The organism is Polaromonas sp. (genome assembly GCF_030689685.1).
GTDB lineage: Bacteria > Pseudomonadota > Gammaproteobacteria > Burkholderiales > Burkholderiaceae_C > Polaromonas.
In genome coordinates this window covers 1-56,319 of the sequence record NZ_JAUYEY010000064.1, presented here as the reverse complement: position 1 = coordinate 56,319, position 56,319 = coordinate 1, and the positions used below count along the sequence as shown (strand labels likewise).

General features: G+C 62.7%; 51 protein-coding genes, 1 tRNA gene and 3 pseudogenes. 26 read left to right on the top strand and 29 right to left on the bottom strand.

Going from position 1 to position 56,319, the window contains the following annotated elements; translation table 11 throughout:
* Positions 1-136: 136 nt before the first annotated feature.
* Positions 137-931, bottom strand: coding sequence for an SDR family oxidoreductase (locus Q8O29_RS15235; protein ID WP_305564257.1), 795 nt, complete (start codon positions 929-931; stop codon positions 137-139).
* Positions 932-968: 37 nt separating this feature from the next.
* Here Q8O29_RS15235 and Q8O29_RS20410 point away from each other — a divergent pair.
* Both Q8O29_RS20410 and Q8O29_RS15230 read left to right on the top strand, forming a co-directional pair.
* Positions 969-1,160, top strand: a pseudogene (locus Q8O29_RS20410) (hypothetical protein); the annotation flags it as partial.
* 220 nt (positions 1,161-1,380) lie between these two features.
* Positions 1,381-1,530, top strand: a complete 150-nt coding sequence (locus Q8O29_RS15230; RefSeq protein ID WP_305564245.1) for a hypothetical protein — start codon at positions 1,381-1,383, stop codon at positions 1,528-1,530.
* A gap of 698 nt (positions 1,531-2,228) precedes the next feature.
* Here Q8O29_RS15230 and Q8O29_RS15225 read toward each other — a convergent pair.
* The 9 genes from Q8O29_RS15225 to Q8O29_RS15185 form a co-directional block, all read right to left on the bottom strand.
* Positions 2,229-3,164 (bottom strand): DMT family transporter, encoded by a 936-nt coding sequence (locus Q8O29_RS15225; RefSeq protein ID WP_305564255.1) that lies wholly within the window; start codon positions 3,162-3,164, stop codon positions 2,229-2,231.
* 17 nt (positions 3,165-3,181) lie between these two features.
* A complete protein-coding gene (locus Q8O29_RS15220; RefSeq protein ID WP_305564243.1) occupies positions 3,182-4,855 on the bottom strand; it encodes a gamma-glutamyltransferase family protein in 1,674 nt (557 codons plus the stop codon).
* 47 nt (positions 4,856-4,902) lie between these two features.
* Complete coding sequence (locus Q8O29_RS15215; protein ID WP_305564241.1) at positions 4,903-5,883, bottom strand: tripartite tricarboxylate transporter substrate binding protein; 981 nt, start codon at positions 5,881-5,883, stop codon at positions 4,903-4,905.
* 115 nt (positions 5,884-5,998) lie between these two features.
* The gene (locus Q8O29_RS15210) at positions 5,999-7,510 is read right to left on the bottom strand and encodes a tripartite tricarboxylate transporter permease (RefSeq protein ID WP_305564239.1); all 1,512 of its coding nucleotides are present in this window, start codon (positions 7,508-7,510) and stop codon (positions 5,999-6,001) included.
* A 9-nt stretch (positions 7,511-7,519) separates the two neighbouring features.
* On the bottom strand, positions 7,520-8,008 hold the full coding sequence (locus Q8O29_RS15205) for a tripartite tricarboxylate transporter TctB family protein (protein ID WP_305564237.1): 489 nt from the start codon (positions 8,006-8,008) through the stop codon (positions 7,520-7,522).
* Positions 8,009-8,167: 159 nt separating this feature from the next.
* Positions 8,168-9,970 carry a GspE/PulE family protein gene (locus tag Q8O29_RS15200; RefSeq protein ID WP_305564235.1) on the bottom strand — a complete coding sequence of 601 codons (1,803 nt, stop codon included), beginning with the start codon at positions 9,968-9,970 and terminating at the stop codon, positions 8,168-8,170.
* Between the two features lie 22 nt (positions 9,971-9,992).
* Positions 9,993-10,757 carry a spermidine synthase gene (locus Q8O29_RS15195; RefSeq protein WP_305564233.1) on the bottom strand — a complete coding sequence of 255 codons (765 nt, stop codon included), beginning with the start codon at positions 10,755-10,757 and terminating at the stop codon, positions 9,993-9,995.
* Positions 10,758-10,774: 17 nt separating this feature from the next.
* A complete protein-coding gene (locus Q8O29_RS15190; RefSeq protein WP_305564231.1) occupies positions 10,775-11,275 on the bottom strand; it encodes a DNA-deoxyinosine glycosylase in 501 nt (166 codons plus the stop codon).
* Entirely contained in the window at positions 11,269-12,120 is an 852-nt protein-coding gene (locus Q8O29_RS15185) for a TatD family hydrolase (RefSeq protein ID WP_305564229.1), read from the bottom strand. Before Q8O29_RS15185 ends, Q8O29_RS15190 begins: the two co-directional genes overlap by 7 nt.
* 134 nt (positions 12,121-12,254) lie before the next feature.
* Between Q8O29_RS15185 and Q8O29_RS15180 the strand changes: the two genes are divergently transcribed.
* The 4 genes from Q8O29_RS15180 to Q8O29_RS15165 all read left to right on the top strand — a co-directional run bounded on the left by Q8O29_RS15180 (position 12,255) and on the right by Q8O29_RS15165 (position 16,403).
* Complete coding sequence (locus Q8O29_RS15180) at positions 12,255-13,166, top strand: S1C family serine protease (protein ID WP_305564228.1); 912 nt, start codon at positions 12,255-12,257, stop codon at positions 13,164-13,166.
* Positions 13,167-13,178: 12 nt separating this feature from the next.
* Positions 13,179-14,189, top strand: a complete 1,011-nt coding sequence (locus Q8O29_RS15175; RefSeq protein WP_305564226.1) for a MoxR family ATPase — start codon at positions 13,179-13,181, stop codon at positions 14,187-14,189.
* A gap of 111 nt (positions 14,190-14,300) precedes the next feature.
* The gene (locus Q8O29_RS15170) at positions 14,301-15,323 is read left to right on the top strand and encodes a DUF58 domain-containing protein (protein ID WP_305564224.1); all 1,023 of its coding nucleotides are present in this window, start codon (positions 14,301-14,303) and stop codon (positions 15,321-15,323) included.
* Positions 15,324-15,347: 24 nt separating this feature from the next.
* A complete protein-coding gene (locus Q8O29_RS15165; RefSeq protein WP_305564222.1) occupies positions 15,348-16,403 on the top strand; it encodes a VWA domain-containing protein in 1,056 nt (351 codons plus the stop codon).
* Between the two features lie 12 nt (positions 16,404-16,415).
* Here Q8O29_RS15165 and Q8O29_RS15160 read toward each other — a convergent pair whose 3' ends face one another.
* From Q8O29_RS15160 to Q8O29_RS15145, 4 genes are all read right to left on the bottom strand, one after another.
* The gene (locus Q8O29_RS15160; RefSeq protein ID WP_305564220.1) at positions 16,416-16,748 is read right to left on the bottom strand and encodes a type II toxin-antitoxin system HicB family antitoxin; all 333 of its coding nucleotides are present in this window, start codon (positions 16,746-16,748) and stop codon (positions 16,416-16,418) included.
* A complete protein-coding gene (locus Q8O29_RS15155; protein ID WP_305564218.1) occupies positions 16,745-16,999 on the bottom strand; it encodes a type II toxin-antitoxin system HicA family toxin in 255 nt (84 codons plus the stop codon). The genes Q8O29_RS15160 and Q8O29_RS15155 overlap by 4 nt, the downstream gene beginning before the upstream one ends.
* Before the next feature lie 62 nt (positions 17,000-17,061).
* Positions 17,062-17,730 (bottom strand): lipoprotein-releasing ABC transporter ATP-binding protein LolD, encoded by a 669-nt coding sequence (lolD, locus tag Q8O29_RS15150; RefSeq protein ID WP_305564253.1) that lies wholly within the window; start codon positions 17,728-17,730, stop codon positions 17,062-17,064.
* 70 nt (positions 17,731-17,800) lie between these two features.
* Positions 17,801-19,057 (bottom strand): lipoprotein-releasing ABC transporter permease subunit, encoded by a 1,257-nt coding sequence (locus Q8O29_RS15145; protein ID WP_305564216.1) that lies wholly within the window; start codon positions 19,055-19,057, stop codon positions 17,801-17,803.
* 66 nt (positions 19,058-19,123) lie between these two features.
* Here Q8O29_RS15145 and Q8O29_RS15140 point away from each other — a divergent pair, with 66 nt between their 5' ends.
* Together Q8O29_RS15140 and recJ are read left to right on the top strand one after the other, a co-directional pair.
* Positions 19,124-20,071: a phosphoglycerate mutase gene (locus Q8O29_RS15140; protein WP_305564214.1), complete on the top strand. Its 948-nt coding sequence runs from the start codon at positions 19,124-19,126 to the stop codon at positions 20,069-20,071.
* A complete protein-coding gene (gene recJ / locus Q8O29_RS15135) occupies positions 20,068-21,792 on the top strand; it encodes a single-stranded-DNA-specific exonuclease RecJ (RefSeq protein WP_305564212.1) in 1,725 nt (574 codons plus the stop codon). Before Q8O29_RS15140 ends, recJ begins: the two co-directional genes overlap by 4 nt.
* A gap of 319 nt (positions 21,793-22,111) precedes the next feature.
* Here recJ and Q8O29_RS15130 read toward each other — a convergent pair.
* The 3 genes and pseudogenes from Q8O29_RS15130 to Q8O29_RS15120 all read right to left on the bottom strand — a co-directional run.
* Positions 22,112-22,390, bottom strand: a pseudogene (locus tag Q8O29_RS15130) (glutathione binding-like protein); the annotation flags it as partial.
* Positions 22,391-22,445: 55 nt separating this feature from the next.
* On the bottom strand, positions 22,446-23,507 hold the full coding sequence (locus Q8O29_RS15125) for an IS630 family transposase (protein WP_371134253.1): 1,062 nt from the start codon (positions 23,505-23,507) through the stop codon (positions 22,446-22,448).
* Positions 23,508-23,554: 47 nt separating this feature from the next.
* Complete coding sequence (locus tag Q8O29_RS15120; RefSeq protein ID WP_305564210.1) at positions 23,555-24,463, bottom strand: LysR family transcriptional regulator; 909 nt, start codon at positions 24,461-24,463, stop codon at positions 23,555-23,557.
* Positions 24,464-24,600: 137 nt separating this feature from the next.
* On the opposite strand from Q8O29_RS15120, the gene Q8O29_RS15115 reads away from it, so the two are divergent.
* The 7 genes from Q8O29_RS15115 to Q8O29_RS15085 all read left to right on the top strand — a co-directional run bounded on the left by Q8O29_RS15115 (position 24,601) and on the right by Q8O29_RS15085 (position 32,311).
* Complete coding sequence (locus tag Q8O29_RS15115) at positions 24,601-25,758, top strand: iron-containing alcohol dehydrogenase (RefSeq protein ID WP_305564208.1); 1,158 nt, start codon at positions 24,601-24,603, stop codon at positions 25,756-25,758.
* A 31-nt stretch (positions 25,759-25,789) separates the two neighbouring features.
* On the top strand, positions 25,790-27,262 hold the full coding sequence (locus Q8O29_RS15110) for an aldehyde dehydrogenase (protein WP_305564206.1): 1,473 nt from the start codon (positions 25,790-25,792) through the stop codon (positions 27,260-27,262).
* Positions 27,263-27,364: 102 nt separating this feature from the next.
* Positions 27,365-28,390: a TRAP transporter substrate-binding protein gene (locus Q8O29_RS15105; protein ID WP_305564204.1), complete on the top strand. Its 1,026-nt coding sequence runs from the start codon at positions 27,365-27,367 to the stop codon at positions 28,388-28,390.
* Positions 28,391-28,480: 90 nt separating this feature from the next.
* Positions 28,481-29,059, top strand: a complete 579-nt coding sequence (locus tag Q8O29_RS15100; RefSeq protein WP_305564202.1) for a TRAP transporter small permease — start codon at positions 28,481-28,483, stop codon at positions 29,057-29,059.
* Entirely contained in the window at positions 29,056-30,333 is a 1,278-nt protein-coding gene (locus Q8O29_RS15095; protein ID WP_305564200.1) for a TRAP transporter large permease, read from the top strand. The genes Q8O29_RS15100 and Q8O29_RS15095 overlap by 4 nt, the downstream gene beginning before the upstream one ends.
* A 50-nt stretch (positions 30,334-30,383) precedes the next feature.
* Complete coding sequence (locus Q8O29_RS15090) at positions 30,384-31,619, top strand: alpha-hydroxy acid oxidase (protein ID WP_305564249.1); 1,236 nt, start codon at positions 30,384-30,386, stop codon at positions 31,617-31,619.
* Positions 31,616-32,311, top strand: coding sequence for an RraA family protein (locus Q8O29_RS15085; protein WP_305564198.1), 696 nt, complete (start codon positions 31,616-31,618; stop codon positions 32,309-32,311). The genes Q8O29_RS15090 and Q8O29_RS15085 overlap by 4 nt, the downstream gene beginning before the upstream one ends.
* Before the next feature lie 108 nt (positions 32,312-32,419).
* Here Q8O29_RS15085 and Q8O29_RS15080 read toward each other — a convergent pair.
* Positions 32,420-32,527, bottom strand: a pseudogene (locus tag Q8O29_RS15080) (IS6 family transposase); the annotation flags it as partial.
* A 109-nt stretch (positions 32,528-32,636) separates the two neighbouring features.
* On the opposite strand from Q8O29_RS15080, the gene Q8O29_RS15075 reads away from it, so the two are divergent.
* The 6 genes from Q8O29_RS15075 (at position 32,637) to Q8O29_RS15050 (ending at position 38,128) form a co-directional block, all read left to right on the top strand.
* Positions 32,637-33,497 (top strand): 3',5'-nucleoside bisphosphate phosphatase, encoded by an 861-nt coding sequence (locus tag Q8O29_RS15075; RefSeq protein WP_305564196.1) that lies wholly within the window; start codon positions 32,637-32,639, stop codon positions 33,495-33,497.
* A complete protein-coding gene (locus tag Q8O29_RS15070) occupies positions 33,494-34,399 on the top strand; it encodes a DMT family transporter (RefSeq protein WP_305564194.1) in 906 nt (301 codons plus the stop codon). The genes Q8O29_RS15075 and Q8O29_RS15070 overlap by 4 nt, the downstream gene beginning before the upstream one ends.
* A gap of 15 nt (positions 34,400-34,414) precedes the next feature.
* A complete protein-coding gene (locus Q8O29_RS15065) occupies positions 34,415-35,050 on the top strand; it encodes an L-threonylcarbamoyladenylate synthase (protein WP_305564192.1) in 636 nt (211 codons plus the stop codon).
* A 219-nt stretch (positions 35,051-35,269) separates the two neighbouring features.
* On the top strand, positions 35,270-35,938 hold the full coding sequence (locus Q8O29_RS15060) for a site-2 protease family protein (RefSeq protein WP_305564190.1): 669 nt from the start codon (positions 35,270-35,272) through the stop codon (positions 35,936-35,938).
* A gap of 5 nt (positions 35,939-35,943) precedes the next feature.
* Positions 35,944-37,263 (top strand): tryptophan--tRNA ligase, encoded by a 1,320-nt coding sequence (locus Q8O29_RS15055; protein ID WP_305564188.1) that lies wholly within the window; start codon positions 35,944-35,946, stop codon positions 37,261-37,263.
* Between the two features lie 280 nt (positions 37,264-37,543).
* Positions 37,544-38,128, top strand: coding sequence for a response regulator transcription factor (locus Q8O29_RS15050; RefSeq protein ID WP_305564187.1), 585 nt, complete (start codon positions 37,544-37,546; stop codon positions 38,126-38,128).
* Positions 38,129-38,247: 119 nt separating this feature from the next.
* On the opposite strand, the gene Q8O29_RS15045 is transcribed toward Q8O29_RS15050, so the two are convergent.
* The 11 genes from Q8O29_RS15045 to Q8O29_RS14995 all read right to left on the bottom strand — a co-directional run bounded on the left by Q8O29_RS15045 (position 38,248) and on the right by Q8O29_RS14995 (position 49,465).
* Complete coding sequence (locus tag Q8O29_RS15045; RefSeq protein ID WP_305564185.1) at positions 38,248-39,663, bottom strand: HAMP domain-containing sensor histidine kinase; 1,416 nt, start codon at positions 39,661-39,663, stop codon at positions 38,248-38,250.
* A 139-nt stretch (positions 39,664-39,802) separates the two neighbouring features.
* A tRNA-Ser gene (locus Q8O29_RS15040) sits at positions 39,803-39,890 on the bottom strand.
* Between the two features lie 145 nt (positions 39,891-40,035).
* Complete coding sequence (gene serS / locus Q8O29_RS15035) at positions 40,036-41,439, bottom strand: serine--tRNA ligase (RefSeq protein ID WP_305564183.1); 1,404 nt, start codon at positions 41,437-41,439, stop codon at positions 40,036-40,038.
* Between the two features lie 29 nt (positions 41,440-41,468).
* On the bottom strand, positions 41,469-42,410 hold the full coding sequence (locus Q8O29_RS15030) for a threonine/serine dehydratase (RefSeq protein WP_305564181.1): 942 nt from the start codon (positions 42,408-42,410) through the stop codon (positions 41,469-41,471).
* 4 nt (positions 42,411-42,414) lie between these two features.
* Positions 42,415-43,440: a 4-hydroxy-3-methylbut-2-enyl diphosphate reductase gene (gene ispH / locus Q8O29_RS15025; RefSeq protein ID WP_305564247.1), complete on the bottom strand. Its 1,026-nt coding sequence runs from the start codon at positions 43,438-43,440 to the stop codon at positions 42,415-42,417.
* A gap of 41 nt (positions 43,441-43,481) precedes the next feature.
* On the bottom strand, positions 43,482-43,937 hold the full coding sequence (locus Q8O29_RS15020) for a peptidylprolyl isomerase (RefSeq protein ID WP_305564179.1): 456 nt from the start codon (positions 43,935-43,937) through the stop codon (positions 43,482-43,484).
* A gap of 226 nt (positions 43,938-44,163) precedes the next feature.
* Positions 44,164-45,033 (bottom strand): ABC transporter permease, encoded by an 870-nt coding sequence (locus tag Q8O29_RS15015; protein WP_305564177.1) that lies wholly within the window; start codon positions 45,031-45,033, stop codon positions 44,164-44,166.
* Positions 45,030-45,917 (bottom strand): ABC transporter permease, encoded by an 888-nt coding sequence (locus Q8O29_RS15010; RefSeq protein ID WP_305564175.1) that lies wholly within the window; start codon positions 45,915-45,917, stop codon positions 45,030-45,032. The genes Q8O29_RS15015 and Q8O29_RS15010 overlap by 4 nt, the downstream gene beginning before the upstream one ends.
* Positions 45,907-47,055: an ABC transporter ATP-binding protein gene (locus Q8O29_RS15005; protein ID WP_305564173.1), complete on the bottom strand. Its 1,149-nt coding sequence runs from the start codon at positions 47,053-47,055 to the stop codon at positions 45,907-45,909. Before Q8O29_RS15005 ends, Q8O29_RS15010 begins: the two co-directional genes overlap by 11 nt.
* An 11-nt stretch (positions 47,056-47,066) precedes the next feature.
* On the bottom strand, positions 47,067-48,134 hold the full coding sequence (locus tag Q8O29_RS15000) for an extracellular solute-binding protein (protein ID WP_305564171.1): 1,068 nt from the start codon (positions 48,132-48,134) through the stop codon (positions 47,067-47,069).
* A gap of 320 nt (positions 48,135-48,454) precedes the next feature.
* Positions 48,455-49,465: a helix-turn-helix domain-containing protein gene (locus Q8O29_RS14995; protein ID WP_305564169.1), complete on the bottom strand. Its 1,011-nt coding sequence runs from the start codon at positions 49,463-49,465 to the stop codon at positions 48,455-48,457.
* A 181-nt stretch (positions 49,466-49,646) separates the two neighbouring features.
* Here Q8O29_RS14995 and Q8O29_RS14990 point away from each other — a divergent pair, with 181 nt between their 5' ends.
* From Q8O29_RS14990 to Q8O29_RS14970, 5 genes are read left to right on the top strand one after another with little or no spacing between them, the layout of a single operon-like run.
* On the top strand, positions 49,647-51,125 hold the full coding sequence (locus tag Q8O29_RS14990; protein ID WP_305564167.1) for an amino acid permease: 1,479 nt from the start codon (positions 49,647-49,649) through the stop codon (positions 51,123-51,125).
* 40 nt (positions 51,126-51,165) lie between these two features.
* Positions 51,166-52,554 carry a glutamine synthetase family protein gene (locus Q8O29_RS14985; RefSeq protein ID WP_305564165.1) on the top strand — a complete coding sequence of 463 codons (1,389 nt, stop codon included), beginning with the start codon at positions 51,166-51,168 and terminating at the stop codon, positions 52,552-52,554.
* A 6-nt stretch (positions 52,555-52,560) separates the two neighbouring features.
* The gene (locus Q8O29_RS14980) at positions 52,561-53,694 is read left to right on the top strand and encodes an iron-containing alcohol dehydrogenase (protein ID WP_305564163.1); all 1,134 of its coding nucleotides are present in this window, start codon (positions 52,561-52,563) and stop codon (positions 53,692-53,694) included.
* Between the two features lie 2 nt (positions 53,695-53,696).
* Positions 53,697-54,488, top strand: coding sequence for a gamma-glutamyl-gamma-aminobutyrate hydrolase family protein (locus tag Q8O29_RS14975; RefSeq protein ID WP_305564161.1), 792 nt, complete (start codon positions 53,697-53,699; stop codon positions 54,486-54,488).
* On the top strand, positions 54,485-55,858 hold the full coding sequence (locus tag Q8O29_RS14970) for an aldehyde dehydrogenase family protein (RefSeq protein WP_305564159.1): 1,374 nt from the start codon (positions 54,485-54,487) through the stop codon (positions 55,856-55,858). Before Q8O29_RS14975 ends, Q8O29_RS14970 begins: the two co-directional genes overlap by 4 nt.
* Positions 55,859-56,319 lie beyond the last annotated feature (461 nt).

The following is a 56,319-nucleotide window of genomic DNA, read 5'->3' as shown; positions in this document are numbered from 1 at the left end:
GTCAAGTCCAAAGAGGAACTAAAAACCCGCATCCTCAAAGGGATAGCTGAAATCAACGCATCGCCTGTCGTTTTTCGATGGAATAAGTTCGATCTTGGCGTCGTTTAGTACGTAATTGCTTTAATGGAACTAACTACTAGTACGTGCCGGGATAAGCCCCACCGTCGAGCAATACGTTCTGACCGGTGAGGTAAGCGGCCTGCATGCTGCATAAAAAAGCGCACATCGCACCGAACTCTTCCGGTGTGCCAAAACGCCCGGCCGGAATGGTTTTTCGCCGCGCGTCCATCAACACATCCATCGACTGGCCGGTCTTGGTGGCCGCTCCCTGCAGGGTGCCGCGCAGGCGGTCGGTGTCAAAGGCCCCGGGCAGCAGGTTGTTGATGGTCACACCCTGCGCTGCGAGCTTGGTGCGCGCCACACCGGCGACAAAGCCGGTCAGCCCGCTGCGTGCGCCGTTGGACAGGCCAAGGATGTCAATCGGTGCCTTGACCGAGCTGGAGGTGATGTTGACGATGCGGCCAAAACCGCGCGCGGCCATGCCATCCACCGTGGCCTTGATCAGCTCGATAGGCGTCAGCATGTTGGCATCCACCGCCTTGAGCCAGGCATCCCGGTCCCAGTTGCGAAAGTCACCCGGCGGCGGGCCGCCGGCGTTGGTGACGACGATGTCGAAGTCCTTGCGCTGCCCAAACACTGCGGCACGGCCCTCGGTGGTGGTGATGTCTGCCGCAACAAATTGCACACTGGCCCCCGTCGGACGGGCTCTATCAGCTATCAATTTAGTAGCGGTGGCTTTCAGTACTTCGGCACCCCGCGCGACGATCAGCACGTTCACGCCTTCGCGCATCAACGCCTGGGCGCAGCCCAGACCCAGCCCCTTGCTCGCGCCGCATACCAGCGCCCATTTGCCTGCGATACCCAAATCCATAATAATTCCCGCTTCATTTCCGTGAAAGTGACCGGCCATGATACTGAGTAAATTCAATCGCCTGCACGGGCTGGTCTCTTGTGCGCTGCTGTTGGACGGCGGGCTGGTCCAGGCGCAAACCGAAGCGCTCCTGGTCAAACGCGCGGCCGAACTGCGCGAGGCACCGGGCGAGAGTTCACGCAGCCTGGCTGCGCTGGCGGCACGCACGCCGGTGACCCGCTCCGGCGGGCGGCAAGGTGCCTGGATCCAGGTACGCACCGCCGAAGGTGCATCCGGTTGGGTCCACATATTTGACATCGGCTCCGCCGCCAGCGCCGCACCGGCCGGCGCTGGCGCCAACGCATTGCGCGGCTTGAGCAGTTTTTTCAACAAAGGCAGTGCCCCGGGCGGCACCGTCACGGCCACCTCATCCCCCAGCCCAACAAAGGCTGGACCTGTTGGAGCAGGCCATGGGCAATCGCATGGACGGCCTGAGCGGGCAAAGCGCCATCACGGTGGCGCAGCGCATGGAGCGGCTGGCAGCTTCACGCACGGCCAGCCGTGCAGATGCGCCCGCGGCTGCCGCGCCGGCGGGGCGGCGGGTCCCGGTGAAGAAATAGGACGGTCTTCTCCGCGGTTGGCTTGAAGCTGACTGTGGTCTGCACTGGACAGCAGGGCTTGACTCCCCACTCCCTCCCCTAGGAGCCTGGGCGGCAGAAGGGACGTCGGCTGCAAAGCGGCCGCGCCGGTCCATTTTTCACCGGCTTTTTGCCCCATAGCTGCGGCTATGAGGCTGCAAACCCGGCAAAAACTGTCCTCGCCGGGGCCACTTTTCGCTTCGACGCCTTCTGCCGCCCAGACTCCTAGCCCCTCCCTCGCCCCGCTGGGCGATAGAGGGGGACTTCATTTGGCCGCGTGCGCTACGCTCGCGTGCAAACATGGCCGACTCTTGGGATTTCCGTGCAGGAAGCGCTTCGCGCTTCCTGCACTCCGGACTTGAATTTGGTATTAGATATTTGCCTCCTCCTTCACCCGTCGGGCTGGGCCGAGGAGCGCAGGTCAAAGCGGATCAGGGCGAGCGATTGTCTGAGCCGAAGGCGAGTTCGAGCTCGACCCCGCTTTTACCAAGCACCGCAGGTTGCCCGCAGCGAAGCGGAGGGACCCAGACCATCGGGTCGCCTTTTTCTTTGCTTACTTTCTTTTTGGCGACGCAAAAAGAAAGTGAGGTGCCGCCGGGCAACCCCCGGCCAACAGACGTGGGCGAACTGGAAAGGTAAGTCGTCAACAAGCGTGACGCAAGATCCGCACGACTATCAGCCTATCCTTTGCCAGATCGGCTGAACACAAAAATCCCGGCAATCACCAGCACCGTCCCCGCCGCGACCCAAGCCGTGAACGGCTCACCCAGAATCAGCACACCCATCAGGATGGTGGACATCGGGCCTATCATTCCGGCTTGCGCCGCCATGCCAGCGCCTATGCGCTCAATCGCCATCATCACCATCAGCACCGGCGCCACCGTGCACAGCGTGGCATTGAGCAGCGACAGCCAGATCACCTCGGGCGCCACCGCTGCGGCACTGAGCGGCCTGAGCAGCACAAACTGCAGCAAACAGCACAGGCAGGCCACGGTGCTGGCCAGGCCCACCAGCCGCAGCGCGCCCAGGCGTTTGACCATCTCACCGCTGTAGACCAGGTAAATGGCATAACTCACGGCGCTCAGAAAAACCAGCAGCGCGCCCCAGGCCGCGTCGGGGCCCATCAGCGTGATTTCATGGCCGAACACCAGCACCACACCGCTGTAACTGATGGCCATGCCAAGAATCTGCCGCGCGGAGATGCGCCGGCGATAAAGCACCAAGCCCAGCAACAGCACCAGCGTCGGGTTGAGGTAAAGGATCAGCCGCTCCAGCGACGCGGAGATGTAGGCCAGCCCGGCAAAGTCGAGAAAACTCGCCAGGTAATACCCGGTGAAACCCAGCCAGAGCACGCCCAGCCAGTCCTTTCGTGTCAACGCCGCCTTGCCCCGGCTGGCCCACCAGGCCATCAGCGCGAAGATCGGCAGCGCAAACAACATGCGGTACATGATCAGCGTGACGGCATCGACGCCGTAGCGGTAGGCGAGCTTGACGATGATCGCCTTGCCGCTGAAGGCAATCGCGCCCAGGGTGGCCAGCAGCAGGCCTGTTGCTATGCTTTTCGTAGCTGCTTGCGCACGTGGATCATGGGCTGGAGGGCTTTTTTGCTCTGAAATGTCAGACAAGGCTTGGTTCAGAAACCGACGGCCTGGCCGTCGCGCCGGGCATCGCTGGCCGCCACATAACCTTCGACGCCGGGGTCACCAGCGCACCAGATGAACTGGCCCGCACCGAAGTCCTGGTAGGAGTCGTTGATCACTTCCATGCGGTGGCCGCGGTCGGCCAGCCCCTGCACGGTGGCCTTGTCCATCGCCGATTCCACATTGATTTCATAACCCGCGTTGTAGCGCCAGCGCGGTGCATCGCAGGCGACCTGCGGGCTTTGTTGGTAGTCGAGCATGCGCACCAGCGTCTGCATGTGGCCCTGCGGTTGCATGTTGGCGCCCATCACGCCGTAGGACATGACAGGCTCGATGTTGGCGACCGTGAGGCCCTCACCCCGGCCCTCTCCCGGAAGGAGAGGGTGAGAACGGGCCTTCGGCTTACTTAGGAAGGCTGGGATGATGGTGTGAAAGGGCCGCTTGCCCGGCGCAACCTGGTTGGCGCCTGGCTGCAGGCTGAAGGCGTGGCCGCGGTTTTGCAGGCTGATGCCGAACTCTGGCTCGACGCAGCCCGAGCCGAAACCCATGTAGTTGCTCTGGATGAAGCTGACCATCATGCCGTTTTCGTCGGCAGCGGTCAGATAAATGGTGCCGCCCTTGACCGGGTTGCCGGCACCAAAGTCCTGGGCCTTTTTCATGTCGATGAGTTTGGCACGCGACGAGAGGTAGGCGTCGTCTAGCATTTGATCGACGCTCACCGCCATGGCCGATGGCTCGGCCACGTATTTGTAGACATCGGCAAAGGCCAGTTTCATGGCTTCGATCTGCAGATGCTGGGAATCAACGCCATCCACCGCCAGGCCGGCCACATCAAATTTGCCCAGGATGCCCAGCGCAATCAGCGCGGCAATGCCCTGGCTGTTCGGTGGGATCTCGTGCAAGGTGTAGCCACGGTAGTCCTTGCCAATGGGTTGAACCCACTCCGGCTTGTAATTCTCAAAATCTTTTGCGGTGATGCTGCCACCGTTTCGGGCAGAAAATTTTTCGATGGCATGGGCGATCTCGCCGCCGTAATAGGCCGTGCCCTTGCTCTGCGCAATCGCGCGCAAGGCCTTGCCCGCCGCCTTGAACTGGAACAGCTCGCCAACATTCGGCGCGCGCCCCCAGGGCAGAAAGGACTGCGCAAAACCCGGCTGGCCTTTCAGCTCATGGGTGGCTGCCGCCCACTTTTGCTGCACCACTGGCGGCAGCAGGTAGCCGCGCTCGGCAATCTCGATGGCCGGCTCCATCAGGTCAGCAAACGGCAGCTTGCCGAAGCGCTCGCTCATCGCCACCCAGCCCGCCACCGCGCCGGGGACGCTGACCGAGTCCATGCCGCGCTTGGGTGGGGTTTGCGCGTCGGCGCCGTATTTCTTGCTGAAATAGTCCGGCGTCCAGCTCTGCGGCGCGCGGCCAGAGGCGTTGAGCCCGTGCAGCGCCTTGCCGTCCCAGATCAGGGCAAAGGCATCGCTGCCCAGGCCGTTGCTGACCGGCTCGACAATCGTCATCGCCGCCGCAGCAGCAATTGCGGCGTCCACTGCATTGCCGCCCTTGAGCAGCATGCGCAAGCCGGCCTGCGCGCCCAGCGGATGGGAGGTGGACACCACATTGCGTGCGAAAAGCGGAAGCCGGGTTGAGGTGTAGGGGTTGTGGTAGTTGAAGTTCATGGCTGATTAAAAAGTAAGCGGTTACGGGTCAGGCACCGTGCGCACGGTCACTCGGTGGTGATCTTGCGTTCTGAAATGATTTTTTTCCACTTGGCGTTGTCAGCCTTGACCATCGCGGCAAAAGCCTGCGGCGTGCCGCCCGTGGGCTCGGCACCCAACCGTGCAAAACGCTCCTTCACCTCGGCGTCAGCCAGCGCCGCATTCATCGCCTGGTTCACGCGGGCAGTCAGCTCGGCATTGAGGCCCTTGGGGCCATAGACGCCAAACCAGGTCACCGACTCGAAGCCCGGCAGAGTCTCCGACACCGTCGGCAGATCGGGCGCCAGCACCGAGCGTTTGAGGCTGGTCACCGCCAGGGCGCGCAGCTTGCCATCTTTGACATGCGGCATGCCAGTGACAAAAGAGTCAAACAGCACATCGAGTTTTCCGCTGATCAGGTCCGGCATGGCCAGGGCCGTGCCGCGGTAGGGAATGTGAAGAATGAAGGTGCCCGACTGCGCCTTGAAGTATTCGGTGGTCAGGTGCACGATGGTGCCATTGCCGCTGGACGCGTAGTTCAGCTGCCCCGGATTTTTGCGCGCATGGGCTATGAACTCGCGCATGTCTCTGGCCGGCGAAGAGTTGGGCACCAGCACGATGTTGGGCGAACTGGCCACGTAGGCAATCGGCGTAAAGTCCGTGTCGGCGTTGTAAGGGATCTTCGGGTTGATGGCCGGACCGATGCTGTGCGTGCTGGAAGTCGCCAGCAGCAGCGTATAACCATCAGGCGCCGCCTTGGACGCAGCGTCGGCGCCTATGGTGCCGCCAGCGCCGGGCCGGTTGTCCACCACCACGGTCTGGCCGATTTTTTCTCCGAGCTTTTGCGACAGCGCGCGCGCCAGGATGTCGGTCGCGCCACCGGCCGGGAACGGAACAATCATGCGAATGGGCTTGTTGGGATAAGCCCCACTGCCCGACGCCGTCTGCGCGGTCGCTGAAAAAGCCGTGGCAAAAACCAAGGCTGCAAAAATAATATGTGTACGTTTCATCTGGTGGATTGTGAACGATTTTGACCTTTGACGGCGACACAGGTGCATCGCACCAGCCGGCTCAGGGGCATGAAAAAAGGCGCCCAAAAGCGCCTGTTCCCAGGAGTACGGAAAATCAATCCTCGACAAAGGCCTCTTCCCGCTTGTGCTTGACTGCCGGCAGCAGCACGATGACCAGCAACAGCACACCTGCGCCGAGCAAACCGGCCGACAACGGACGCGTGACAAACGTGCTCCAGTCGCCGCGCGAAAGCAGCAGCGCGCGGCGCAGGTTTTCTTCCATCATCGGGCCCAGGATGAAGCCCAGCAACAAGGGAGCGGGCTCCGCACCCAGCTTGATGAAGAGGTAGCCGATGACACCAAAAATCGCGACCATCCAGATGTCCCAGGTGTTGTTGTTGGTCGAATAAACACCAATCGCGCAGAACAGCACAATCGCGGGAAACAGATAACGGTAAGGCACGGTCAGCAACTTGATCCAGATACCGATCAGCGGCAGGTTCAGGATCACCAGCATGGCGTTGCCTATCCACATCGAGGCAATCAAGCCCCAGAACAGCTCGGGGTTGCTGGTCATGACCTGCGGGCCGGGCTGGATGTTGTGAATCGTCATGGCGCCCACCATCAGCGCCATCACGGCGTTCGGTGGAATACCCAGGGTCAGCAGTGGGATGAAAGAGGTCTGCGCGCCAGCGTTGTTGGCGGACTCGGGGCCGGCCACGCCGCGTATGTTGCCCTGGCCAAAGGGAACTTCGCCCGGCTTCATCTTGACTTTCTTTTCCAGCGCGTAGGCCGCAAAAGCCGCCAGCAAGGCACCGCCACCGGGAAGAATGCCGAGGGCGGAACCGAGGAAAGTCCCGCGCAGCACGGCCGGCACCATGTTCTTGAAGTCCTCTTTCGTCGGCATCAGGCCCGAGACTTTGGCGGTAAACACCTCCCGCTCATGCTCGGGCTGCGCCAGGTTGTTGATGATCTCGCCGTAGCCAAACACACCCATGGCAATCACGATAAAACCAATGCCATCAGTCAATTCGGGAATGTCGAAGCTGAAGCGCGCCACGCCGGAATTCACGTCAGTGCCGATCAGGCCCAGCAGTAAACCCAACACAATCATGCCCACAGCCTTGAGCAGCGAACCGGAGGCCAGCACCACGGCACCGATCAGGCCCAGCACCATCAACGCGAAATACTCGGCAGGGCCAAATTTGAAAGCCAATTCGGTCAGCGGCGGAGCGAACGCCGCCAGGATCAGGGTGCCGACGCTACCGGCAAAAAAGGACCCTAGTCCCGCAGCAGCCAGTGCCGGCCCCGCTCGCCCTTTGCGGGCCATCTGGTAACCGTCGATACAGGTCACCACCGACGACGATTCGCCCGGCAGGTTGACCAAGATGGCGGTGGTTGAGCCACCGTACTGGGCGCCGTAATAAATACCGGCCAGCATGATCAGCGCCGACACAGGCGGCAAGGCATAGGTGGCCGGCAGCAGCATCGCGATAGTCGCAATCGGACCAATACCGGGTAACACGCCAATCAGCGTGCCCAAAATACAGCCGGCGAACGCGTACAGCAGGTTGATCGGCGTAAAGGCCACGCTGAAGCCCAGCGACAGATTTGAGAGGAGATCCATTTTTCTTCCTTAGCCCGTGATGAAAGTAGGCCACACCGGGAATTGCAGCTTCAGCGCAATCACAAAGGCAAGGTAGCTACCTACCGCCAGTACCGTGGCGAGAATCAGGGTGTTCTTGAACTTCCAGCCGGGTTCCGCCATGCTGGCAATAAACACAAGGGCATAAATCGCAACGATCAGGCCAAAAGCCGGAAACCCCATGGCGGGAAGACCGGCCAGCAGGATTCCGAAAATGACGTTGGCGGCAATGATGAAGAATAGCTGTTTCCAGGCCCATTTGCCGATCTTGTCGCCGCCCACGGTTTCAACCACCAGCGCCTTGAAGGTAATCGCCGCGCCCAGGACGGCCATCAGCACACCCAGCATCAGCGGGAAATAACCCGGCCCCATGCGTGCGCCGGTACCCACGTTGTAGTTTGTTGCCCCCCACGCAAACGCCACGCCGACACCCATGAACATGAGGCCGGCAAAAAAGTCTTTCTGACTTTTGATATTCACGGTTTGTCTCCTGTAATAGAAATAAATGGATCGCTGGATTGTGCATGGGATCGTCCCTGCGCGGCATGTGGCTTTCACTTATGCAAAAAAGCGGAAAAATCTGTGTCTCTGTGTGTCGCGGCCGGGACAGGCAAAAAAAACTGTTCCTCCTGTTCCTCTTCAGGACATCGGCGGTGTGGTGGAAAGGATTTCCTCAATGGTGGTCACACCCCCGGCCACCTTGAGCGCACCGGCCAGTCGCAGCGGCCGCATGCCGTCGGTCACCGCCTGGCGCCGCAGCGCGTCGATGTTGGGCTCTTTTGTGACCTTGTCTTTGAAAGCCTCGGTCACCGTCAGCAGCTCGTACAGGCCCATGCGGCCCATGAAACCCGTCATGCGGCAATCGACACAGCCCATGGGCTTGTACGGCTGGTAGCCGCCGTTGATCTGCCAGGGTTTGACGATTTCGGCCAGCGCTTCGCGCGAACTGCCCTCGTCCTTTTCGCGGCATTGCGCACACAGCGTACGCACCAGGCGCTGCGCCAGCACACCCAGCAGCGTCGCGTTGATCAGGTAGGACGGCACGCCGAGTTCCATCAGACGCGAAACCGCCGAAGGCGCGTCGTTGGTGTGCAAGGTGCTGAACACCAGGTGCCCGGTCAGCGCCGCCTGCACCGCCATCTCGGCAGTCTGCAGGTCGCGGATCTCGCCGACCATGATGATGTCCGGGTCCTGCCGCATCAACGCGCGCAGCCCTTCGGGGAAGTCGAAATCCAGGTGGGCCTGGACCTGCGTTTGGTTGAAGGCCGGCTCGATCATCTCGATCGGGTCTTCAATGGTGCTGACGTTGACTTCCTCGGTGGCGATACGCTTGAGGGTGGAGTACAGCGTGGTGGTCTTTCCCGAACCGGTAGGGCCGGTGACCAGAACAATGCCGTACGGGCGCTTGACGAGTTGCTCCCAGCGGGTCGCGTCGTGCTGCGAAAAACCCAGCGCATCGAGGTCCTTGACGGTGGTGTCGGGGTCAAAAATCCGCATCACCATTTTCTCGCCGAAGGCCGTCGGCAGGGTGGACAAACGCATCTCGACCTCGTCGCCGCGCGGGTTGCGGGTCTTGATGCGGCCATCCTGCGGGCGGCGCTTTTCAACCACATCCATGCGGCCCAGCAGCTTGATGCGCGCGGTCATGGCGTTGTGCACACCCATGGGCATCTGGTAAACCGGGTGCAACACACCGTCGATGCGGAAGCGGATCACGCCCTGATCGCGCCGCGGCTCCAGATGGATGTCGCTGGCACGCTGGTCGAAGGCGTATTGCCAGAGCCAGTCCACCACCTGCACCACGCCCTGGTCGTTCGCGTCGAGCTGCTTGTTGCTCTTGTTGAGCTCCACCAGTTGTTCAAAACTCGCGGCACCGCTGCTGCCGCCGGCCTTCATCGCCGCCTTGACCGACTTGGCCAGCGCAAAAAATTCGGCCGTGTAGCGGGCAATCTCGGTCGGGTTGGCCACCACCAGGCGCACGCTGCGTTTGGCCTGGCGCTCGACCTCGGACACCCAGTCGGTGATAAACGGCTCGGAGGTCGCGATCACCACTTCGGCGCTTGTCACCTGCACCGGCAGCACCTTGTGGCGCTCGGCATACACCGCCGACATGGTGTCGGCCACCTTGCCCACATCCACCTTCAAGGGGTCGATGCGCAAATAAGTGAGGCCAGCACGGCTGGCCAGCCATTGGGCAATGGTTTCGATGTCCAGCGGCTTGCCGTCGGCCACCCGGGTCATGCTGACACTGGCCAGCCGGATCAGCGGATGCTGGGCGCTTTGCACCTGCGCACAACGGGCGATGGTGCGCTGCGCCTCGGCGGCAGAGATCACGCCGTCTTCGCTCAGCCATTCGACCAGGCGGCGCCAGTCCAGCGGTCCCACCGGGACGGGCTTGCCAGTCGTTTCAGGGCGGGGTTTGAAGGGCGTGGCGGGGCGCATGGGGGCACTTTAACTGAAGCGCTCAGCAAACAGGCTTGAACAGCCGCAGCCATTTTTTAGCGGGCAAGCCAAAACGCGATTCAATAACGTCGGCCTTGTGCACCAACTCGGAGCGATCAGGCCGGATCGGCTCGCGTTGCGCGGCCACGATGGTGTTGCCCTCGCGCGTCGGCTTGAAAGCCCAGACCGACTCTGGGCCAAACGCCTCGGCAATTTTTTCGAGGGAGCGCAGGTAGCTGGAGTCGCGGCCAAACAGGTTGACCGTCATGAGACCGTCCTCGCTGAGCGCTTCACGGCAATCGGCATAGAAGGCCTCGCTGTCAAGCACCGGCGCCGCCGCCTCGTGGTCGTACAGGTCCACCTGCAGCACATCGACGCGGCCCAGGTGCAGAGGGTGGCGGATTTCCTGCGCCGCATCGGCCAGGATGACCTTCAGCCGCGCATCGTCCTTCGGCAGCTTGAACCACAACCGGCAGGCGGCAATGACCTGCGGGTTGAGTTCCACCGCCGTGGTTTTCATCTTCAGCTTTTTGTAGCAGAACTTGGTCAGCGCCGCCGACCCCAGGCCCAGCTGCATCGCATGCCGCGCCGCCACCGCGTCCGGCTCGACAAACAGCAGCCAGGCCATCATGCGCTGGACGTACTCCAGCTCAATGTCGAAAGGTTTGTCCAGCAGCATCGAACCCTGTACCCACTCGGTACCCAGGTGCAGGTAACGGACGTCGCCAAAGTCGGAAAAGTTGACCTCGGGGAGGTCCAGCGGGGTGTCGGTGTTTTTGCGGGCCATCGGTAAGCAGTCGGCTATCAGTCAATCAATCGGTGTTTTTCAAAGACCTCGCGCCAGGCCGCGAGTTTGCACTCGAAGGACCAGGAGGCATTGGCGGGGCTGGAGGACGGTAACCGGTAGACCGGCAAGCCCAGCAGCAAGGTGTGACGCGAAAGCTTGAAGCTTTCTGCGCCGTTGTGGGCGACCGCTTCAAGCTGCGGGCACAGCCGCTGCAGCGCCGCAAAATCATTGACCACCGGCTTGCGGATACGGCTGTCCAGGCTGCCCTCGCGCTCGCAGGCCGCGTACACATCCCACACGCCGAGCTTCCTGGCCAACAACCATTCGCTACGAATTTGATAGCTGTCTACGCCCGCTGGACATGGGCTGGAGGGCCAAATGGCTTGTAAAATCTTCCAGAAGTGGTTTTGCGGATGGCCGTAGTACTGCTGGGCCGCCAGCGAAGCCACGCCCGGAAAACTGCCCAGAATCAGCAGCCGGGTGTGGGCAGATACCAGCGGTGGCAGGCCGGTCAGCATGCCAGCAACTTTTCCAGCCGGGGCAGCGCCGACAGCGCATTGACTGTGCTGGCTGCCGCCAGTTCATCGACACTCAGGCCGCGCAGTTGTGCCACCGCGGCAGCAATTTGCGGCAACTCGGCCGGCTCGTTGCGGCCCTGGGCCTGGCCCTGGGCGCGCTGTTTAGCGGTGGCGTACAGCCAGTGCGGGGGAATATCGGGCGCGTCGGTTTCCAGCACCAGTGCCGCCAGCGGCAGCTCGGCCGCCAGGCGTCGCAACTGCAGCGCCCGCTCGAAGGTCACGGCTCCGCCGAAACCGAGTTTGAGGCCCAGCTTGATAAATTCGCCGGCCTGCTGCACGCTGCCGTTGAAGGCGTGGCCTATGCCCCGCCAAGGCTCGCCTTGCGGCGCCAGTTCGCGCAGATGTTTGAGCAGCCGGTCGGCCGAGCGCCGCACATGCAGGATCACCGGCAAGCCGTGTTTTCGCGCCAGCAAAAGCTGCTCGCGGTAAAAAAACTCTTGGCGCTCGCGCAGCGGGCTCTGGCTGAGTTCCGGCACCAAATAATCGAGTCCGATCTCGCCCACCGCCACCAGCCTGGGGTCGGTTTTTCGCGAAGCCAGTTCGGCGTCCAGCAGCGCCAGGTCACCGTCCTGGGCCTGTTTGACATACAGCGGGTGAATCCCAAGGGCATAACTGTCGCCAAATTGGTTCGCCAATTCCCGCACCGTCGCAAAGTTGAACACCCCCACTGCCGGCAACACGCAAAGTGCCACCCCTGCGGCGGCAGCCCGCGCGCGCATGGCGGCGCGGTCGCCGGCGAACTCGGCGGCATCAAGGTGGCAATGGGTATCTATCCAGACAGACATGAGCCAATGATGCCTCAATCGTCCGGGGCGTCTTGCGGAAAAATGTCCCCGGATCACCGAACAATATGCAGGGATGGACAAGACGTGATACCGTGCAATGTCAGTCCAAAAAATCATTTTTACAGGTGACACGGATGCGCAGGCCAGCCCGCTACAGCAGCTCCAGCAGACCCTCCACGGACACGGCGCGCAAGCAGCCCCCCGCTGCTGCTGCGCAGGACACGTCAGCCCCGGACGCGGCGCCGGCCACCCGGTTTTTCTCCTCGTCCAATCCCCGGCTGCTCTGGTCGGCGCTGCTGGTTCTGACTGCCCTGCTTTGCCTGAGCCTGTTGCTGTCGCTGCGGCCAATGCCGCGCAAGCTGACCCAGGAAGACATCAACGCCGCCGTACTCAAGACGCTGGAAACCACCCAGTTGCCGTCGGCGGTTGCCAAGGCCTACGAAGCGATTCGCCCCTCGGTCGTGCGCGTGGTGTCCTACGGCAAAAGCAAGGACGGCAAAGAGGATGTGGAATTCGGCGTCGGCACCGGCGTCGTCATCGTCGACAAGGGCATCATCCTGACCAACCTGCATGTGGTGCAGGGCGCGCAAACCATCAAGGTGGTGTTTGCCGACGGGCTGGAGTCCACGGCGCACATCACTGGCCTGCAGCCTGAAAACGACCTGGCCGTGCTGCAGGCGCACAAAATTCCCGACGACATGATTGCCGCCACCATGCGTTCGACCGGCGACCTGGCGCCCGGCGACCACGTGCTGGCGGTCGGCTATCCCTTCGGCATCGGGCCCTCGGCCTCGTCCGGCGTGATCTCGGGCCTCAAACGCACCTTCCGCTCGCCAGAGGGCAAACAGGACATCCGCAACCTGATCCAGTTCGACGCCGCCGCCAACCCCGGCAATTCGGGCGGCCCGCTGGTCACCATGGACGGCGAGGTGGTCGGCATCGTGACCGCCATCCTGAACCCAAACCAGCACCGCAGCTTTGTCGGCATTGCGTTTGCGGTTCCGATTGAAAACGCCGCCTCGGCCGTCGGCCTGACCCCTTTCTAAGGACACTCACCCATGCCAGCCCCCTCATCCTCGCAGGACGCCCACACCGCGCAACTGATGGAGCAGATCCTCTATGAAGTCAAACGCGTGGTGGTCGGGCAGGACCGTTTCCTGGAGCGTGTGATGGTCGCCATCCTGGCCCAGGGCCACCTGCTGGTCGAAGGGGTGCCGGGCCTGGCCAAGACCCTGACCGTCAAGACCCTGGCCAACACCATCCAGGGCAATTTCAAGCGCATTCAGTTCACACCCGACCTGGTGCCGGCCGACCTGGTGGGCACCCGCATCTACAACCAGAAGACCGGCGACTTCAGCACCTCTTTGGGCCCGGTGTTCACCAACCTGCTGCTGGCCGACGAGATCAACCGCGCGCCTGCCAAGGTGCAGAGTGCACTGCTGGAAGTGATGCAGGAACGCCAGGTGACGATTGCCGGCGAAACCCACCGCGTGCCTGAACCCTTTCTGGTGATGGCCACGCAAAACCCGATTGAAACCGAAGGCACCTACCCGCTGCCCGAAGCCCAGGTGGACCGCTTCATGATGAAGGTGCGGGTGGATTACCCGACCGACGAGGAAGAGTTCGTCATCGTCCAGCGCGTGATTGGCCCGGCCGTCGCGGTCAGCCGTGTGGCCACCACCGAGCAACTGGCCGAACTGCAGCGCGAATGCCGCCGCGTCTATGTGGACCCGTCGCTGATTCAGTACGCGGTGCGCCTGGTGTCAAGCACCCGCACGCCCGAAAAACATGGCCTCAAGGAGCTGGACCGCTTCATCACCTTCGGCGCCAGCCCGCGCGCCACCATCAACCTGACCGAAGGCGCGCGTGCGCTGGCCATGCTGCGCGGCCGCAGCTACGCACTCCCCGAAGACATGACCGACCTGGTGCCCGACGTGCTGCGCCATCGCCTGGTGCTGTCTTACGAAGCGCTGTCCGAAGGGCTGGACGCCGACACCGTGGTCGCGAAAATCATGTCCAAAGTGCCCGCTCCGGCCCGGCCGCTTGAACATGAAAAACTGGTGGCGTGAATATGGCCCCCACGCTTTTCACTTCGTGTAGTGCGCTGCCCCCCGAGGGGGCGCATTTTTCCTTGGGGCGGCCCGGCGGAAAAACATGGCCCCCACGGTCGTTCGCTCGCCATGAAGAACTGGTTTCTTAAATCCGTTCGGGCTGAGCCTGTCGAAGCCGCAAGCACTTCGGTGGCGGCGATATCGGCCCCCGGCGCCGGCGCCGAACATGTGCTGCGCCGCCTCGAATGGACCGTACTGCGCCGGCTCGACGGCCTGCTGCAGGGCGACTACCGCACCCTGATGCGTGGCACTGGGATGGACCTGGCCGACCTGCGCGAATACCAGCACCACGACGACGTGCGCCATATCGACTGGAACGTCACCGCACGCCTGCAGTCGCCGCATGTCCGGGTATTCACCGAAGACCGCGAAATGGCCAGCTGGTTTTTGCTGGACTTGAGCCCCTCGGTCGATTTCGGTTCCGGCAACCAGCGCAAAAGCCAGGTCTCGGCGGAATTTGTCACCGTGCTGGCGCGCCTGCTCACCCGCCACGGCAACCGCGTCGGCGCCATGCTTTACGGCAGCGGCGTGGACACCGTGCTGCCCGTGCGTGGCGGCCGGCCCCATGTGCTGCACATGCTGCACGCCATGCAGACACGCCCCGAAGCCACCGGCACCACCACCACGCGGCTGGACGATTTGCTGCGCTCGGCCGCCAGGCTGCTGCGTCGGCGCTCGACGGTGTTTGTGGTGTCGGACTTCATCAGCGAGCCCGGCTGGGAGAAAACCCTGGGCCAGCTCGCGCAGCGTCATGAAGTGGTGGCGGTGCGGCTGCTCGATCCACTCGAGCTCGAACTGCCCGACCTCGGTCTGATCCCGATCCGCGATGCGGAAACCGGCGAGCAATTGCTGGTGGACACCCACGACGCCGGTTTTCGCAAGCGTTTTGCGCGTATTGCCGCGCAGCGTGAAGCCGAGTTGCGGCAAGCGCTGGTGCGTGCCGGCGTTGATACGCTGGAGCTGTCCACCGACGGAGACCTGGTGGACGCCATCATGCGCTTCACCGAACTTCGCAAGCGCCGCAGCCAGTCGTCCGGCGCCGCCGGCAAAGGCCAGCGCAAGCTGCCCGACCCTCTCAAGGCGGCCGCCTGACAGCGGCCCGCAGGAGTCCCTCCCATGAACTCACCCGTCACTTTTCTCTGGCCCCAGTTCCTCTGGCTCCTGCTGACCCTGCCGCTGCTGGTGGCCGTGTATGTCTGGCTGCTCAGGCGCAAAAAGAAAATGGCGCTGCGTTATGCCAGCCTGTCCATCGTGCGCGAAGCCATGGGCAGCGGGCAGACCTTCCGGCGTCACATTCCGCCACTGCTGTTTTTGCTGGCGATGGCGGCAATGCTGCTCGCCTCGTCACGGCCGTTTGCCGTGATCACGCTACCCTTGCAGCAGGAAACCATCATCCTGGCGATGGACGTGTCGGGCAGCATGCGCGCCACCGACGTGCAGCCCAACCGATTGGTGGCTTCGCAAAACGCCGCCAAGGCTTTTCTGGCCGAGTTGCCGCGCAGCGTGCGTGTCGGCATCGTCGCTTTTGCCGGCACCGCTTCCGTGGTGCAGCCGGCCACACTGAGTCGCGAAGACCTGGTGACAGCGATTGACAAGTTCCAGCTACAACGTGCCACCGCCATCGGCAATGCCATTGTGGTGTCGCTCGGTGAGCTGTTTCCCGATGCCGGCATCGATCTGGCATCGCTGACCTATGGCCGCAACCGCAGCAGCGGTGTGGCCATCGACCAGGCACCGAAGGAAGCCAAAAAAGACTTCACACCGGTGGCGCCCGGCTCCTACACCTCGGCCGCCATCATCTTGCTGACCGACGGCCAGCGCACCACCGGCGTTGACTCCCTGGAAGCGGCAAAAATGGCGGCCGACCGCGGCGTGCGCATCTACACCGTGGGGGTGGGCACCGTGGACGGCGAGACCATCGGTTTCGAAGGCTGGTCCATGCGCGTCAAGCTCGACGAAGAAACCCTCAAGGCCATCGCCACCAAAACCCAGGCCGAATATTTTTATGCCGGCACGGCCGCCGACCTGAAAAAGGTTTATGAAACTCTGAGCTCGCGCCTGACCGTTGAGAAAAAGGAAACTGAGATTTCTGGCCTGCTGGCGCTCGCTGCGGCGGTGCTCGCGCTGATGTCGGCCTCGCTGTCGCTGCTGTGGTTTAACCGGATTCTTTAAGGCGAGCGCACCTTACCCGTGCGCGGCAGTTTGCAGTACCTCTGTCGCCCACTGATTAAGGCTTTTCCCCGAAGCCTGAGCAGCAACCAATGCCGCCCCATGGACCTCGGACGGAACGCGAAGCATCAGCTTGCCCGAGGCCGGCCGTTCTGGCGCTAACCCTTGTTCCTTGCAATCGAGCAAAAAGTCGTCAATCGCAGCTTCAAAAGCCGCATGCAATTCGGCAACTGTCTCGCCGTGAAAGCTGATCATCGCGCGCAAGCCCAGTACACGCCCAACAAAAATGTTGTCGCGCTCGTCAAACTCAATGCGGGCGGTATAGCCTTTGTGGTTCATCGTATTCATGGTTCAACTCCAACGCGCTCAAGCAGTTCCCGGATTTCTTCGACCTGGTAACGCTTGGCTTCTTTACCGGGATGTGGACGGTGGCAGCGCCACTGCTCCTGTTTCAAGACAAGCTTGACGCGCGAACCCGCCCTTTCATGAACCTCGCCACCCAATCCCCCAATCAAAGCCTCAATGTCTGAGAAAGCAATAGTTGCGGAAGTAGGCTTTGCGAAGATGGCGCGCAGCGTTTTACGTTGCTTGGTGTTCACGCCGTGATGCTAGCAAATTGCGCAAGCAATTGCAAGCGTTTTATGCTTGCACGCGCGCACCCTCAGTCTGCCAACTTGCCAGTGGTCAGGCGCAACATTCGCCCACAACGCCCCGCCAGCGCCTCGTCGTGCGTCACCATCACAAACGCCGTGCCGTGCTCGCGCGCCAGTTGAAGCATTAGCTCGAACACGCCGTCAGCGGTGGTGCGGTCCAGGTTGCCCGTAGGTTCGTCGGCCAGCACGCAGGCTGGCCGCGTGACCAGGGCACGGGCAATCGCCACGCGCTGGCGTTCACCGCCTGAAAGCTCTGCGGGGCGGTGGTGAACGCGGTCTTTCAGGCCCACGCTGGTCAGCATGGCCGTGGCGGTTTGCGCCGCTTTTTCGCGGTCTTGACGCCGTATCCACAAGGGCATGGCCACGTTGTCCAGGGCGCTGAATTCGGGCAACAAGTGATGGAACTGATAGACAAAACCCAGGTGCTGGTTGCGCAGATGGCCCTGCTCGGCCGCCGACAAGGAAGACAACAACTGGCCCTTGAGTTCGACCTGGCCGCTGGTCGGTGCGTCCAGCCCACCCATCAAGTGCAGCAAGGTGCTTTTGCCGGAGCCTGAAGCGCCGACGATGGCCAGGGTTTCGCCGGCGATGACCTCTAGGTCCACGCCGTGCAACACGGTCAGGTCAATCGGGCCTTCGTGGAAACGTTTGGTCAGGCCGCTGGCCTTCAGGACCACTTCGTCTGCGTGCGTGGCCGGAGAGCCCTCACCCCTGCCCTCTCCCAAAGGGAGAGGGAGCAAAACCGGCTTATTCATATCTCAGTGCCTCTGCGGGGTTGACACGGCTGGCGCGCCAGCTCGGATAAATGGTGGCCAGAAAAGCCAGCACCAGCGCAATCACGGCAATCGGCATGATGTCGGCATATTGCGGATCGCTGGGCATGCGGCTGATCAGGTAAATGTCCTTGGGCAAAAAGTCGGCGTTCAGCAAGCGCTCCAGGGCTGGCACCAGCACGTCGATATTCAGCGCAACGCCCAACCCCAGCAGCAGGCCAGAGAAGGTGCCGATGACGCCGACCATGGCGCCTTGCACCATGAACACGCCCATGATGCTTTTCGGGCTGGCGCCCAGCGTGCGCAAGATCGCGATGTCGGCGCGTTTGTCGGTCACCGTCATCACCAGCGTGCTGACCAGGTTGAAAGCGGCCACCGCGACGATCAGCGTCAGGATGATGAACATCATGCGTTTTTCAAGCTGCACTGCGGCAAACCAGGTGCGGTTCTGCCGCGTCCAGTCGCGGATCAGCAAATCGCCGCTGAGGCTGCGCGACAGCTCTGCAGCGACTTCGCGCGCCTGGTGCAGGTCCTTGAGCTTGATACGTATGCCGGTCGGGCCTTCCAGGCGGAAAATTTTTGCGGCATCGTCCTGGTGCAGCATGACCAGCGCCGAGTCATACTCGAAGTGGCCAGAGTCGAAGGTGCCAACCACCGTCATCTGTTTGAGGCGCGGCACGACACCGGCCGGTGTCACCTGACCGCTAGGAGCAATCAGGGTCACCAGGTCACCTTCACGCACACCCAGCGCGCGTGCCAGCTCGCCGCCGAGCACCACGCCAAAGCCGCCCGGCACCAACTTGGGCAAGGCGGTGTCCTTGAGGTCCACGGCGAGGTCCGTGACCTGACCCTCCAGCGCCGGGTCAATGCCGCGCACGATGGCGCCTTTCATGTCTTCGCCGCGTGCCAGCAGGGCCTGCGCAGCGATGAAGCTGGCCGCACCGACGACTTGCGGGTTCTGCCTGATTTCGGCCAGGGTGGTCGCCACATCGGGCAGTGGCGCGCCATTGGGTGCAAACACCTCAATGTGCGAGATCACGCCCAGCATGCGGTCGCGCACTTCTTTCTGGAAGCCATTCATCACACTGAGCACAATGATCAGCGCCGCCACACCCAGCGCAATGCCCAGCATGGAGACACCCGAGATGAAGGAAATAAAACCGTTGCGCCGTGTAGCGCGGCCGGCGCGGGTGTAGCGCCAGCCCAAAATCAGTTCGTAGGGGATTTGCATGGGCCAATTGTGGCATCAGGCTAGTGAGCCCTCTTGATCGTCCTGGCAATCCCGGACAATAGGTCCATGCCGGACCAACTCCATCTGATCATTGCCGGGGCCGTGCTGCCTCAAGGCGGCGGCGAGCCTGCGCCGCCCCTGCAGCCGCTGACGACCCATCTGCGCGCGCTGCTGGCCGTTATGGCACCGCATGAACGCATCGAATGCCGCGAGGACGACCCGTCCACGCCTTTTGAACTTGCACTCGCACAAGCCTATGGGCTGCCGGGCAGCTCCGGCCAGATTCCCTGGGCCGCCTTCAAAACCGGCAGCATCGCCCTGCCCTGTGCCTTCATCAAGCTGTGCCACTGGCAGGTCGGCGCCGACCATGTGCGGCTGTCGCCCCCTGAGGATCTGGCGCTCGACGAAGAAACCTCCCGCACGCTGCTGGCCGCGATGGCGCCCTATTTCCTGGAAGACGGCATCACGCTGGCGCCCTGCGGCACGCTGCCCGGCACCTGGCTGGCCACCGGCGACGTCTTTCGCGGCCTGCGCAGCGTGTCCATGGACACCCTGATGGGCCGGCATCTCACGCGTTCTCTGCTGGACGGCGCCGGCACGCCGGCTGCCACCCTGCGCCGCCTGCAAAACGAGATGCAGATGCTGCTCTACACCCACCCCACCAACGAGGCGCGGCAGCAGCTCGGCCTGGCGCCGGTCAACTCGTTCTGGGTCACTGGTGCCGGTGTGCTGGACCATGCCATTGCCCCTGCCAGCGATGTGCAGGTTGAATCGCGCCTGCATGCGCCCGCGTTGCGCGGCGATATGGCCGCGCATGCGAAGGCCTGGCAGGCGGTGGACGCCGACGCCTGCGCTGCGCTGCTGGTCGTTCTGCGTGCCGGTGGGGACGCACGACTGACGCTGTGCGGCGACCGAGCAGCGCAAAGTTTTTTACCCGCTGAAACCGGCCTCTGGTCCCGATTCAAACGTGTTTCAGGCCTCCAGCCCATATGGGACGGGCGTGAACAGCTATGAAAATCATAGTACGTGAAGCCCCGCCGCGCAGCGTCTGGGCGCTGGAGCAGGCTGGCATTCACCCGCTGCTGGCGCAGCTCTATGCGGCGCGCGGCGTGCGCACCGCCGACGAACTCGACGACGGCCTGGCCCGGCTGCTGCCGCCGTTGGCCATGAAGGGAACGCAGGAGGCCGCCGCGCTGCTGGCCGACGCCATCGCCGCGAACAAAAAAATCTGTGTGGTGGCCGACTACGACTGCGACGGCGCCACCGCCTGCGCCGTCGCGTTGCGCGGCCTGCGCCTGCTGGGCGCAAAGCAGGTCGGCTACATCGTGCCGGACCGCGTGGTTGACGGTTACGGGCTGACCGCACCGATTTCCGAACGCGTCAAGGCCACGGGCGCCGACCTGCTGGTGACAGTGGACAACGGCATTGCCAGCATGGACGGCGTGGCGCGCGCGCGCGCACTCGGCATGCAGGTGCTGGTGACAGACCACCATTTGCCGGCACTCAGGGACGGTGCCATCGTGCTGCCCGACGCCGATGTGATCGTGAACCCGAACCAACCCGGCTGCACATTTGAAAGCAAATCGATTGCCGGCGTCGGCGTGATGTTTTATGTGCTGCTGGCCCTGCGCGCCGAGTTGCGACAGCGTGGCGTTTTCGATTCAGGCAATCAGCCCAAACTGGACACCTTGCTGCCCCTCGTTGCCCTCGGCACGGTCGCCGACGTCGTCAAACTCGATGCCAACAACCGCCGCCTCGTGGCCCAGGGTCTCAAACGCATACGCAGCGGCGCCTTGCCAGCCGGTGTGGCGGCGCTGTTCACTGCGGCAGGCCGTGTGGCCGCCGTGGCCACCAGTTTCGACTTCGGTTTTGCGCTCGGGCCGCGCATCAACGCCGCCGGCCGGCTCAGCGACATGACCCTGGGCATCGAGTGCCTGCTGACCGACGATGCGGGCCGGGCCGACGAACTTGCCAAAACCCTAGACGGCATCAACCGCGAGCGCCGCGACATCGAGGCCGGCATGCGCGAGCTGGCCCAGTACGCCGCCGACGCGATGATCGACGAAGACGAGCTGCCGCCGCCGGCGATTGCCATCTTTGACCCCGACTTTCACGAAGGTGTGGTCGGCATCGTGGCCTCGCGCATCAAGGACAAGCTGCACCGCCCGACCTTTGTATTTGCGGCCAGCCAGGCGCCGGGCCGGGAACATGAACTCAAGGGATCCGGCCGTTCGATTGCCGGCTTTCACCTGCGCGACGCGCTGGACCTGGTGGCCAAGCGTCATCCCGGCGTGCTGCTGCGTTTTGGTGGCCACGCCATGGCGGCAGGCTGCACCATCCACGAGGAGCAGTTCGAGGTCTTCGAGCAAGCGCTGCAGCAGGTCGCACATGAGTGGCTGGATGCCGCCACCTTGACGCGCCGTCTCGACACCGACGGCCCGCTGGCGCCGCAGTACCGACGCGCCGATCTGGTCGACACGCTGCACCGGGAGGTCTGGGGCCAGGGCTTTGCGGCGCCGACCTTCAGCGAGGAAGTCGAGGTGGTGTCGCAGCGCCTGGTCGGCGACAAACACCTGGCGCTCAAGCTCAAGCACCAGGGCCAGCCGGTGGACGGCATCTGGTTCGGCCACACCGAGTCCCTGCCGGCGCGCGTCAAACTCGCCTTCCGGCTCGATGCCGACGAATGGCAGGGCATCAGGCGGGTTCGTTTTCTGGTCGAGGCGGCGGAGCTGTAGCGCGTTTGTCCGACGGTGCCTGGCAGGCAGGGCCTACAGCCGCAGGCGCTGCATCCCGCCATGATCTGTTCTCGGAAGGCAAGCCAGCCCGGCAACGCCAACAAAAACTCCAGAGGACATCATGAATACCATCATTTACATCGTCGGCCTTGTCGTCATCATTGGTTTCATCCTGTCTTACTTCGGTTTCCGCTGAACCGTAGCCAAGCACGTCCCACCCCGGCGTGCCCGACGCACCGCCGGCCTCTTCTTTTGCTCCTAAATCAATAGCTATTGGCGCCCGCCCCTCAAGGGCTGGAGGCCAAAAAGGCTTAAAATATCAGGTCAAAATGGCGTATTCACCGCCGCGCTCTATCGCCCGCTGGTAAGCCGGCCGGGCGTGAATGCGGCGCAGGAAATCCATCAGCTTGGGCCGACTGCCATCAAGCCCGCCACGCGCTGCGGCCGCTTCCAGCACAAAGCTGAGCTGCACATCCGCGCCGCTGAAGGCCTCGCCGGCAAACCAGGAGCTTTGGCCGAGTTCGCCCTCGAGGTAGTCCAGGTGCTGCCTGATCTGCGGTTCGATAAACGCGCTTTTGGTTTTGGCGCAGACCGCGCGCACAAAGGCCGCGCTGGCGAGCCAGGCAATGAATACAGAACAAATTGGCGCAGCACTAGTTCACTGAATCAATGAGATTGCTTGTAATCCGATGCTTTGGATTGGCGTATTTCCATCGAATGGGTTTGGAGTGTTTGTTGTGCTCGCGGATGTAGCGCATGATTTTCTTGTCCAGGTCCTTGGTGCTGGGGAAGATGCCGCGCGCGATCACATCGCGCTGGATTTTGGCGAACCAGATTTCCACCTGGTTGAGCCAGGACGAATAGGTGGGCGTGTAGTGGATATGCACGTTCGGCGTCAGCAGCAACCAAGTCTCGACCAAGGCCGTCTTGTGGCTGCTCACGTTGTCGCAGATCACATGGATTTGCTGGTCCTCATCGTGATCGGCCACGATGTCTTCGAGGAAACGCACGAACTGCTCGCTGGTGTGCCGCTGGGCCGTCTTACCCACCACCTCACCAGTGGCCGTATTCAGGGCCGCAAACAGGCTCAGCGTGCCATTGCGCTTGTACTCAAAGCCGTGACTCGCGGCGCGCCCCTGTGTCAGCGGCAATTGTCTGTCCCTTCGGTCCAGCGCCTGAATGGCGGTCTTCTCATCGACACAGAATACGACGGCGTGCTCAGGCGGCTGCAGGTACAGCCCGATGATCTCGGCGGCTTTGGCCTCGAAGTCCGGATCATCCGAGACCATGTGGGTGTCCAGCCGGTGGGGTCGCACGCCGTGCTTGCGCCAGATGCGCTGCACGGCAGAGAAGGACACGTCGCCCAGCTCGGCAGCCAGTTTGCGACTGCTCCAGTGCGTGGAGCCATCACGCGGCTTGCACTTCAAGGTGCGATCGAGCACCCGCGCTTCCAACTTGGCCACAGGACGAGAAGGTGCTCGTCCCGGATGGTGGGATACCAGCCCCGCCAGACCCGCAGCAGCATAAGCGCGCGTCCAGCGGCTGATAAAGCCATCGTCGCAGCCCAGTGCCAGGCGGATGTCAACGCGCCGAGAGCCTGCAGCGCACAGCAGCACGCAACGCGCCCGACGCGCCAGCGCCGCATTGCCCGTTTGTTTGCGCATCACGCTTTGCAGATCGGCCATTTCTTGTGCGTTCAGTTTCAACGGTGTCATACCTCCAGATATAGAGGCTACACTGTTAATTTCAATGATTCAATCTACTAGTGCAGCCTCGTGTGGAGCTGCTGTGCGACCAGCAGCGTGACCTGCCGGAATGAGCGCACAGCGGGCATGTCTTCCTTGGCGCGCAGCCATCCGAGCGCCACATGGACCGGCTCCGGCCGGTCGAGAATCTCCAGGAAGTGCACGCCCTTCGGGTGCAGGTTACGTGCCGTGCCCGGAATGATCGCCAATCCGAGGCCGGCACCCACCAAGCCTGCGACAGTGTGAATCTGGGTGGCCTGCTGGACCACTCGCGGCGTGAAGCCGGCGCGCTCGCACATCGCCGTCACCCGCGAGTGAAACAGCGGGCTGCCGCGCTTCGGGAACATGATCATCAGCTCGTCGACGAGTTCCTTCAGGTGAATCGATTCCCGCTTCGCCAACGGATGCGTGTGCGAAACGGCGACCAGGAAGGGATCCTCCATCACCGGTTGAATTTCCAGTTCGGCTGGCGCCGGCTGGGGACGCAATAGGCCGATGTCGATCAGGCCCCGCATTAGCGCCACATGCTGTTCACTGATCGGCATCTCATGCAGCTCGAGTTCGATGTCCGGGTACAGGTGCCGGAAGCGCTCGATGATCGAAGGCAGCAGGCCATAGGTGGACGAGTGGATGAAGCCCACCGACAGGCGTCCGAACTGGCCTTCGCCGGTGCGGCGCGCATCGATCGCGGCGCGCGCCACTTCGTCCAGGATCAGGTTGGTCCGCTCCAGAAAAACCTTGCCTGCGGCCAGCAGCTCGACGCGGCGCTGCGTGCGGCGCAACAAGAGGGTACCGACTTCCTCTTCCAGCTGCTGGATCTGGCGCGACAGCGCCGGCTGGGCGATGCACAGGCGGGCCGCCGCTCGCCCGAAGTGCAGTTCCTCGGCGACCGCCTGAAAGTAACGAAAGTGCCGGATGTCAATCATCTTTGATGCCGTATAAGTATCAATCTAGAACCCATTATGTATTAGACGGCATTCTTTCAGGGTGGAACAATTGCGCCAAGCTAGTCGTCTCCCCCGAGGCGCCAAACCAAGCCCCGTTTCAGTGCATCGAGAGAACCATGACCTCCACCATACCCACTTTCAGTTATCACAACCCCACGGCCATCGAATTCGGCTGGGGCTCGCTCGCCCGCCTTCCCGAACTCGTGAAGAGCGTCGGCGGTACGCGGGCCCTCGTGGTCGGAGATCCCGGGGTGGTCAAGGCCGGCTTGGTGGAGCGCGTCGTCGGCGTCTTGGGGGGGATGCCGGTCACGATCTTCACCGACATCGAAAGCGACCCGGACGCGCGTTCCGTCGACGCCGGCGTAGAGCTCGCCAAGTCCAAGGAATGTGACGTCATGATCGGCGTTGGCGGCGGCAGCGCGATGGACGTTGCCAAGGTGATCGGAGTCATGATGACCAACCCCGGCAACATCCGCGACTACGCGGGCATGGGCAAGATCGGCAAGCCTGGCGTGCCGGTCATCGCCATCCCGACCACCTCCGGCACGGGCAGCGAATTGACCATCTGGTCGGTGCTTTCGGAAAAGGAAAAGAAGCAGAAATTCGGCGTCGGCAGCGTTCTGAACTGCGCCCGCATCGCGCTGCTGGACCCCGAGCTGACGATGTCGCTGCCGCCGGCAATCACCGCCGCCACCGGCATCGACGCCCTGACCCACGCGCTGGAGTCGTACGTGAGCACCGCGACGCAGCCAATTTCCGAGGCGATGTCCGTGCAGTCCATGACGCTCATCGCCCGCAGCCTGAGACTCGCCGTCGCCCAGCCCGGCAACAAGCAGGCGCGCTCCGACATGCTGCTGGCCAGCACGCTGGCGGCCATGGCCTTCAACAGTACGCGCCTCGGGCTGGTGCACGCCTACGCGATGCCGCTCGGCTCGCGCTTCCATATTCCGCACGGCCTGGCCAACGCCATCATGCTGCCTGTGGTCATGCGCTACAACCTGCCGGGCAACCTGGTCAAGTTTGCGCGCATCGCCGAGATCTTCGGCGAGCCCATCGCCGGCCTCAGCCTGCGCGATGCGGCCGAGCGCTCCGTCGTCGCGATCGAAAGCCTCAAGGCCGACGTCGGCATCACCGCCAAGCTGGGCGAGTTCGGCATTACCGAAGCCGACCTGGACGCCGTGGCCGGCGAGGCCATGCTGTCGGGCAACGTCGCCGTCAACCCCCGCCAGCCGACTCTGGAAACGATGAAAGCGCTGCTGCGGGCCGAACTTTAAGACAACAGAACCACCTCAGGAAAGTGTCCCTATGAACATGCAAAGCTGGCTCGACCAGAATATCGGCGGCCGCCACGGCAACTTCATCGACGGCGAGTGGCAACACGTCGCCAAGGCCGTCGCCGTGCCGAACGCGGCACGCCGCGACCAGGTGCTGGGCCATTTCGCCGAGAGCACGGCGGAAGACGTCGAACGCGCCGTCAGTTCCGCGCACCGCGCCTGGAAAACGTGGCGTGAAGTGCCCGGCCCCGAACGCGGCGCCATTCTGTTCCGCGCAGCCGACATCATTGAACGCCGCGCCGAAGAATTGGCCTTCGTCGTTTCCGCCGAGCAGGGCAAGATCCTGGTCGAGTCCCGCGGCGAGGTGGGGCGCGCGGTCAAGGAACTGCGCTTCGCCGCCGGCGAGGCCAGCCGGATGGAGGGCCACACGCAGCCCAGCGAGAAGCGCAACGGTTTCGCGATGACCTTCCGCGAGCCAATCGGCGTAATCGGCTCGATCGCTCCCTGGAACTTCCCGGTCCTGACGCCAGTGCGCAAGATCGGCCCGGCCCTTGCCTACGGCTGTACCACCGTGTTCAAGCCCTCGGACCTCACGCCCTGGTCCTCCGTCAAGCTGATGGAAGTGTTCAAGGAAGCCGGGGTGCCCAAGGGCGTGATCAACCTCGTTCTGGGCACGGGTCGCGGCACCGGCGAGGCGCTGGTGCGGCATCCGCTGGTGCGCGGCATCAGCTTCACCGGTTCGACCAAGACCGGCACCGAGATCAATGCCCAGGCGGCCCGCCGGCTTGTGCGCACCCAGCTGGAGCTGGGCGGCAAGAATCCGGCCGTCGTCCTCGGCTACGCCGATGTTGCCAACATCGCCAAGCAAATCTCGTCCGCCGCGTTCACCACCACCGGCCAACGCTGCACTGCTGTCAGCCGGGTGATCGTGCTGCAAAGCCTTGCCGACGAACTGACCGAGGCGCTGGCGGCGGAAATCGCGGCCATCAAGGTCGGCCCGGCCTGGGACCCCTCCAGCAAGATGGGCCCGCTGGTCACCGACCAGCACCGCGCCTCCGTGCTGCGCAACGTGGCCAGCGGCCTGGACCAGGGCGCCCGCATCCGCTTTGGCGGCCGGGTGCTGGAAGACGGTGAACTTGCCCTGGGCAATTTCCTGGAACCGACGCTGATCGACAACGTGTCGCCGGAAAACCTGCTGGCCAAGCACGAAGTGTTCGGTCCGGTGCTGTCGATGATCGCGGTGCGCGACGTGAACGAGGCCTTCGAGGTGGCGAATTCGGTCGAGTACGGCCTGGCCGCCTCCATTTTCACCCGCGATGTCGACGAGGCGCTGCGCTTCGTGCGCGAGAGCGAAAGCGGCATGGTGCACGTAAACCACGGCACCAACAGCGAGGCCCACATGCCTTTCGGCGGCATCAAGGGCTCTGGCCTGGGCGCTTACTCCATTGGCCACAGCAACCAGGAGTTCTTCACGAACCTCAAGAGCGCCTACTTCCAGGGCTAGGCGGACAGATCAAACCAGGGCAGTGGTTGAGCGCGGGTGCATCGGCCGCCGCGCACGGGCGAAATGGGGCTGCCCCCCAACAACTATATGGAGACAAAACCTATGAAATCAGTATTCGAAGGACGCGCCACGCGGCGCGGGGTGTTGGCGGCGATCGGCTCCATCGGAGCGGTTGGAATCGGCGGCGCAATGATCTCCTCGCCGGCGCATGCGAAGGAGCTGACTATCCGGTTCAACCACACCGATGGTCGCGGCGGCGATGGGTTCCACTTCGCCGAGAAGCTCAAGGCCCTGGCCGCAGAGCGCAGCGGCGGCCGCATCAACGTGCAGAATTTCCATTCGGGGCAGCTCGGCGCCGAGAAGGATATGTACGACTCGATGCAGATCGGATCGATCGAGATGGGCCGCAGCGGATCGCTGATCATCAGCGTCGCCGCCCCCCAGTACGGCGCACTGGAGCTGCCCTACGTGTTCCGCAGCCAGCAGCACCTGCGCAACGTGCTGGCCGGACCGATCGGCCAAGCCATGCACCAGGAGTTCCTTACCAAGAAAGGCGTGCGAGTCCTGGGAATCGTGAACCGTGGGGCCCGCCATCTGACCACCAAGACCCGTCACGTGAAGACGCTGGCGGACCTCGGCGGACTAAAACTGCGCGTTCCGGAGATTCCCGTCTACATCGCCGCATGGCGAGCGCTGGGCGCCAGCCCGACGCCGATGGCGTTCCCCGAAGTGTTTACCGCACTCCAGCAGGGCACGATCGACGGTCAGGAGAACCCGCTCGCCACCATCCATGGCAACAGCTTCCATGATGTACAGAAGTACCTGGTGCTGACCGCCCACGTGCGCGGCAACGGCTGGATGGTCGCCAGTGAACGCTTCTGGCAATCTTTGCCCGATGCGGACCGAAAGCTCCTGCAGCAGACGGTGGACGATTCGGCCGCCTTCGCCGACGAGCAGATCGCCAAGCAGGAAACGGATCTGCGCAAGGCGCTGCAGGACAAGGGCATGCAGGTCATCGAGCCGGACACCAAGGCCTTTGCCGACGTGGTGCTGAAGGAAGTGCCGCCGAAGTTCGCCGACAAGTGGAAGCCCGGCCTGCTGGACCAGATCCTGCGCACGGCCGGTTGATCGGTTCCTGATAGCGGGGCGCGTGAAGCACTGGCTCCGCCGTCCCCCGCTCGCCCATCCCCCCGCCTGAACCAGGCAATCACATTCGAGATGGAAGCCATGCAAATACAGACAACTCCCGAGCCGCCGCTGGGCGGAACGGCCTCCTGGAGGGGTTATCCCCTCAAGGCCGCCAGCCTCCTGTGGCGTTACGGTACGGAAACGGTGGTCGCGCTCCTGATGGCGGTCATGGTCGGCACCGTGATTCTGCAGGTGTACTGCCGCTTCGTCCTCGGCAACCCGCTGTCCTGGAGCGAGGAACTGGCGCGCTACGCGTTCGTCTGGATCACCTTTCTCGGCGCCGCAGTGGCCTATCGGCACGGCGGGCACATCATCGTCGAAACCATCGTGGTGCTACTGCCGCGGCGCGCCCAGCTGGCGCTGGCGTGGCTGGTCGACGCGCTGATGGTCGTGGCCTTGGTGGTGCTGCTGGTGCAGGGCCTGGGCATCGTCGAAGTGAACTCCAACGTGGAAGCCACGATGCTGGAGATCCCGATGTCCTGGGTCTACGGCGCGGTGCCGGTGAGCGCCGCGATCATGCTCGCCTACCAGGTCGAGCGCACGGTGCGCCGCATCAAGGGGACGCTGCCGACAGTGGCCGTACCGGGCGGAGAGGAGACCGCGCCATGATGTACGTCCTGCTTGGAACCACGCTGGTGCTTTTCGCCATCGGCATGCCGGTGGCCTTCGCCATGGTGCTCAGCGCGATGGCGGCCTTCCTCTCGCTCGGCGACGTGCCGCTGATGGTGCTGCCGCAGCGCATTGTCACCGGCGCTGACAGCTTCCCCCTGATGGCGATCCCGCTGTTCCTGCTGGCCGGCAACCTGATGATGGGCGGCGGCCTGACCGAGAAGCTGAGCAAACTGGCGACTGCACTGGTGGGGCACCTGCGCGGCGGCCTGGCCCAGGTCAACGTTGTCAACAGCATGGTGATGGGCGGCATGACCGGCTCGGCGATCGCCGATGCGGTGTCGGACTGCAAGATCCTGGTGCCAGTGATGATCAAGTCGGGCTACAGTGCGCGCTTCGCCGCGGCGCTGAGCGGCGCCACCGCGGTGATCGCCCCGATCATTCCGCCCAGTATTCCGTTCATCATCTACGGCTCCATCGCGGGCGTCTCGATCGGCCAGTTGTTCCTGGGCGGCGCGATCCCCGGCATCCTGATGGGTCTGTACCTGATGATCGCGGTGAACGTCATCGCACGCCGGCGCAACTTCCCACGCGGCAAGCGCCCGACGCTGCGCGAGGTCGGCTCGGCGCTACGCATTTCCGGCCCGCCCCTGATGCTGCCAGTGATCATCCTGGGCGGCATTCTCGCTGGCGTGTTCACGCCGACCGAAGCCGGTGCCGTGGCGGTGCTGTACGCGCTCGCGCTGACCCTGATCGGCTACCGATCACTGCGCTTGCCGGAGCTGCCAAAAATCCTGATTGACACCGGCATGCAGACAGGGGTGGTGATGCTGGTGATCGCCGCTGCCGCGCCCTTCAGCTGGCTGCTGGCGCGTGAGCAGGTCGGCCAGGCGGTGGTGCAGTTGCTCGGCGTCATCGGCGACGACAAGATACTGTTCCTGCTGCTGCTGAACGTGGTGCTGCTGGTGCTCGGCATGTTTCTCGATGCCACCGCCATCCTGATCATCGTGGTGCCGGTGCTGGTCCCGGTATTCGACACCCTCGGGCTAGACCCGGTGCACATGGGCGTGATGGTCGTCATGAACCTGATGATCGGCCTGGTGACGCCGCCGTTCGGGCTAGTGATGTACGTAGTCTGCAACTTGCTGAAGGTGAGCATCACCGACTTCACGCGTGAGCTGTGGCCTTTCCTGCTCGCGCTGGTGGCGATGTTGCTGACGATCACCTACGTTCCGGAACTGGTCCTGTTCCTCCCCAACCTGGCCATGCGCTGACGCCGGAGTTCCAAAACATGCAGATCCATGAAACCGCAGAAGGCGCAGCGATGTGCCGGGCCGCCCCCGCTGCCGGCGCCGCCTCTTCCGCACCAGCCGGCGTGCTGCCGCCGCGCCTGCGCCCCATCCTCTGCCTCGACGATTTCGAGGCCGCCGCGCGGCGTAAGCTGCCGAGGCCGATCTTCGCCTACATCTCCGGCGCGGTGGAGCGCAACCGCTCGCTGCACGCCTGCCGCGAAGCCTTCGAGCAGTACGACTTCGTGCCGCGGGTCCTTGTGGACATCTCGCGCCGTTCCACTGCCACACCGCTGCTGGCGCGCACCTACGCGGCGCCGTTCGGCATGGCGCCGATGGGCATCAACGCCCTGTCCGCGTATCGGGGCGACCTGGTGCTGGCGCAGGCCGCCGCGCGCGCGAACATCCCGATGATCATGAGCGGCTCGTCGCTCATCCGGATGGAGGAAGTGGCGCAGGCCAACCCCGCCGCCTGGTTCCAGGCCTACCTGCCGGGCGACGAGGCCAACATCACCGCGCTGATCCAACGCGTGCAGCAGGCCGGCTTCAAGACGCTAGTGATCACGGTCGACACGCCGGTGGCATCGAACCGCGAGAACAACGTGCGCGCCGGCTTCTCCACCCCACTGCGGCCCAACCTGGCGCTGGCCTGGCAAGGCCTCACCCATCCGCGCTGGCTGTTCGGCACCTTCCTCAAGACCATCGCGCGCCACGGCCTTCCACACTTCGAGAACAACTACGCCCGTCGCGGTACGCCCATCCTGTCAGCCAGCGTGGAGCGCGATTTCTCCGACCGCGGCCACCTGAACTGGCAACACTTGCGCCTGATCCGTCAGCTGTGGCCGGGCCAGCTCGTGGTGAAGGGCATCCTCGATGCGCGCGACGCCCGCATCGCGGTAGACCACGGTGCCGATGGCCTGATCATCTCCAACCATGGTGGCCGCCAGCTCGATGGCGCGGTGGCGCCGCTGCGCGTGCTCCCGCAGATCGTGGCGGCCTGCCCCGAGGTGCCGGTCATGCTCGACAGCGGCGTGCGCCGCGGCAGTGACGCGCTGAAAGCGCTGGCGCTCGGTGCCCGGTTCGTCTTCGTCGGCCGGCCGTTCAACTACGCAGCCGCGGTGGCCGGCGAGGCCGGCGTGCTGCACGCGATCGAGCTGCTGCGGCTGGAGGTCTCGCGCAACATGGCCATGCTGGGCGTGACTTCGCTGCAGCAGTTGGACGACAGCTTCCTCCTTGCTTCCTTCCCCATCCACTCCACGAGAACACCATGATCGGTCTCCAGATCCTCAAGCGGCACCGCTGCATCGACGCCAGCCTCGTGCAGGCCTTCCACGGCCTGCCTGTCGCCAACATCAGCGACTCCATGTCGCGCATGACCGCCGGCGGCGCCGGCCTGCGCCCGATGCACAAAGCCGGCTACCTGTCGGGCCCGGCGCTGACGGTGAAGACGCGGCCGGGCGACAACCTGATGATCCACAAAGCGATTGCTCTGGCCCAGCCTGGCGACGTGATCGTGGTTGACGGCGGCGGCGACCTCAGCAACGCACTGATCGGCGAACTGATGGTGACGACGGCCAAGCGGCGCGGCGTGGCCGGCTTCGTGATGAACGGCGCGATCCGCGACCTGGACATGATCGCGGCCGGCGACTTCCCGGTGTTTGCTGCCGGCGTCACGCACCGCGGCCCCTACAAGGACGGCCCGGGCGAGATCAACGTGCCCGTCGCCATCGACGGCATGGTGATCCATCCCGGTGACCTGGTCGTCGGCGACGCCGACGGCGTGCTGTGCGTGCCGATCGACCAGGCGCCGATCATCCTCGAAGCGACGCAGGCCAAGGGCGTCGCCGAACGGAAGACCCTGCAGCAGATCGCCGAAGGCACCCTCGACGTCGCCTGGATCGACGCCACGCTCAAGCGCATCGGCTGCGACCCCTATTGCGCGCTGACCCCATGTCGACGATGAAGCAGGCGGCGGCAGGGACCTTTGGCTCGACGCCGCCTTCGATGCGCGGCTTGCGCCCGAGGGTTCGGTCGCGATAAGGATGAAAAATGACCGAGAAAAGGTGAACTGGGCCACATACCAACGCATCCACGTCAGCATCACTTCGAGGGGATAGTGAAACCGGTTGAGGACCTTGGGCAGGGCGCTGTTGATTGAACTTTTGCAAAAATCAAGCATGGCCCGGATTGTCGGATACCCTTATCGCGACAGAACCGCCGGCCCTGGCCTTGTCCCCGGCATGCGTGCACACCCTGCAGCCGCAGGGCAGAGCGCCTAAAATGCAGCCGTGACACCCAAAAACATCCTGAACGCCGACCTGCATTGCCACTCCGTGGTGTCGGACGGCACGATGACCCCGGAGGCCCTGGCCGAACGCGCCAAAACCAACGGCGTGGAACTCTGGGCCCTGACCGACCACGACGAAATCAGCGGCCAGCACCGCGCGGCGGCAGCAGCCAAGGCCCAGGGCCTGCACTACCTGACCGGCACCGAAATCTCCGTCACCTTTGCCGGTGAGACCGTGCACATCGTCGGCCTGGGTTTTGACCCCGACGACGCGGCCATGAAGCAGGGCTTGTACGACACGCGCGGCGGCCGGGAGCAGCGCGCCATGGAGATGTCAGACGGGCTGGCCAAGGTCGGTATCAAGGGCGCTTATGAAGGGGCACTCAAGTTTGTCGGCAACCCGGAACTGATCTCGCGCACCCACTTTGCGCGCTTCCTCGTGGAGTCCGGCGTTTGCAAGGAAACGTCGGAAGTGTTCCGCAAGTACCTGACCGAGGGCAAACCGGGTTATGTGCCGCACCGCTGGGCCAGCCTGCGCGATGCCGTGCAGTGGATCACCAGCGCCAAAGGTTTGGCGGTGATAGCGCATCCGGGCCGCTACAAGTTCACGCCCAACGAGGAATACGCGCTGTTTACCGAGTTCAAGCTGCACGGCGGCCAGGGCGTCGAGGTGGTGACCGGCAGCCACACCACGCAGGAATACGTGAAATACGCCGAAACCGCCAAGGAATTCGGTCTGGCCGCCTCGCGCGGAAGCGACTTCCACAGCCCGGACGAAAGCCACACCGACCTCGGCACCCTGCCCTACCTGCCGGGCGACCTGACACCGGTCTGGGCGCTGCTGGAAGACCGCATCCAGTGAGCCCGGCGCCGTCTGCCCTGGCGGGCATCGCGCTGGTCATCGCGGCCGTCGCCTGTTTCGCAACGCTGGACACCACCACCAAATTTGTCAGCGCCAGCGTGCCGCTGCTGATGGCGCTGTGGTTTCGCTACTTCTTCCAGGCCATCGCCACCACGGCCGTGGTGCTGCCGCTGCGCGGGCTGAGCGTGCTGCGCACGGCGCATCCGAAGTTCCAGTGCCTGCGCGGCCTGCTGCTGCTGATGAGCAGCCTGTTTGCCTTTCTGAGCCTCAAATACATGCCGGTGGCCGAGTTCACCGCCATCGGTGCCATTGTTCCGCTGCTGATCACGCTGGTGGCCGCCACCGCGCTCGGAGAAAAGGTCTCAGCGCTGCGCTGGTCGCTGGTGCTGGGCGGTTTTGTGGGCACGCTGATCATCATCCGGCCGGGCGGCGAAGACTTCAGCTGGGCCCTGCTGCTGCCGCTGGGCATGGTGGCGACCAACACCGGCTTCCAGGTGCTCACCAGCAGGCTGGCCAAAACCGAAGATCCGATCACCATGCACCTGTACACCGGCTGGGTCGGCACGCTGCTGGCCTCGCTGGCCCTGCCTTTTGTTTGGGTCTCGCTGCCCTCCTGGTCGCTGTGGGGCTGGCTGCTGCTGATGGGTGTTGCCGCCACCGTCGGGCATTTCCTGCTGATCCTGGGCTACATGCGCGCGCCGGCCGCGACCCTGACGCCTTACCTCTATGCGCAGATTGCGTTTGCGATGGTCGGGGGCTGGATTGTCTTTTCACATGTGCCCGACGGCTGGTCCCTGATCGGCATGCTGCTGATTGCCGTCTGCGGCGCGCTCGGGGCCTGGCTGACGGCGCGCGAAAGCCGCGCGCTCAAAGAATTCAGCGTGCTGCCCGCGGAGTCCTGAACCCGCCCAAATGCCATGGCCCAGTTTTTTGACATCCACCCCGACAATCCGCAAGTGCGTCTGCTCCGGCAGGCCGCTGCGCTCCTGGCCCGTGGCGCGATTGTGGCCGTGCCCACCGACTCCAGCTACGCCCTGGTCTGCCACCTGGACGACAAGACCGCCGCCGACAAGCTGCGCAGCATTCGCGGTGTGGACGACAAACACCACCTGACCCTGCTGTGCCGTGACCTCAGCGAACTGGCCAACTATGCGCGCGTCGACAACCGGCAGTTCCGCCTGATCAAGGCGGCCACGCCGGGGCCCTACACCTTCATCCTCGAAGCCAGCAAGGAAGTGCCGCGGCGACTGAGCCACCCCTCGCGCAAAACCATCGGCCTGCGCGTGCCCGACCACAAGACCCTGCAGTGCCTGCTGGAGATTCACGGCACGCCCCTGCTGGCCACCACGCTGATCCCGCGCGGCGAAACGGAAGCGCTGAACAACGCGCAGGACATCCGCGAGCAGCTTGAGCACGAGCTGGCCGCCGTGATAGCCGCCGGCGCCTGCCCGCTGGAGCCAACCACGGTGATCGACCTGACCGCGATGGGCCAAGGCGGCGAACCGGTTGTGGTGAGGCAGGGACGCGGTGAGCTCGCGGCCCTGGGCTTGTAACCGGGATGATGCACCGCGCAGACACTTCCCTGCCAGCCGGGGCCGCAGAACCGGCTTTGCCGGGGGCCGCAGGCGCAGCGCCCCTCGGGGCTGGAGCCTGCGGCTCCGAACCTGCCTGTGCAGGTTTGGACAGGCGACAGAAGCGAAGCCTCTGGCGAGCGGCGGCCTGCAAGGTGCAGCGACCCGCGCAGCAGCGGAGCGTGGGGGCGATAATCAGCCATGGACTTTGCCAAGCTGATTCAAACCGTCGCCATCTACGCGCTTCCCGTGCTGTTCGCCATCACCGTGCACGAGGCGGCGCACGGCTACGTGGCCCGCTACTTTGGCGACAACACCGCCTGGAGTCTGGGCCGCGTGACACTGAACCCGGTCAAACACATCGACCCGCTGGGCACCATCGCGATGCCGCTGCTGCTTTACATCGCGACTTCGGGCGCTTTTTTGTTCGGTTATGCCAAGCCGGTACCCGTGCAGTTCGGCAATCTGCGAAACCCCAAACGCGACATGATCTGGGTGGCGCTGGCCGGGCCGGGCGCCAACCTGATCCAGGCCTTGTTGTGGGGCATCCTGCTGTATCTGTTGCAAGGTGCCGCCGTCAGCGAACCGTTTTTCATCAAGATGTGCCAGGCCGGCATCCTGGTCAATATTGTGATGATGGTCTTCAACCTGTTTCCCCTGCCGCCGCTGGACGGCGGCCGCGTGCTGGTGGGCCTGCTGCCCTACCGCCAGGCCGAACTGGTATCGCGCATCGAACCCTGGGGCTTTTTTGTGGTGATGGCGCTGGTGATTGCGGGCGTGCTGACCGACTGGTGGATGCGCCCCCTGATGACCTTGTCGTACGCCCTTCTTGAAATTGTGTTGACGCCGCTGGCGATGTTGGTTCGATGATGATCATGACAAACAAACAGACCTCCGCGTCGCAGCGCTTTCTCACCGGCATCACCACCACCGGCACACCGCACCTCGGCAACTTTGTCGGCTCCATCCGGCCTTCAGTCGCGGCAAGCAAGGGTGCCAGTGCAGAGAGTTTTTACTTTTTGGCCGACTACCACGCGCTGATCAAGTGCGACGAGCCGGCCCGCATCCAGCAGTCCACACTAGAAATTGCGGCGAGCTGGCTGGCCGCAGGGCTGGACCCGGAGCGCGTGACCTTTTACCGGCAGTCGGACATTCCGGAGATTCCCGAGCTGACCTGGCTGCTGACCTGCGTGACCGCCAAAGGCGTGCTCAACCGCGCCCATGCCTACAAGGCGTCGGTCGACAAAAACACGGCCGCCGGTAACGACCCGGACGCCGACGTGAGCGCCGGCCTGTTCATGTACCCGGTGCTGATGGGCGCAGATATTTTGATGTTCAAGGCGCACCATGTGCCGGTCGGGCGCGACCAGATCCAGCACATCGAAATGGCGCGCGACATGGCCCAGCGTTTTAACCACCTGTACGGCGAACATTTTGTGCTGCCGCAGGCATTGATCGAGGAATCCGTGGCCTTGCTGCCCGGCCTGGACGGCCGCAAGATGAGCAAGAGTTACGACAACACCATCCCGCTGTTCACACCGCGCGAGCAGCTCAAAAAACTGATTGCCGGCATCGTCACCGACTCGCGCACACCGGGCGCGCCCAAGGACACCGAGGGCTCGGCGCTATTCCAGATCTACCAGGCGTTTGCCAGTGCGCAGGAAACGGCCACGCTGCGCAAGGCCTTTGCCGAAGGCATCGCCTGGGGCGATGCCAAACACATGCTGTTTGAACGCATTGACCGCGAAGTTGCACCCATGCGTGAGCACTACCAGGCGCTGATCGGCAACCCCGCAAAGATCGAGGCCAGTTTGCTGGCCGGCGCCGACAAGGCGCGCCAGTTGGCGACACCTTTCATGCGCGAACTGCGCCAGGCCGTCGGCCTGCGCAAACTCGCTGCCGCACCCGCAGCAGCAGCCAAATCAAAAGCCGCCAAGACCAGCGAGCCCGTCTTCAAACAGTACCGTGAAGCCGATGGCAAATTTCACTTCAAGCTGCTGGATGGCCAAGGTCAGTTGTTGCTGCAAAGCCACGGCTTCGAGTCGCCCAAAGAAGCCGGTAAAGCGATTGCACTGCTGCAGGCCCAAGGAGAAGCCGCACTGGCAACGCTGCAACAAAGTCTACAGCCCGTGCCCGGTGTCACGGCCGAAGCTATCGCAGCGGCCCTGCACCTCAGGACCTCCGCCGCGCCGTAAAACCGCTCTCTTGATCTTTTCCAAATACACGACAGTGAACTGGACCACTCTCAGCCCCGCCCTGTGGGAGAGGGCTGGGGCGAGGGATTGGGCGTTCCGACAGTCATTGATTTTGAAACGCTTCATAGAGGCATTAAGTATTACGACATTTTTGACATGTCTGCAATGTGGATCAATTCCGAACTTAATGTTTATAGTTGGTGCGCTAACCTGTCACACAGAGGGTATGCTTACTTTTTAAGCCGAAACTCACACCCGCTCACACCTCACAACAGCTCCCATGCGCATTTTTGTCATTGACGACCATCCCCTCATGCGGGAAGCCGTGGTCATGCTGATTCGCCGCCTGCACAGCAAGGCCAGCGTCATTGAGCTGGACCGGCTGGCCGCGATTGGCCCGGCGGTTGAGCAACACGGCATCCCGGACTTTGTCTGCCTGGACCTCAAGTTGCCCGATACCCACGGCGTGTCAGGGGTGCGCGAGCTGCGCCATCAGTTTCCTGAAGTTCCCATCGTGGTGCTGTCTGCGGCACCGGCTCAGGACTACCTGGAACTGTCGCTGGAAGCCGGCGCCGACATCTACATTGAAAAATCGGCCGGTGCCACCGAAATCTCCAGGGTTTTAAAAACTTTTCTGGACGACGGTGCCGATTCCGAAGGCGGCACCGAGCCCGAAAAACTGTCCAAGCGCCAGAAGCAGTTGCTGGTGATGCTGGACAGAGGCATGAGCAACCGCGACATTGCTGCCGAACTGCAAATCAGTGAACACACGGTCAAGGTCCACCTGTGGCGTCTGTTTCGCAGGCTCAATGTCAAAAGCCGTTCGCAAGCCAGCCACCTGGCCCGAAGGCAGGGCTTGCTCTGATTCGACTATTGAGCGTTTCAAAATTCCTGCCCGTTGGAACGCTCAATCCCTCACCCCAGCCCTCTCCCACAGGGCGAGGGCGAGAGCAGTCCCATTGCCTATCGCGCAGTTGGCAAAGATCAATAGGCAGATGATCGCGAGGCGCCCGCCGCGTCATCAAACGGCTCCAGCGTCAGCCTGAACACCGTGCCTTTGCCTGGCCGGGAATGCATGCTCAGCGAGTGTTTCAAGGTCTCGCAAAGCCGCGAGACAATCGACAGGCCCAGACCGAACCCCTCTTCCGTGCCGTTGTGCGCGGCCACCCGGTAAAACTCCTGAAAAATCGCCTGCCGGTGCTCAGGCGCCACCCCGACGCCGGTGTCCCAAATTTCGATACACAGGCCGCTGGGTCTGCGGCGCACGGCAATCAACACGCCGCCCTGGATCGTATGCCGCACGGCGTTGGACAGCAGGTTACCCAGCAAGCGCTTGAGCAACACCATGTCAGACAACGCCCTGGCCTGCGCCACACGGGTACGCAGTTGCAGACCTTTTTCGCGGGCCAATGGGGCGTACTGCAACTCCAGTTCAGCAACCACCTCCGACAGCTCGACCGACTGCCAGCCCACCTCGACGGCACCAGAATCCAGCTTGGCCAGGTCAAACAGGGAGTTGAACAACTTATTGACCGCCTGCGTGGACTGCACAATTTTTGGCGTGATCTGCGCCACCAGTTCGGGCTCTGCTCGCAGCCAGTCGGCGTACAGGCTCAGCGCATGCACCGGCTGACGCAAATCGTGCGCGGCACTGGCCATGAAGCGGTTTTTGGTTTGCACCGCCTCCAGCGCCGTGCGGGTTTGTTCGGTCAGCGACGCAATCAGCATCGTATTGGCGAACTGGAGCTCAAGCGTTTTGCGCTGCCCCTTGTGAAACCGCCTGCCCGCCATGCGTATGGCAGCCCAGTAAACCAACACCAACACAACCAGGCTATAGGTTTGTGCCGTGCCCATGAAGGGGCGTTCCAGCCCCACGCTGTAGACCACGGCAGCCAGTGTGCTGTAGGCCAGCCCATTGATGTAACCCACAAAACAGCGCAAGGACGCGGAGAAAGCGCCTACCGCGAAACCCGCCATGCCAGCCAGCACCAGCAGGCAGATGAACTGGTCGTACACCGGCGCCTTGCGGAAATGTAGAAACATCGAGGCGCCCCATATCACGGCGCTCAGGGTCCAGGTCCAGCTGTAACGCGACATGAACTCCCGCAGCCGCGCGGCGTCGGCACTGGCATAGTCGCGGTGATAGAGGTTGACCACCCGGTAGCGCACCAGCGTCATCACCACCGCCGCCAGCCCCCAACTCAGCAAGGCTGTGTTGTTGACATCGTTGTAGAGAATCGCCAGGAAGACCGGAATAATCACCGAGGCCGAATGCAAGGCCGGCCGGCCATTGCGCATGAAGCTGCGCGTCAGCTTGGCCTCCACCCAGTCGTCCCGCGCAACCAGGTCCGGCTCGGCATGCGGGCTGCCGCTGGAAGGGGGAAGGACAGCGGAACTCATGGGGGAAGTTTAGCGTTCACGGTGACTGCCCCACCCCGCATCAACCCTGCGCCACAGCTTTCGCCGAACGCAAAAAAGCCCCGGCTTGCGGGGCTTTCAGGGGCTTGGCCATGCACGGTGAGGTGATGTGAAGCCGGTTTGGCGGAGAGGGTGGGATTCGAACCCACGGTACCTTGCGGTACGCCTGATTTCGAGTCAGGTACATTCGGCCACTCTGCCACCTCTCCTGAGTGAAGACGAGATTCTATCAGCCCCCACGGTCGCTCACTGCGTGTAGCTCCCTGCCCCCCGAGGGGGCCGCTGCGCCTGCGGCCTGGCAAAGCCAGTTCCGCGGCCCCTGCTGGGTTGGGGTGACCCTGCGCAAAAAAAGGGCTACTTTCCGGCACAGGCCAGAACCGTAATGCCGCCCATGTAGGGCTGCAACACGGCCGGTACCGCAACGCTGCCATCCTCGCGTTGGTAGTTCTCGAGCACGGCCACCAGCGTTCGGCCCACCGCCAGGCCAGAGCCGTTGAGGGTGTGGACGAATTCGTTTTTGCCCTGGGCATTCTTGAAACGTGCCTGCATGCGGCGCGCCTGGAAGGCCTCGCAGTTGGAGACGGAGCTGATCTCGCGGTAGGTGTTTTGCGCGGGCAGCCAGACTTCGAGGTCATAGGTCTTGCTGGCGCCAAAGCCCATGTCACCGGTACACAGCAACATCACGCGGTAAGGCAGACCCAGCTTTTGCAAAATTGCTTCGGCGTGGCCGGTCATGGCCTCCAGCGCTTCGTAGCTTTTGTCGGGGTGGGTGATCTGCACCATCTCGACCTTGTCGAACTGGTGCTGGCGGATCATGCCGCGGGTGTCGCGGCCATAGCTGCCGGCCTCGGACCTGAAGCAGGGCGTGTGGGCGGTGAACTTGAGCGGTAGTGCGGCCTCGGCCACGATCTCGTCGCGCATGAAGTTGGTCAGTGGCACTTCTGATGTGGGGATAAGGTAAAAATTTATTGGCGCCTCACCACTCTCACCAATGCCTGTCATGGCCATATTCACTCCGTCAGAGCTATGTGCACTGGCAAACTCCGATGTACCGCGCCCGAAGCTTCTCGGAACCCTAAAAAGATCTTCTTCAAACTTCGGCAGTTGGCCGGTGCCGCGCAGTGAATCTGCATTGACGATGTAGGGCACATAACACTCTGTGTAGCCGTGTTCTGCGGTCTGCACATCCAGCATGAAGGCGGCCAGCGCGCGGTGCAGCCGGGCCAATTGGCCCTGCATCACGGTGAAGCGTGAACCCGTCAGCTTGGAGCCGAGTTCAAAATCCAGTCCCAGCGGCTGACCGACATCGACGTGGTCTTTCACCTCAAACGCAAAGGCCGGCGGCTCGCCACCCGGGCCTTCGACCGGGCTCCATTTGCGCACCTCAACATTGCCGGCCTCACCCGCACCCACAGGCACACTTTCGTGCGGCAGATTCGGCACGGCCAGCAACAGCGCTTGCATCTCGTTCTGGATCACTTCCAGGCGTATCGTGTAGCTGTCCAGCTCGGCCTTGAATGCCGTGACTTGGGCCATCACCGGCGCCGCGTCTTCACCCCTGGCCTTGAGCTGACCTATCTGCTTGGACAAGGTGTTGCGCTGGTTCTGCAGCTCTTCGGTGCGTATCTGCTGCGTTTTGCGCTCGGTCTCCAGCGCCTGGAAGGCCTCGACGTTCAGGAAGGCCTGCGGGTTCTTGCGGGCCTGCAGGCGCGTGATCACGGAGGGCAGGTCTTTACGGAGCAGGTTGATGTCTAACATGCGCCGATTTTAAGGGAGGGCCGATGCGCTCAGGCCAGCGTCGCCGGATCGAGGTTGGCGCCGCAGAGGATCAGGCAGATTTTTTCGTCGGGGCGCGGCTGGTAGGCGCCGCTGTGCAGCGCAGCCAGTGGCAAGGCGGCTGCGGGTTCGACAGCCAGCTTGAGCTCTTTCCACAGCCATAGCTGGGCCGCGCGTATGGATTCGTCGCTGAGCAGCAAGGCATCCCCCACATGCGCCTGCGTGGCGGCCCAGGCCAGATCGCCTATGCGCTTGGCGCCCAGTGAATCGGCGGCAATGCCACTGACCGCCACATCGACCGGCCGGCCGGCTTCACGCGCGCGGAACAGGGTGGGCGCCAGCACTGGCTCCAGCGCAACCACGCGCGAGCGCCGCTCGAACCAGCCGGCGACGCCGGCAATCAAGCCGCCACCACCGACGCTGACCAACACCGCATCGGGCAGCCCGGCCTGCTGCTCGATTTCCAGCGCCATCGTGCCGGCACCAGCCACCACTTCGGGCTGGTCGTAGGCATGGGTCAGCAGCGCGCCGGTTTGCTGCTGACGCGCCAGGCAGGCCTGCAGCGCATCGGCGTAAGCGGCACCCAGCACCACAACTTCCGCACCAAGGGCGACGAGTTTGGCGCGCTTGGCGGGGCTGGCCACTTCCGGCACAAACACCTCGCAGCGCACACCCAGTTCGCGGGCCGCTGCCGCCGTCGCAATACCGGCGTTGCCGCCGGAGGCCACGATCACCCCACTGGCCGGAATCGGGTTGGACAGCAGGCGGTTGAGCATGCCGCGCGCCTTGAAGCTGCCGCCGGTTTGCAGCTGCTCCAGCTTGAGCCAGACTTGGTCGCAATTCACACCCAGCGCCTTGCCGGGCAGTTTCCACACCGGGGTTTGATAAATAAAGTGGCTGTAGCCCTTTTGGAACGTGCGTTGGCAGCTCTCAATTTGATAGCGTATCGGCATAAGCTCAGGGCTCGGCATGCAGATCGCTGCCCAGGGCATCCAGTGCAGTGCCATCCATCCGCAGACCCTTGGGCAAGGGGAACTTGATGGTCTCTTCGATGCCCGACATCTTGCGCACCGACACCGCGCCCAGCGCCTTGATGCGGTCTATCACCTGCTTGACCAGAATTTCCGGGGCAGATGCGCCGGCGGTCAGCCCGACGCGGCCTTTGCCATCAAACCATTCGGGCTTGAGCTCGCTGGCGTCATCGACCATGTAGGACTCGGTGCCCAGCTTGACGGCCAGCTCGCGCAGGCGGTTGCTGTTGGAGCTGGTGGGGCTGCCAACCACAATCAAAATATCCACCTGCGGGCTCATGACCTTGACGGCGTCCTGGCGGTTTTGCGTGGCGTAACAAATATCCTGTTGCTTGGGCTCGCGCACATTTGGAAAACGCGCTTTCACGGCGGCGCTGATCTCTGCGGCATCGTCCACGCTGAGCGTGGTCTGCGTGACCACGGCCAGTTTGTCGGTCTGCGCGGGGTTGATACGCGCCACGTCGGCCACATCTTCCACCAGATGGATGCCGCTGTCGAGCTGGCCCATGGTGCCTTCAACCTCGGGGTGGCCCTTGTGGCCAATCATGATGAACTCGTAGCCTTCCTTGTTGAGCTTGGCCACCTCCACATGCACCTTGGTCACCAGCGGGCAGGTGGCGTCAAAAATACGGAAGCCACGTGCTTCGGCCTCGCGCTCGGTGGCCTTGCTGACGCCGTGGGCGCTGAACACCAGCGTCGCGCCCGGCGGCACATCGTCCAGGTCTTCGATAAAAATCGCGCCTTTGTCTTTCAGCTCATTGACGACATAGGTGTTGTGCACAATCTCATGGCGCACATAAATCGGCGCGCCGAACTTGCCAATGGCACGTTCGACAATTTCAATCGCACGGTCCACACCGGCGCAGAAGCCGCGCGGCTCGGCCAAAATGATTTCCTGGGGCAAGCGCGGCGACGGGCCGCCCCTAGCAAGCACGGCCCCCTCGGGAGGCAGTGAGGACACGGCAGCGCCGAGCGTGGGGGCTTTTTTATCGGTCACAGGACGCCAATCAGATGCACTTCAAAGGTCACCGGCTGGCCGGCCAGCGGGTGGTTGAAGTCAAACAGAACGGCCGCGTCATCACGCACCTGCCGTACCACCCCGGCAAATCGGCCCTGACCATCGGGCGTGGGAAACTGCACCACATTGCCCACGCTGTATCGCTCATCGGGGTCGCTCATTTCCATAAGCATCTTGCGCGCCAGCCATTGCTGCATGTCAGGGTTGCGTTCGCCAAAGGCCGCCCCAGCAGGCAATTCAAACGTCGTGCGGGTGCCCTCCTCCAGCCCCAGCAGGCATTGCTCCACGGCAGGCGACAGCTCGCCCGCGCCCAGCGACAGGGTGGCGGGTTTGTCCGGGAAGGTGTTGATGATGTTGCCGGCTGGCCCGGCCAGCCGGTAATGCAAGGTCAGGAAGGAACCCGCCTGAACCCGGGGAAGTGCAGAGGACATAAAAACTCTCTATAAACTGGCCTCCATTGTAGAAACTTTGAATCATCCATTCGGGTTGAGCCGCTCAAAGGCAACAGCCCCTTGCTTGGGCTTGCGCCGCTTGATCCAGGCGACGTTGCAGGCTTCGGTAACTTCTGTGCCGGTCATTGTGGGTACCTTCACGTCTCATGTGCTGCCCTCTGACACAAAATTCCGGACCGGCCTTCATGTGACAGAGCTGCCGCATTCAGGGCTTTGGTGGTGAGTCAGCCGCTCTGGCGCCGCGCAGCAGCGTGAATGCCAGCAAGGCCGACGCCACCATCAAAAACAAACTGACCGCATTGAGCACCGGCGTGGCGCCTTCACGCATGCGGCCGTACATCATCACCGTCAGGGGCGCGTCCGAGCCCACCAGCATCAGCGTGGTGTTGAAGTTCTCAAACGACATCAGGAAGGAAATCGCGGCGGCCCCGATCAGGGCGGGTTGCAGATAGGGCAGGGTGATGGTGACAAGCACCGCCGCGCGTGAGGCGCCGAGGTTGTAGGCAGCGTCTTCCAGCGTGACATCGAAGCGTTTGAGCCGCGCCATGATGGTCAGGGTGGTGATCGACACAATGTAGGAAAACTGTCCCAGCACCACCAGCGGCAGGCCCGGCCGCAGAAAATCCAGCTCCAGTCCGAACAGGTCTTCCGACAGGTTGGCAATCCGGCTGGCAAAAGCCAGGATCGAGATGCCCAGAATCACGCCGGGGATGACCAGCGGGGCCAGCATCAGCATGGAGAGCGCCGACTTGCCGCGAAACTGCGTGCGTTCAATCAGAAAGGCGTTGGCCGTGCCGACCAGCACCGACAGCACGGTGACCCAGCTTGCCACCACCACGCTGGTCCACAGACTGCCCAGCAGCGCTGTGTCGGCAAACAGGCCCTCGCGGCCAGCAGCGTTACCCAGAAACCAGTCCAGCGTGAAGCCGCGCCAGGGCGGCGCGGGGTAAGGCGCATCGTTGAAGGCGAACACAGCCACCACCAGCAGCGGTAAAAATAAAAAAGCAAAAAAGACCAGCCCGTAGGCAACGGTGCTGGCACGTAACCAGGCCGGGCGGGGCAATGAGGGGATCATGAGCGCTGCATCACTTCGCCAAACTTCTGGCCGCTGAGGTTCAAACCCAACCAGACTATTGCCGTCGACAAACCCAGCAGCAGAAAGCCGAAGGCCGCTCCCTGTTCCCAATTGAAGCGGGTGATGAACTGGGTGTAAATCTGCTCGGTGAACCACTGCGAGTTTTTGCCGCCCAGCAGCGTGGGCGTCAGGTAGTTGCCCAGGGTGAGCATGAACACCACAATGCAGCCCGCCACGATGCCGGGGGCGGCGTGCGGAATGACGATCTGGCGCAGAATGGACCAGCCGTTGCCGCCCAGGTCGTAGGCGGCCTCGATCAGCGAGTCGTCCAGGCTTTCGAGCGCGCTGACCAGCGGCACCACCATGAACAGCATTGAGGTGTACACCAGACCGACCAGAATGGTGGCGTCGTGGTACAGCATCTCGGGCGGGACTGGCGTCAGGCCCAGAAACACCAGCAAGCTGGGCAACACGCCGGACTCACGCAGCAAAATCATCCAGCCCAGGGTGCGCACGGTCTCGCTCACCCAGAACGGGATCAGGCACAGGACAAACAGCATGGCCTTGTTGCGTCCACGGGCAATTTTGGCAATCGTCCAGGCAATCGGAAAAGCCAGCAGCAGGGTGAGTGCAGTAGCCAGAATCGACATCACCGCCGTGCGCACAAAAGTGTGCCAGTACAGCGGCTCTTCAATGAAGGTGCGGTACTGCGCAAAGCTGGCTTCGTAGACACGGGGTGCGACACGGGCACGCAGCGACAAAATGCCCAACTCGACGTGCGGCAACACAATCAGCCCCACCAGCCATAAAAGCGCCGGCGCCAGCAGCAGCATGAGCATCAGCCGCGCGTGCGGCCGGGTGCTGCCTGTGGATTCAGCTTGCAAAGCACACCGCCCGTTGCGGATCAAAGCTGAAGCTCACAGTCTCGCCGACAGCCAGGTCGGACAGATGGCCGGTTTGGGGCAACGCAATACGGAATTCAGTGCGCGAGCTTTCCTCGCGCAACAACACCGCCGAATTGGCGCCATCAAACAGCAGGCTGTCGATCCGGGCCTGGTAGGGGGGAAACGCAGCATCCGGAAACACGGCGTCTGAAAACCCGGCCGCGTTGCGCGCGAGGCTGACCGCCTCGGGCCGTACAAAGGCATCGACCGCAGCACCCGGCCGGATTGTTCCGATGGCGCGTGCAGACATCACCAGGCCTTGCGCGCTGATCAAGCTCACCCGGTCCCCCTCTACCCGCGTGGCGCGGCCTTGCACCCGGTTGTTGGTGCCGACAAAGCCCGCCACAAACGGCGTCTGCGGCTCGTAGTAAAGCTGTTGGGGTGTGCCCAGTTGCTCGAAGCGTCCGTGGTTCATCACCGCCACGTGGTCGGACAGCACCAGCGCTTCGGACTGATCGTGTGTGATGTAGACAAAGGTGGTGCCAAAGGCGGCCTGCAACTGCTTGAGCTCGATTTTCATGTGCTCGCGCAACTTGAGGTCGAGCGCACCCAGGGGTTCATCAAGCAGCAGCAGGGTGGGCTCCAGCACCAGGCTGCGGGCAATGGCAACGCGCTGCTTTTGCCCGCCCGAGAGCTGGTCAACACGTTTGTCCTGCGCGCCCGGCAGGCTCACGCGCTCGAGCATCTCGCCCACGCGCCGCGTGATTTCGGCACGGGGCACACCGCGCCGTGCCAGGCCGTAGCCCACGTTCTCGCCCACCGACATCATGGGAAACAGCGCCAGGTGCTGAAACACCATGTTGACTGGGCGCTGGTTGGGCGGCACACCGTTCATGGCCTTGCCGCCAATGCGGATGTCGCCCGCGTCAGGGAGCAGAAAACCCGCGATCATGCGCAAGAGTGTGGTCTTGCCGCAGCCCGAGGGACCCAGAATGGAGAAGAAGCTGCCGCGCGGGACGCTGAACGACAGATCGTCCACCGCCTGAAACCCGCCGTAGTGCTTGCCCACGCGCACGACTTCGAGATCCGGCTGCGCCGCCCCAGACGTTGGGGTGAACGCAGCAACGGTTGAACTCAACGCAGGTCGCTTCAGTTGGCGGCCTTGATGCGGTCGAGCACGAGGCCTTCGATGGCTTCAATGCCAGCCGGCACCGCCGGATACCACTTCACGTTTTTCAGCGCGGCTTCCGGGAAGCTGGCGGCAAACTGGGCCTTCAGCTTGGCATCCGCCAACTGGTCCGCACCTTTGGAGGCGGTGAAGTTGCCAGCCGAGGCACCCACCTTCGCTGCAATCTCGGGACGCATGTTGAAGTTGATCCAGGCGTAAGCGGCGGCATCGTTCCTGCCTTTGGCGGGAATGGCAAAAGTGTCAATCCAGCCAAGTGCGCCTGACTTGGGGGCAATGAACTGGATTTCAGGTTTTTCGCTGTTGAGTTTCCAGCCGCCCGTGTCCCACATCATGGCGCCAACGATTTCGCCGGTGCGCATGCCGTTGAGCAACTGGTCCTTGTTGTCCCAGAAGAACTTGAGGTTGCCCTTGCAGGCGATCAGGGTCTTGCCCACTTCGTCCATCAGCGCTCCGTAAGCTTTTGCGTCGTTGTACAGCGCAAACGGGTCTTTGCCCGAGGCGAATGCAAACGCCAGCAGGGTCGGGCGCTTCAGGCGCACGGCGGTTTTGCCTTTGACGTCGGCGCGGCACAGGTCCGGGTAGTCCCCCATTTTGGTCAGCTTGGTGTTGACCACCAGGCCATCCGTCCCCCAGATGTGGGGCAGGCCATACACCTTGCCCGCCAGCGTGGTGTTTTTCTTGGTGGCTTCCAGCATGGACGGGATGAACAACTCGGCTTTGAGCTTGCTCAGGTCCATGGGTTTGTAAATGCCGAACTCCTGCTGCGGTCCGGTAATGCGATCCTGTGACGGTTGTGCCAGATCGAAGCCGGCACCACCGGTGGCGCGCAGCTTGGAGATCATTTCTTCGTTGTTGGAGAGCGTGAGCTCGACTTTGTAGCCGCTTTCCTTTTCGAACTGGGCCACGACGGCGGCCGGTGCATAGTCGGCCCAGGTAAGCAGGCGCAATGTTTTGTCCTGCGCGTGTGCAGCGCCGACAACGCCGAGCGCGAGAACGCTGGCAACAACAAAGGCGTGGTGAGTTTTCATGCGTGTTTCCTTGAACGAATGTATCAGCATTGAATCTGAATGGCGACGACCAGAAGTCTGCGCAGACTACTGCAGACAAATGACATTTTGATGTCGGCCCTATGCTGGCGATAGGGTATTTCCCCCTAGTGCTGCAACCCGGAAGTAGCGGAACAAGATGAAAGAGATGGCTTCGTGCCCAGGGCAAGGCGCAAGCCGCAGCGAAGGCTGGCCGCCTTCGCAAGGGTTGCAACGCCGCCATGGGTGCGAAGACGCGCTTTCATGTTTCGATATTTTCGGGTTGCGGTACTAGGAGCCTGGGCAGTGAGTTCATAGCTTGCCTACCTGGGCGAATGTCGACGCAAAGTGTCAGAGGGGCGTTCGCCAAACATTGCCTGGTAATCCTGCGAGAAATGGCCAAAATGCCAAAAACCAAATGCCGTGGCGGCCTCGGTGACTGAGCTGACCTTTTTCAGCGTACACCGGGCCTGGTGCAAGCGCACCGCCTTCAGGTAGGTTAAGGGGCTGACGCCCAGCACCCGTTGAAAGCCATTTTGCAAAGTGCGGCGGCTGACACCCAGATCCAGACAAAGCTGCACCACTGTGGGCGCCTGCTGCAGCTTGTCGTGCACCATGGCGCAGGCTTGCTGCACCAGCTTCCAGTGGGTACAGGCAGCACCAGACACACCACCCCCGCACCCACGGTTGTCTTGTGCCATGCGATCCAGCAGAAAATCGGCGACGGTTGCCACCACCGCCGGATTGGACAGCAAGCGCGGCCTGGACTGCGCCGACTGAAACAGAGTCAACAGGTAAGTCTTGAGCTCCGAGAGTGCCGCCGGCATCATTCGCAATGCACAAGCTTGCAACGGCAACCCCTGGTTTTCCCTTTGATCCTGGCCAGCGGCACCAGCGTTCGACCACCCATGCCCCAGTTGCAATTCAATCCCCAGCATGGTGTGCTGGCGCGAGGTGCGAAACTCGAAACCGGAAGGTCCGGAAAACACATGAAAAGTATCCGCCTCGCAAGCCTTGCCACAAAACATGCCGACACCACTGGCGTCCAGCGGGATTCCAACGGCCAACACATCACTGGGCAGCAGACCGGTCTGGAACACAGACTGTTGCACTTGCTCGAAAAATAGCCTGATACCCGTGCCATGGAGCTGATATATCTCGCCTTGAAAGGCGCCGGGACTGAGCTGTAGATAGTCCTGATTCCAGCCAGCGAGGGCCGAAGCCTGCTCCTCGACATCACAAAAGCGCAACGAGCCGACATTAGGCGCGGCTGGCGCGCCTGGCCCGAGATACCTGGCGCTCAGGGGCAAGCGACTGGTAGCGTGAGCATGCATTTTTCATTCTCGCAGGATTGCCTGCGCCATCACAGTTCGGGTTATTACCGATGGAGCCTGCTGCCTGCCGCAAGCGGCGAGGCAGCCATTTCACAGTGTGCCGATTTGGGATAGTCAAATGCCGAGCACGCTTCTACGATGACCACGATTCCTATCCGATAACCGTTTGAAGGAAATAGGTATGAAAACATCTTCCAGGGCCAACTACACGCAGGTTGACCAAAGTTACTTCGAAAAACGTGGGCTGAGGCGTTACGCCGGGGTCTGGTCGCTTTGGGCCCTGGGCGTCGGTGCCGTGATATCCGGTCATTTTTCGGGCTGGAATCTGGGGCTGGCCAACGGCTGGGGCAGCATGTTCCTGGCCACCGTCATCATTGCCATCATGTACCTGGGCCTGACGTTTTCTCTGGCCGAAATGTCGCCCGCCCTGCCGCACACAGGCGGGGCCTATTCCTTTGCCCGCACCGCCATGGGCCGCTGGGGGGGCTTTGTGACGGGTCTGTCGGAAAACGTGGAATACGTACTGGCACCGGCGGTCATTGTGTATTTCATCAGCAGTTACATGACCGGCATTTTTGGCACACCCCAGGCATGGCTGCCGCTGTGGTGGATCGGTTTCTACATCCTGTTTGTGGGCCTCAATGTCGTCGGCGTGGAACTGTCCTTCAAGGTGACCCTGGCGGTCACGCTGCTGGCTCTGGCCTGTCTGGTGGTGTTCTGGATCAGCGCTCTGCCCCATATTGATTTTGCCAAATGGGCCATGAATGTGGGTGCCGATGGCAAGGCCTTGCCGGAAGGCAACGGCCCTTTCCTGCCCAAAGGTTTCATGGGTGTGCTGGCCTGCCTGCCCTTTGCTGTCTGGTTGTTCCTGGCGATTGAACAACTTCCGCTGGCGGCGGAAGAGTCGGTCGACCCCAAACGCGACATGCCGCGCGGCATACTGGCAGGCATCTTTACGCTGATCCTGTCGGCCTTCATGATCTTGTGGCTCAATCCAGCCGTCGTCGGCATTGGTTCACACAAGCTGAGCACTTCCGGTGAGCCGCTGCTCGACGGCTTCAAAGCCCTGTATGGCGACGGCATCGCGAAGATATTGGCCACCGTGGCGGTACTCGGTCTGGTGGCAAGTTTTCACACCATCATCTTTGCCAAGGGCCGCCAGATATATTCACTCAGCCGCGCCGGTTATTTTCCGTCCGGCCTGTCCGTGACACACGGCAGCCGCAAAACACCCCAACTGGCCATGATTGTCGGCTCCGTGGTGGCCTTGACCGTCATGTTCATCCTCTGGTTCAGCCTGGGTGCGGACAGGGGGGCAGCGGTCATTGGCGGCACACTGCTCAACATGGTGGTGTTTGGCGCCATGTTCTCCTACATCATGCAAGCCTTGTCTTTTATCCTGCTGCGCCACAAGTTTCCTCATCTGCCGCGCCCCTACCGCAGCCCCTTTGGTATTCCGGGGGCCGTTCTGACCATCCTCATTGCTGCCGTGACCCTGTACTTTCAGCTTACCGACCCGGTGTATCGGCAAGGTGTGCTCTGGGTCGCGATCTGGTTCGGCATCGGCATCGCGTACTTTGCCCTGGTAGGTCGCAAGCGCCTGATCCTGTCTCCGGAAGAAGAGTTCGCTCTGAATCACGCGAAACCGCAACGCGGCTAACGCGAGCACGGCCTCTTTATTGATCTTGTCCGGCAACACAATGGCCACATCAAAAAAAAACGTCCCCGGCGAACATCCTGCCCTCAAGAACATCAAGCGTTCCGGTGCCACGAAAGTGAAAGTCGCTGTCAGTGACATCGACGGCATCCTGCGTGGCAAATACCTGCACATTGACAAGTTTCTCGGTGCCGCAGAGCCTTACCCCAATGGTGGGTTTGGCTTTTGTGACGTGGTGCTGGGCTGGGACATGATGGACCATACCTATGACAACACCAGCGCAACCGGCTGGCAGCATGGCTTCCCCGATGCGCTGGCGCGGCTGGACCTGGACACCGCGCGCCAGGTGCCGTGGGACGAAGGCGTGCCTTTTTTTCTGGGTGAGTTCGTCAATGCCGACGGCACACCGCATGCCGTGTGCCCACGCCAGACCTTGAAGCGCGTGCTCAGGCGCGCCGAAAAAATGGGCTTGAAGGTCATGACCGGCATGGAGTTCGAGTGGTACAACTTTCTTGAAACACCGCAAAGCTGGGCGGCCAAGAAGGGCGTAGCGCCTGAGCCGCTGACGCCCGGCATGTTTGGTTACTCACTGCTGCGCGTCAACCAGAACCGTGGATTTTTCAACGCCATCATGGACGAGATGCTGGCGTTCGGGGTGCCGATTGAAGGCCTGCACACCGAAACCGGCCCTGGCGTGTACGAGGCGGCCATTGGTTTCAGCGAGGCATTGGAGCAGGCCGACCGGGCGATTCTTTTCAAGGCCGGTACCAAGGAAATCGGCGCTGGTTTTGGCATCATGCCCAGCTTCATGGCCAAACCGCATCAGCAACTACCGGGTTGCAGCGGGCATATTCACCAAAGCTTGACGGATGGCAAAACCAATCTGTTCCTTGACGCCAAAAACCCGCGCAAAATGAGCAAACTCTTTGAGAGTTACCTCGCCGGGCAGGTGGCCTGCATGATGGAATTCGCGCCGATGATCTGGCCCACCATCAACAGCTACAAGCGCCTGGTGGACGGTTTTTGGGCGCCTGTCAAACCGACCTGGGGCATGGACAACCGCACGGCGAGCTTTCGCGTGATTGCGGGCGCGCCCAAGTCCACCCGGCTGGAGACCCGTTGCCCCGGCGCGGATGTGAACCCCTACCTCGCCATGGCCGCCGTGATCGCCGCCGGTCTGGACGGCGTTGAGAAGGGCTTAAAGTTGACGGCGCCACCCATCACCGGCACCAACCAGGGCGCGGAGCACATCCCGCGCGCGCCGCGCACCCTGATCGAGACCACGCGCAACTTCCAGCAGTCGGCCATCGCCCGTGACTGGCTGGGCGACGCCTTCGTTGACCATTTTTCTGCGACCCGCGACTGGGAGTGGCGCCAGTGGCTGGACGGTGTCACCGATTGGGAAATGAAACGCTACTTTGAAGTCATATAAACGACCATGGCCATTACCAACTTCTCCTTTCCTACACCCATCAAATTCGGCACAGGCGCACGCACACTTGTTGCCGCGCATTTACTGGAGATGGGCTACAGGCGCCCGCTGATCGTCACCGACAAGGCCCTGGCCGCCTTGCCCGTGCTGGCCGAGTTCAAAACCCATCTGGCGGGGCTGGACGTGGCCGTCTTCTCCGGGGTGTTTGGCAACCCCACCTGTAGCCAGGTGATGGACGGCGCGACCGCCTACAGGGCGCACCGGGCCGACTGCATCATCGGTTTTGGCGGCGGCGCCGCGCTGGACGTTGCCAAGGTGGTCGGCGTCGCTGCCACGCACGCAGGCGATATTCTGGAGTACGTGTGGGACCACCCCCAGGTCAGGCCGATTGAAAATGAGTTGCCATATTTTGTGGCGCTGCCCACCACCTCGGGCACCGGCTCGGAAGTGGGCCGCTCCAGCGTGGTGAGCGAAAACGACACACATTTGAAGCGCGTCGTGTTCAGCCCCAAAATCCTGGCAAAAATGGTCTTTGCCGACCCTGAATTGACGCTTGGTTTGCCCCCCCATGTCACCGCCGCTACCGGCATGGACGCCCTCACCCACAACATCGAGAGCTACCTGTCACCGGCCTATCACCCGCTGTGCGATGGCATTGCGCTGGAGGGCACACGCATCGCCGCAGCGGCACTGCTGACCGCCGTGAAAGAGCCCGGCAACCTGCAGGCGCGCAGCGACATGATGATGGCCTCGATGATGGGTGCCATCGCCTTCCAGAAAGACCTGGGCGCCGTGCACTCCTGCGCCCATGCGTTAGGCGCCGTGTGCGACCTGCACCATGGGCTGGCCAATGCGCTGATGATAGACACCGTCATGGCATGGAACCAGGAGGCGGTGCCGGGCAAGTTCGACGAATTGGCCCATGTGTGCCAGGTGGCGGGCGGCGGCAAGGCCTTTGCGTCGTGGCTACGGCAACTCAAGACCAGCGCCGGCATCACCGGTGGCCTGGCCGCGCATGGTGTGCAGCCGGAGCACTTGCCGCGCCTGGTGCAGATTGCCACGGCTGACATCTGTCACCAGACCAATCCGCGCCCCTGCACGGCGGCGGACTTTGAGGCGCTCTTCAGGGCAGCGATGTAAAAATGAAAGAGCGCCTGAAAATCGGCATCAGCGCCTGCTTTTTGCACCCCGACCCGGCGCGCGCGGCCTTTGCCAGCAAGACGCTGCAATACGTCGAACAATCGATGGCGCACTGGGTGATGTCGGGCGGCGCTTTGCCCGTCATGATTCCCTCGCCCGCCGGGGACACAGCGCGGGGCGAGGTTCATCTCGACGACTACGCCCGCTGGCTGGACGGCCTGGTGCTGCACGGTGGCGCCGATGTCTGGCCCGGCAGTTACGGCGAGACACCGCTGCAAGAGCACTGGAGCGGCGACCGCATTCGTGATGCGTACGAGCAAGCGCTGGTGAAAGCTTTTGTCACCGCCGGCAAGCCGGTGTTTGGGGTGTGCCGGGGCATGCAGTTGATCAACGTGGCCTTTGGCGGCACTCTGCTGCAGGACATCTCCACCCAGCGGCCCGAGGCCTTGCCGCACCGCGATGCCCAGGTGTACGACCAGAATTTCCACACCTTGGAAGTTGTGCCGAAAACCCGGCTTGACGCCCTTCTGGCGGGCGCCGACAGCTATAAAATCAACAGCATCCATCATCAGGGCATCAAAGACCTGGCACCCGGTTTTGTAGTGGAGGCACACTGCCCGGAGGACGGCATGATCGAGGCCATTCGCTATACCGGTCCGGCTTATGTGGCGGCCGTGCAGTGGCATCCCGAATTCCACCGGCCCGAACTCGGCACGCTGGATGACACGCCCCTGCTGCAGGATTTTCTTGAGGCGGCCCAAGCCGCCAAAGACACAACGGAAAAAACCGCATGAACCAACTCGCCATCCACAACCCCGCCACCGGTGCGCTCATCACTCAAGTGCCAGCCGACAATGCCGCCTCTGTGGCTGCCAAGGCCGCCCAGGCCCGCGCCGCGCAGCCCGGCTGGCTGGCCACGCCACTGGCCGAGCGCAAGGCCTGCATCACGCGCTTCCGCGCGGCAGTAGTTGCGCAGCTCGAATTGTTGGCTGCCACCATGACCCGTGAAACCGGAAAACCAATCAAAATGTCGCGCAACGAGCTCAATGGCCTGCTCGGACGCATCGACTTTTTTCTGAAAGAAGTGGACGCACAGTTGGTGCTTGAGACCGTCTTTTCCGAGGGTGGCATGACCGAGCAGATCCAGCACACACCGCTTGGTGTGGTAGCCAATATCTCCGCCTGGAATTACCCCTGGTTTGTCGGCGGCAACGTTTTCATTCCGGCGCTGCTCACCGGCAATGCGGTGCTCTACAAGCCATCTGAGTACGCCACCCTCACCGGGCTGGCCATGGCGCGCCTGCTGCATGAGGCCGGTGTGCCCCAGGACGTCTTCATCGCGCTGGTGGGGGATGGCGAGGTCGGTGCTGCCTTGCAGGCGCAAAAAATTGATGGCTTGTTCTTCACCGGCTCCTATGGCACCGGCGTCAAAATTGCCCAAGCGCTGGGGCCCCGCATGGTCAAGCTGCAGTTGGAGCTGGGCGGCAAGGACCCTAGCTACGTCTGTGAAGACGCCTACCCCAAAGTGGCCGCCGAGTCGCTGGCCGACGGCGCCATGTACAACACTGGCCAGAGCTGCTGTTCGGTGGAGCGCATCTATGTGCACGAGAAAATTCACGACGCCTTTGTAGCCGCTTTCATGGACACGGTGCACGGCTTCAAGGTGGGCGACCCGATGAGCGAGGACACCTACATCGGCGCCATCACGCGCGCGCCGCAGCTCGATGTGCTCGACGCCCAGGTGGCGGACGCCCTGGCCAAAGGCGCCACGCTGCTGACTGGCGGCAAGCGGCTGCCGGGGCCGGGCAACTGGTATGCGCCCACCGTCTTCACCAACGTCAGCCACAGCATGGAACTGATGCGCGAGGAAAGCTTCGGCCCCATCGTCGGCATCCAGAAAGTGTCGGGTGATGCACAGGCCGTCCAGCTCATGAACGATACCCGCTATGGCCTGACTGCCGGGGTGTTCACGCCCGATGAAGCGCGTGCCCGAACCCTGTTGGCCCAGGTCAGCGCCGGCAGCGTCTACTGGAACTGCTGCGACCGCGTCAGCCCGCGCCTGCCCTGGAGCGGGCATGGTGACTCTGGCGTGGGCCTGACGCTGTCCACCTACGGCATCCAGACCTTCACGCGCCCGAAAGCCTGGCATTTGCGCCAGGCCTGACCCTGCCTTCGCGTGCCGATCAGCAGTGACCCTAGTGTGGTATTGCACGCTATCTGGAACATAAAACCGCGTCTTTTTGCCCATGGTGTCGTTGCAAATCCGCGCCATAGCGGGGCTATGGCTGTGGTTTGCGCCTAACCCTGGCCAAAAATCCATCGGTTTTATTTGTTCCATCAAGCATGCAACACCACACTAGAAACCGCAGTTGGACTTGCCAGAGCGCACCAGGGTGGCTCAATCGGGTACGTAGCGTTGTCACCCAAAAGGTGAGATCGTTCGTGCGTACAGAAGTCAGGGTCCATGCGGCCTTGCAAGCGCAAGTGATTCCATTTCCACAACATTAGTGCAATAATATCCTCCATCATACTTGATGGAGAAAGTCATGGCACGTCCAGTTACCGGGGATGATGAGACGATCGAAATTGCGCAAATAGCGATCTCGCAAGCCACAACGATGGATG

Bases quoted from the DNA above. Each gene is read 5' to 3' on its own strand.
- Q8O29_RS14990 (WP_305564167.1), top strand. From the start codon at position 49,647: ATGAAAACATCTTCCAGGGCCAACTACACGCAGGTTGACCAAAGTTAC.
- Q8O29_RS14970 (WP_305564159.1), top strand. From the start codon at position 54,485: ATGAACCAACTCGCCATCCACAACCCCGCCACCGGTGCGCTCATCACT.
- Q8O29_RS14985 (WP_305564165.1), top strand. From the start codon at position 51,166: ATGGCCACATCAAAAAAAAACGTCCCCGGCGAACATCCTGCCCTCAAG.
- Q8O29_RS15180 (WP_305564228.1), top strand. From the start codon at position 12,255: ATGCGCAGGCCAGCCCGCTACAGCAGCTCCAGCAGACCCTCCACGGAC.
- Q8O29_RS15095 (WP_305564200.1), top strand. From the start codon at position 29,056: ATGATGTACGTCCTGCTTGGAACCACGCTGGTGCTTTTCGCCATCGGC.
- Q8O29_RS15045 (WP_305564185.1), bottom strand. From the start codon at position 39,663: ATGAGTTCCGCTGTCCTTCCCCCTTCCAGCGGCAGCCCGCATGCCGAG.
- Q8O29_RS14980 (WP_305564163.1), top strand. From the start codon at position 52,561: ATGGCCATTACCAACTTCTCCTTTCCTACACCCATCAAATTCGGCACA.
- Q8O29_RS15145 (WP_305564216.1), bottom strand. From the start codon at position 19,057: ATGCAAATCCCCTACGAACTGATTTTGGGCTGGCGCTACACCCGCGCC.
- Q8O29_RS15050 (WP_305564187.1), top strand. From the start codon at position 37,544: ATGCGCATTTTTGTCATTGACGACCATCCCCTCATGCGGGAAGCCGTG.
- Q8O29_RS15210 (WP_305564239.1), bottom strand. From the start codon at position 7,510: ATGGATCTCCTCTCAAATCTGTCGCTGGGCTTCAGCGTGGCCTTTACG.
- Q8O29_RS15235 (WP_305564257.1), bottom strand. From the start codon at position 931: ATGGATTTGGGTATCGCAGGCAAATGGGCGCTGGTATGCGGCGCGAGC.
- Q8O29_RS15105 (WP_305564204.1), top strand. From the start codon at position 27,365: ATGAAATCAGTATTCGAAGGACGCGCCACGCGGCGCGGGGTGTTGGCG.
- Q8O29_RS15110 (WP_305564206.1), top strand. From the start codon at position 25,790: ATGAACATGCAAAGCTGGCTCGACCAGAATATCGGCGGCCGCCACGGC.
- serS (WP_305564183.1), bottom strand. From the start codon at position 41,439: ATGTTAGACATCAACCTGCTCCGTAAAGACCTGCCCTCCGTGATCACG.
- Q8O29_RS14975 (WP_305564161.1), top strand. From the start codon at position 53,697: ATGAAAGAGCGCCTGAAAATCGGCATCAGCGCCTGCTTTTTGCACCCC.
- Q8O29_RS15015 (WP_305564177.1), bottom strand. From the start codon at position 45,033: ATGATCCCCTCATTGCCCCGCCCGGCCTGGTTACGTGCCAGCACCGTT.
- Q8O29_RS15230 (WP_305564245.1), top strand. From the start codon at position 1,381: ATGGGCAATCGCATGGACGGCCTGAGCGGGCAAAGCGCCATCACGGTG.
- Q8O29_RS15125 (WP_371134253.1), bottom strand. From the start codon at position 23,507: ATGACACCGTTGAAACTGAACGCACAAGAAATGGCCGATCTGCAAAGC.
- Q8O29_RS15060 (WP_305564190.1), top strand. From the start codon at position 35,270: ATGGACTTTGCCAAGCTGATTCAAACCGTCGCCATCTACGCGCTTCCC.
- Q8O29_RS15195 (WP_305564233.1), bottom strand. From the start codon at position 10,757: ATGGCCCGCAAAAACACCGACACCCCGCTGGACCTCCCCGAGGTCAAC.
- Q8O29_RS15160 (WP_305564220.1), bottom strand. From the start codon at position 16,748: ATGAATACGATGAACCACAAAGGCTATACCGCCCGCATTGAGTTTGAC.
- Q8O29_RS15120 (WP_305564210.1), bottom strand. From the start codon at position 24,463: ATGATTGACATCCGGCACTTTCGTTACTTTCAGGCGGTCGCCGAGGAA.
- Q8O29_RS15065 (WP_305564192.1), top strand. From the start codon at position 34,415: ATGGCCCAGTTTTTTGACATCCACCCCGACAATCCGCAAGTGCGTCTG.
- Q8O29_RS15220 (WP_305564243.1), bottom strand. From the start codon at position 4,855: ATGAACTTCAACTACCACAACCCCTACACCTCAACCCGGCTTCCGCTT.
- Q8O29_RS15115 (WP_305564208.1), top strand. From the start codon at position 24,601: ATGACCTCCACCATACCCACTTTCAGTTATCACAACCCCACGGCCATC.
- Q8O29_RS15085 (WP_305564198.1), top strand. From the start codon at position 31,616: ATGATCGGTCTCCAGATCCTCAAGCGGCACCGCTGCATCGACGCCAGC.
- Q8O29_RS15090 (WP_305564249.1), top strand. From the start codon at position 30,384: ATGTGCCGGGCCGCCCCCGCTGCCGGCGCCGCCTCTTCCGCACCAGCC.
- Q8O29_RS15100 (WP_305564202.1), top strand. From the start codon at position 28,481: ATGGAAGCCATGCAAATACAGACAACTCCCGAGCCGCCGCTGGGCGGA.
- Q8O29_RS15165 (WP_305564222.1), top strand. From the start codon at position 15,348: ATGAACTCACCCGTCACTTTTCTCTGGCCCCAGTTCCTCTGGCTCCTG.
- recJ (WP_305564212.1), top strand. From the start codon at position 20,068: ATGAAAATCATAGTACGTGAAGCCCCGCCGCGCAGCGTCTGGGCGCTG.
- Q8O29_RS15030 (WP_305564181.1), bottom strand. From the start codon at position 42,410: ATGCCGATACGCTATCAAATTGAGAGCTGCCAACGCACGTTCCAAAAG.
- Q8O29_RS15020 (WP_305564179.1), bottom strand. From the start codon at position 43,937: ATGTCCTCTGCACTTCCCCGGGTTCAGGCGGGTTCCTTCCTGACCTTG.
- Q8O29_RS15000 (WP_305564171.1), bottom strand. From the start codon at position 48,134: ATGAAAACTCACCACGCCTTTGTTGTTGCCAGCGTTCTCGCGCTCGGC.
- Q8O29_RS15170 (WP_305564224.1), top strand. From the start codon at position 14,301: ATGAAGAACTGGTTTCTTAAATCCGTTCGGGCTGAGCCTGTCGAAGCC.
- Q8O29_RS15175 (WP_305564226.1), top strand. From the start codon at position 13,179: ATGCCAGCCCCCTCATCCTCGCAGGACGCCCACACCGCGCAACTGATG.
- Q8O29_RS15185 (WP_305564229.1), bottom strand. From the start codon at position 12,120: ATGTCTGTCTGGATAGATACCCATTGCCACCTTGATGCCGCCGAGTTC.
- Q8O29_RS15055 (WP_305564188.1), top strand. From the start codon at position 35,944: ATGACAAACAAACAGACCTCCGCGTCGCAGCGCTTTCTCACCGGCATC.
- Q8O29_RS14995 (WP_305564169.1), bottom strand. From the start codon at position 49,465: ATGCATGCTCACGCTACCAGTCGCTTGCCCCTGAGCGCCAGGTATCTC.
- Q8O29_RS15200 (WP_305564235.1), bottom strand. From the start codon at position 9,970: ATGCGCCCCGCCACGCCCTTCAAACCCCGCCCTGAAACGACTGGCAAG.
- Q8O29_RS15215 (WP_305564241.1), bottom strand. From the start codon at position 5,883: ATGAAACGTACACATATTATTTTTGCAGCCTTGGTTTTTGCCACGGCT.
- Q8O29_RS15190 (WP_305564231.1), bottom strand. From the start codon at position 11,275: ATGCTGACCGGCCTGCCACCGCTGGTATCTGCCCACACCCGGCTGCTG.
- Q8O29_RS15140 (WP_305564214.1), top strand. From the start codon at position 19,124: ATGCCGGACCAACTCCATCTGATCATTGCCGGGGCCGTGCTGCCTCAA.